Annotated in this window: 45 protein-coding genes and 1 tRNA gene (2 of these 46 only partly in view); 34 read left to right on the forward strand and 12 right to left on the reverse strand. The window is 62.5% G+C overall.

What is annotated here, in order from left to right:
- The 12 genes from FJ941_RS07045 to FJ941_RS07100 all read left to right on the forward strand — a co-directional run.
- Nucleotides 1-1,071, forward strand: partial view of an aminodeoxychorismate synthase component I gene (locus FJ941_RS07045; RefSeq protein ID WP_140504216.1) — the 3' portion only. 72 nt of this gene lie to the left of the window's left edge; only the last 1,071 of its 1,143 coding nucleotides appear in the window; the start codon falls outside the window, past its left edge; it ends in the stop codon at nt 1,069-1,071.
- Nucleotides 1,020-1,682: an aminotransferase class IV family protein gene (locus FJ941_RS07050; RefSeq protein WP_140504218.1), complete on the forward strand. Its 663-nt coding sequence runs from the start codon at nt 1,020-1,022 to the stop codon at nt 1,680-1,682. The genes FJ941_RS07045 and FJ941_RS07050 overlap by 52 nt, the downstream gene beginning before the upstream one ends.
- 19 nt (nt 1,683-1,701) lie before the next feature.
- The gene (locus tag FJ941_RS07055; protein WP_140504220.1) at nt 1,702-1,989 is read left to right on the forward strand and encodes a YciI family protein; all 288 of its coding nucleotides are present in this window, start codon (nt 1,702-1,704) and stop codon (nt 1,987-1,989) included.
- Nucleotides 1,986-2,915 carry a DUF3445 domain-containing protein gene (locus FJ941_RS07060; RefSeq protein ID WP_140504222.1) on the forward strand — a complete coding sequence of 310 codons (930 nt, stop codon included), beginning with the start codon at nt 1,986-1,988 and terminating at the stop codon, nt 2,913-2,915. The genes FJ941_RS07055 and FJ941_RS07060 overlap by 4 nt, the downstream gene beginning before the upstream one ends.
- Nucleotides 2,916-4,151 carry a hypothetical protein gene (locus FJ941_RS07065; RefSeq protein WP_140504224.1) on the forward strand — a complete coding sequence of 412 codons (1,236 nt, stop codon included), beginning with the start codon at nt 2,916-2,918 and terminating at the stop codon, nt 4,149-4,151.
- A 210-nt stretch (nt 4,152-4,361) separates the two neighbouring features.
- Complete coding sequence (locus FJ941_RS07070; protein WP_140504226.1) at nt 4,362-5,807, forward strand: homospermidine synthase; 1,446 nt, start codon at nt 4,362-4,364, stop codon at nt 5,805-5,807.
- 187 nt (nt 5,808-5,994) lie between these two features.
- On the forward strand, nt 5,995-6,375 hold the full coding sequence (locus FJ941_RS07075) for a hypothetical protein (RefSeq protein WP_027146250.1): 381 nt from the start codon (nt 5,995-5,997) through the stop codon (nt 6,373-6,375).
- A 189-nt stretch (nt 6,376-6,564) separates the two neighbouring features.
- Nucleotides 6,565-8,619 (forward strand): bifunctional UDP-sugar hydrolase/5'-nucleotidase, encoded by a 2,055-nt coding sequence (locus FJ941_RS07080; protein ID WP_140504228.1) that lies wholly within the window; start codon nt 6,565-6,567, stop codon nt 8,617-8,619.
- 146 nt (nt 8,620-8,765) lie between these two features.
- Nucleotides 8,766-9,827 carry a ferrochelatase gene (gene hemH / locus FJ941_RS07085; RefSeq protein WP_140504230.1) on the forward strand — a complete coding sequence of 354 codons (1,062 nt, stop codon included), beginning with the start codon at nt 8,766-8,768 and terminating at the stop codon, nt 9,825-9,827.
- Nucleotides 9,828-9,879: 52 nt separating this feature from the next.
- Nucleotides 9,880-11,091, forward strand: coding sequence for an FAD-binding oxidoreductase (locus FJ941_RS07090; RefSeq protein WP_140504232.1), 1,212 nt, complete (start codon nt 9,880-9,882; stop codon nt 11,089-11,091).
- 121 nt (nt 11,092-11,212) lie between these two features.
- Complete coding sequence (locus FJ941_RS07095; protein ID WP_140504234.1) at nt 11,213-12,163, forward strand: SPFH domain-containing protein; 951 nt, start codon at nt 11,213-11,215, stop codon at nt 12,161-12,163.
- 14 nt (nt 12,164-12,177) lie between these two features.
- Entirely contained in the window at nt 12,178-12,642 is a 465-nt protein-coding gene (locus tag FJ941_RS07100) for an NfeD family protein (protein ID WP_140504236.1), read from the forward strand.
- Nucleotides 12,643-12,844: 202 nt separating this feature from the next.
- Here the strand turns inward: FJ941_RS07100 and FJ941_RS07105 are convergent, their stop codons facing one another.
- Nucleotides 12,845-13,846 carry a KpsF/GutQ family sugar-phosphate isomerase gene (locus FJ941_RS07105; protein ID WP_140504238.1) on the reverse strand — a complete coding sequence of 334 codons (1,002 nt, stop codon included), beginning with the start codon at nt 13,844-13,846 and terminating at the stop codon, nt 12,845-12,847.
- A 249-nt stretch (nt 13,847-14,095) separates the two neighbouring features.
- Here FJ941_RS07105 and FJ941_RS07110 point away from each other — a divergent pair, with 249 nt between their 5' ends.
- On the forward strand, nt 14,096-15,871 hold the full coding sequence (locus FJ941_RS07110; protein ID WP_181169739.1) for an outer membrane beta-barrel protein: 1,776 nt from the start codon (nt 14,096-14,098) through the stop codon (nt 15,869-15,871).
- Nucleotides 15,872-15,953: 82 nt separating this feature from the next.
- Here the strand turns inward: FJ941_RS07110 and galU are convergent, their stop codons facing one another.
- Nucleotides 15,954-16,868 carry a UTP--glucose-1-phosphate uridylyltransferase GalU gene (gene galU / locus FJ941_RS07115; protein ID WP_181169741.1) on the reverse strand — a complete coding sequence of 305 codons (915 nt, stop codon included), beginning with the start codon at nt 16,866-16,868 and terminating at the stop codon, nt 15,954-15,956.
- 203 nt (nt 16,869-17,071) lie between these two features.
- On the opposite strand from galU, the gene FJ941_RS07120 reads away from it, so the two are divergent.
- Nucleotides 17,072-18,295 carry a lytic murein transglycosylase gene (locus FJ941_RS07120; RefSeq protein WP_140504240.1) on the forward strand — a complete coding sequence of 408 codons (1,224 nt, stop codon included), beginning with the start codon at nt 17,072-17,074 and terminating at the stop codon, nt 18,293-18,295.
- A gap of 31 nt (nt 18,296-18,326) precedes the next feature.
- Nucleotides 18,327-19,559, forward strand: a complete 1,233-nt coding sequence (locus FJ941_RS07125) for a DUF459 domain-containing protein (RefSeq protein ID WP_140504242.1) — start codon at nt 18,327-18,329, stop codon at nt 19,557-19,559.
- A gap of 119 nt (nt 19,560-19,678) precedes the next feature.
- On the opposite strand, the gene FJ941_RS07130 is transcribed toward FJ941_RS07125, so the two are convergent.
- Nucleotides 19,679-21,133: a glutamate synthase subunit beta gene (locus tag FJ941_RS07130; protein ID WP_140504244.1), complete on the reverse strand. Its 1,455-nt coding sequence runs from the start codon at nt 21,131-21,133 to the stop codon at nt 19,679-19,681.
- A 142-nt stretch (nt 21,134-21,275) separates the two neighbouring features.
- Nucleotides 21,276-26,009: a glutamate synthase large subunit gene (gene gltB, locus FJ941_RS07135; protein ID WP_140504246.1), complete on the reverse strand. Its 4,734-nt coding sequence runs from the start codon at nt 26,007-26,009 to the stop codon at nt 21,276-21,278.
- A gap of 490 nt (nt 26,010-26,499) precedes the next feature.
- Here gltB and FJ941_RS07140 point away from each other — a divergent pair, with 490 nt between their 5' ends.
- Nucleotides 26,500-27,552 (forward strand): low specificity L-threonine aldolase, encoded by a 1,053-nt coding sequence (locus FJ941_RS07140; RefSeq protein WP_140504248.1) that lies wholly within the window; start codon nt 26,500-26,502, stop codon nt 27,550-27,552.
- A gap of 70 nt (nt 27,553-27,622) precedes the next feature.
- Here the strand turns inward: FJ941_RS07140 and FJ941_RS07145 are convergent, their stop codons facing one another.
- Complete coding sequence (locus tag FJ941_RS07145) at nt 27,623-28,090, reverse strand: Hsp20 family protein (protein WP_027142918.1); 468 nt, start codon at nt 28,088-28,090, stop codon at nt 27,623-27,625.
- Between the two features lie 479 nt (nt 28,091-28,569).
- On the opposite strand from FJ941_RS07145, the gene FJ941_RS07150 reads away from it, so the two are divergent.
- Nucleotides 28,570-29,547: an alpha/beta hydrolase gene (locus FJ941_RS07150; RefSeq protein ID WP_140504250.1), complete on the forward strand. Its 978-nt coding sequence runs from the start codon at nt 28,570-28,572 to the stop codon at nt 29,545-29,547.
- 94 nt (nt 29,548-29,641) lie between these two features.
- Here the strand turns inward: FJ941_RS07150 and hisN are convergent, their stop codons facing one another.
- Nucleotides 29,642-30,415: a histidinol-phosphatase gene (gene hisN / locus FJ941_RS07155; RefSeq protein WP_140504252.1), complete on the reverse strand. Its 774-nt coding sequence runs from the start codon at nt 30,413-30,415 to the stop codon at nt 29,642-29,644.
- A gap of 388 nt (nt 30,416-30,803) precedes the next feature.
- The gene (locus FJ941_RS07160; RefSeq protein ID WP_127869910.1) at nt 30,804-31,745 is read right to left on the reverse strand and encodes an N-formylglutamate amidohydrolase; all 942 of its coding nucleotides are present in this window, start codon (nt 31,743-31,745) and stop codon (nt 30,804-30,806) included.
- Nucleotides 31,746-31,907: 162 nt separating this feature from the next.
- Between FJ941_RS07160 and FJ941_RS07165 the strand changes: the two genes are divergently transcribed.
- Together FJ941_RS07165 and FJ941_RS07170 are read left to right on the forward strand one after the other, a co-directional pair.
- Nucleotides 31,908-32,270, forward strand: a complete 363-nt coding sequence (locus tag FJ941_RS07165) for a response regulator (RefSeq protein WP_006199474.1) — start codon at nt 31,908-31,910, stop codon at nt 32,268-32,270.
- Between the two features lie 116 nt (nt 32,271-32,386).
- A tRNA-Val gene (locus FJ941_RS07170) sits at nt 32,387-32,461 on the forward strand.
- A 276-nt stretch (nt 32,462-32,737) separates the two neighbouring features.
- Here the strand turns inward: FJ941_RS07170 and FJ941_RS07175 are convergent.
- Nucleotides 32,738-33,885, reverse strand: a protein-coding gene (locus FJ941_RS07175; RefSeq protein WP_140504254.1) for an IS3 family transposase whose coding sequence is annotated in 2 segments (ribosomal slippage) — nt 32,738-33,636 and nt 33,636-33,885 — 1,149 coding nt in all. Because the reading frame shifts where the segments join, the coding sequence is not laid out codon by codon here.
- 135 nt (nt 33,886-34,020) lie between these two features.
- Here FJ941_RS07175 and FJ941_RS07180 point away from each other — a divergent pair.
- The gene (locus tag FJ941_RS07180; protein WP_140504256.1) at nt 34,021-36,690 is read left to right on the forward strand and encodes a type I restriction enzyme HsdR N-terminal domain-containing protein; all 2,670 of its coding nucleotides are present in this window, start codon (nt 34,021-34,023) and stop codon (nt 36,688-36,690) included.
- 534 nt (nt 36,691-37,224) lie between these two features.
- Here FJ941_RS07180 and FJ941_RS07185 read toward each other — a convergent pair.
- A complete protein-coding gene (locus FJ941_RS07185; RefSeq protein WP_140504258.1) occupies nt 37,225-38,379 on the reverse strand; it encodes a dihydrodipicolinate synthase family protein in 1,155 nt (384 codons plus the stop codon).
- Nucleotides 38,380-38,621: 242 nt separating this feature from the next.
- Between FJ941_RS07185 and FJ941_RS07190 the strand changes: the two genes are divergently transcribed.
- The 14 genes from FJ941_RS07190 (at nt 38,622) to FJ941_RS07255 (ending at nt 54,648) form a co-directional block, all read left to right on the forward strand.
- Nucleotides 38,622-39,680 (forward strand): LacI family DNA-binding transcriptional regulator, encoded by a 1,059-nt coding sequence (locus FJ941_RS07190; protein WP_027142938.1) that lies wholly within the window; start codon nt 38,622-38,624, stop codon nt 39,678-39,680.
- Nucleotides 39,677-40,693, forward strand: coding sequence for a Gfo/Idh/MocA family oxidoreductase (locus FJ941_RS07195; protein WP_140504260.1), 1,017 nt, complete (start codon nt 39,677-39,679; stop codon nt 40,691-40,693). The genes FJ941_RS07190 and FJ941_RS07195 overlap by 4 nt, the downstream gene beginning before the upstream one ends.
- A complete protein-coding gene (locus FJ941_RS07200) occupies nt 40,690-42,291 on the forward strand; it encodes an acyl CoA:acetate/3-ketoacid CoA transferase (RefSeq protein ID WP_140504262.1) in 1,602 nt (533 codons plus the stop codon). The genes FJ941_RS07195 and FJ941_RS07200 overlap by 4 nt, the downstream gene beginning before the upstream one ends.
- A complete protein-coding gene (locus tag FJ941_RS07205; RefSeq protein WP_140504264.1) occupies nt 42,284-43,060 on the forward strand; it encodes an enoyl-CoA hydratase/isomerase family protein in 777 nt (258 codons plus the stop codon). Before FJ941_RS07200 ends, FJ941_RS07205 begins: the two co-directional genes overlap by 8 nt.
- 17 nt (nt 43,061-43,077) lie before the next feature.
- The gene (locus tag FJ941_RS07210) at nt 43,078-44,589 is read left to right on the forward strand and encodes an aldehyde dehydrogenase family protein (protein WP_140504266.1); all 1,512 of its coding nucleotides are present in this window, start codon (nt 43,078-43,080) and stop codon (nt 44,587-44,589) included.
- A 58-nt stretch (nt 44,590-44,647) separates the two neighbouring features.
- Nucleotides 44,648-45,901 carry an ABC transporter substrate-binding protein gene (locus FJ941_RS07215; RefSeq protein WP_140504268.1) on the forward strand — a complete coding sequence of 418 codons (1,254 nt, stop codon included), beginning with the start codon at nt 44,648-44,650 and terminating at the stop codon, nt 45,899-45,901.
- An 83-nt stretch (nt 45,902-45,984) separates the two neighbouring features.
- The gene (locus FJ941_RS07220) at nt 45,985-46,941 is read left to right on the forward strand and encodes a sugar ABC transporter permease (protein WP_140504270.1); all 957 of its coding nucleotides are present in this window, start codon (nt 45,985-45,987) and stop codon (nt 46,939-46,941) included.
- Complete coding sequence (locus tag FJ941_RS07225; RefSeq protein WP_140504271.1) at nt 46,938-47,882, forward strand: carbohydrate ABC transporter permease; 945 nt, start codon at nt 46,938-46,940, stop codon at nt 47,880-47,882. Before FJ941_RS07220 ends, FJ941_RS07225 begins: the two co-directional genes overlap by 4 nt.
- 4 nt (nt 47,883-47,886) lie before the next feature.
- Nucleotides 47,887-49,002: an ABC transporter ATP-binding protein gene (locus tag FJ941_RS07230; RefSeq protein WP_140504273.1), complete on the forward strand. Its 1,116-nt coding sequence runs from the start codon at nt 47,887-47,889 to the stop codon at nt 49,000-49,002.
- Nucleotides 49,003-49,109: 107 nt separating this feature from the next.
- Nucleotides 49,110-50,612, forward strand: a complete 1,503-nt coding sequence (locus tag FJ941_RS07235) for a GMC family oxidoreductase (protein ID WP_140504275.1) — start codon at nt 49,110-49,112, stop codon at nt 50,610-50,612.
- Nucleotides 50,609-51,370: a 3-ketoacyl-ACP reductase gene (locus FJ941_RS07240; RefSeq protein WP_140504277.1), complete on the forward strand. Its 762-nt coding sequence runs from the start codon at nt 50,609-50,611 to the stop codon at nt 51,368-51,370. Before FJ941_RS07235 ends, FJ941_RS07240 begins: the two co-directional genes overlap by 4 nt.
- 12 nt (nt 51,371-51,382) lie before the next feature.
- Entirely contained in the window at nt 51,383-53,011 is a 1,629-nt protein-coding gene (locus tag FJ941_RS07245) for a choline dehydrogenase (RefSeq protein WP_140504279.1), read from the forward strand.
- A gap of 11 nt (nt 53,012-53,022) precedes the next feature.
- On the forward strand, nt 53,023-53,340 hold the full coding sequence (locus FJ941_RS07250; protein WP_140504281.1) for a Dabb family protein: 318 nt from the start codon (nt 53,023-53,025) through the stop codon (nt 53,338-53,340).
- 90 nt (nt 53,341-53,430) lie between these two features.
- Nucleotides 53,431-54,648: an MFS transporter gene (locus tag FJ941_RS07255; protein ID WP_140504283.1), complete on the forward strand. Its 1,218-nt coding sequence runs from the start codon at nt 53,431-53,433 to the stop codon at nt 54,646-54,648.
- Nucleotides 54,649-54,652: 4 nt separating this feature from the next.
- Here FJ941_RS07255 and FJ941_RS07260 read toward each other — a convergent pair whose 3' ends face one another.
- From FJ941_RS07260 to FJ941_RS07270, 3 genes are all read right to left on the reverse strand, one after another.
- Nucleotides 54,653-55,498 (reverse strand): EamA family transporter, encoded by an 846-nt coding sequence (locus FJ941_RS07260; protein WP_140504286.1) that lies wholly within the window; start codon nt 55,496-55,498, stop codon nt 54,653-54,655.
- Between the two features lie 7 nt (nt 55,499-55,505).
- Complete coding sequence (locus FJ941_RS07265) at nt 55,506-56,414, reverse strand: endonuclease/exonuclease/phosphatase family protein (protein WP_140504289.1); 909 nt, start codon at nt 56,412-56,414, stop codon at nt 55,506-55,508.
- A 116-nt stretch (nt 56,415-56,530) separates the two neighbouring features.
- Nucleotides 56,531-57,671, reverse strand: partial view of a sodium:proton antiporter gene (locus FJ941_RS07270; RefSeq protein WP_140504291.1) — the 3' portion only. 413 nt of this gene lie beyond the right edge of the window; 1,141 of the gene's 1,554 nt are visible here — the last part of the coding sequence; its start codon lies beyond the right edge, outside the window — the gene reads right to left on this strand; its stop codon occupies nt 56,531-56,533.

The following is a 57,671-nucleotide window of genomic DNA, read 5'->3' on the forward strand; positions in this document are numbered from 1 at the left end:
GTCATCGTCGCGCATGAGGCCAAGGATTTCCCGGCCGCGTTGCAAGCAGCGCAGGCCGCGAACGACGCCGGCAAATGGCTGGCCGGTTATTTCTCCTACGAGGCTGGTTACCTGCTCGAGCCGAAACTCGTTCCCCTGCTGCCCGGCCGGCGCCGGGCCCCGCTGGTCTGCCTCGGGGTGTTCGACGCTCCCGATGAAGAGGCGGTGCCGCCGCCAAGCACGCCGACCAACGGCCCGATCTTCGATGCAAGGGCGACGTGGTCGTTCGAGGACTACGAGAAGCGGTTCTCGCGGCTGCACCGGCACATCAGGCAAGGCGATTGCTACCAGGGCAACCTCACCTTTCCGGTGCAAGCGCAATGGTCCGGCGATCCGCTCGCCGCCTTCGACGCGCTGACCGAACGCCAGCCGGTGAAATATGGCGCGCTGGTCGCGCTCGGCGATCCCATCGTTCTGTCGCGCTCGCCCGAACTGTTCTTCGAGATCGATGCGACGGGGAGGATCGAAACGCACCCGATGAAGGGTACCGCACCGCGCGGCGCGACAAGGGACGAGGACGAGCGGCAGAAGAATTTCCTGCGCAACGACGAGAAGAACCAGGCCGAGAACCGGATGATCGTCGATCTCCTGCGCAACGACATATCGCTGATCAGCGAGGTCGGCACGCTGGAGGTGCCGGAACTGTTCCGCATCGAGACCTACCCGACCGTGCACCAGATGGTGAGCGACGTCAGGGCCCAGCTGCTGCCCGGCCTCTCGATACGCCAGATCTTCGCGGCGCTGTTTCCCTGCGGCTCGATCACCGGCGCGCCGAAGATCCGCGCCATGGAGATCCTGCACGATCTCGAAGGCACGCCCCGCGACGTCTATTGCGGTGCCATCGGTTGGATCGCACCCGGCGGCACGATGCGCTTTTCCGTGGCGATCCGTACCATCTCGCTCTTTGCCAGCGGCGAGGCCGTCTACAACGTCGGCGGCGGCATCGTCTTCGATTCGATCGCGGAAGAGGAGTACCAGGAATGTCTGCTCAAAGCCCGATTCGCGACGGGGACGCCGCCGATTTCGAGCTGATCGAGACCATGCGCTGGGAACCCGCCTCGGGTTTCCTGCGCCTCGATCGCCATCTTGCACGTCTTTATGGATCGGCGGCGGAACTGGGCTTCAGCTATGATCCGCAAAAGGTCGGCGAAGCCCTGAGTGGCGCGGTCGATCGATCACCCAGCGCCATGCGCACGCGGCTCGCTCTGTCGCGCGATGGCGAGGCCAACGCCTCGGCGCAGCCCTATGAACCGCTTGCCGCCGACAAGGTATGGGCGCTGCGGCTGGCACGGACGAGGCTCGCTTCGAGCAACATGCTGCTGCGCCACAAAACCAGCCGGCGGCAGCTCTACACCCATGCCCGCTCCGAATATCTCATCACCCAGGCCGATGAGGTGTTGCTGGCCAACGAGCGCGGCGAAATCTGCGAAGGCACGATCACCAATGTCTTCGCCGATTTCGGCGATGGCATCCTGGCGACGCCCCGGCTCGATTGCGGCCTGCTGCCTGGCGTATTGCGCGCGGTGCTTCTGGATGAAGGCCGCGCCACTGAAGCGATCTACAGCTTGGATGACCTGAAATCCGCCAAGGCGCTGTTCGTCGGCAATTCACTGCGCGGGCTGATCCCCGCCAGGCTGGCGTGACCCAAGCCCGGAGAATGCAATGTTCGTCGTGTCGCTGAACTACAAGGTGCCGCTCACCGAGATCGACCGCTTGGCGCCAGGCCATATCGAGTGGCTGGAAGCCTGTTACGCCGAAGGCATCTTCGTTGCGTCCGGGCCTAAGCGGCCAAGAACCGGCGGCGTCATCATCGCACGCTGCTCCCGCGAAGTGCTCGATGCCAGGTTGGCAGCCGATCCTTTCGCCCAGGAGGGCGCCGCCGACTACGACATCACCGAATTCACAGCGCGGATGACCGCCGCCGGTTTGGGCTCGTTCAAAGAGGCATGAGTTTCCGGCAACCTACCCACACGCCCTATGATGGCTCGTCGAAACTCTTCACCATCGGGCTGAAGCCGCTCGACCCCGCGAACTGGATCGAGGTCGACGGTCACCTGCTGCCCTATCTCGCCGAAAAGCGCCGGCTCTATGACGAAATCCCCGCGCGCGTCTTCGTCGAGGAGGACGGCACGCGCGCTGCCCAGCAAGAGGTGCTCGACTTGCTCGCCGCCTACCTGCCGGAAAGATTTCCCGACACCCACCGGCGCAGCGATGCGGGCGTTGCGGTCGTGGGCACGACGAGCCATCCCGCCATCCCTTCCAGCCTCATCGGCGCTCCCTTGGTCGCGGCCTCGCTGCTGGTCCAGGAAGACCTGATCCTCATGCGGCGGGGCGAAGACGGCTGGCGTCTGGCCGCGGGTTCGCTGTGCTTTCCTTCGTCCTGGGCGCTCACCGAAAAATTCGGCAGGCCGCTGCAGCGGATCCACGAGCCGGTGCCGGGCTTCGGCCCGGGCACAAGGCCGGCCGATCTCATCAACCGGATGTTCGATGGCCTGCAGGGTCAGGCCGTCGAGCGTTACAATTGGTCGATCCAGTCAGGCGACGCGCTCTACCATCCGTTGTCCAATGTCGAGCGCATCGACCGCGCGGCCAGCCGGCCGACGCGTTTCCGCGACGGTGACGTCAAGGCGCACGCCTTCATCCGCGTCGAGCGTCAGACGCTGCGCAAACTGCCGGCTTCGCGCGATGTCCTATTCACCATCCGCATCCATCTCGACCCGCTCGCCGTGCTGGCGCGGCACCCGGAACGGGCAACGCTGGCGGTCTCCTTCGCCGACCAGCTCATTGCGCTGGACCAGACGCAGCTTGACTACAAGGGCCTGACCGCCGACCGTGACAGACTGGCGGATTATCTGAAAGCCATAGCCCGGGGGTAAATGTCTGTTCGCAATCTGCCACCGCTTGTCGGCGCGCTTGTCTTCGTTGTCGCGGCAGCTCAAGCCGAGCCTGTGACTTATGCCGGCAAAATCGGATCAGCCGACATTGTCGTCGAATTCACCAGCGATCCGTCGGCGTCGGACGGGCCGCTCGCCGGACGCTATTTCTACCGCTCGCAAGGTGTCGACATCCCACTGCAGGCTAGGCCGCGCAAAGGGCGCCGGTTCGAACTGGCGCAGGAGGAAGTGTGCGGCGCCGAGCAATGCGGCAATGGTCAGGCAGCACCCGTCGCAGCCATCTGGCGCCTTGCCTCGGCTGACAAGGGCAAGACGCTGGAAGGCACCTGGAACGGCAAAAAGACGCGGCCCGTGAAACTGACCCGGATCTCGGCCCGCGAACAGACGCAGACGCCGGCTTCGCGCCCGTTCGACCTCCATGATTTCACCGAAACTAAATTCTTCGGCGACGACGCGCCGATCACCATGGAAGCGTCGCCCTACGATTATCTGCGGCTGGATTTTGCGCCCAAGGTCGGCAACAAGGCCGGCTGGCCGGATGCCTCCTACAGCTACGTCGTCGATCCCCGCACCAAATTTGCCATGCCGCGCATCGTCGAACTGTCAGGTGAGACGTCGGCCGAAGCGGCGAATGCCTTGCTGCAAAACCGGCACTGGCACGCCAGCCTCGACGCATTGAACTGTGCCGCCCTTCGTTACGCAGGCTTTTACGAGGGCAGCCCTGTCGCCACCACGGATGATGGCACGCTCGGCGGCTATGAGGACAGCACGTCCGAGGTCACTTCGCTGACCCCGCAACTGATGAGCTGGCGGGAATCCGGCAGCCTCTTTTGCGGTGGCGCGTATCCGAACAACTTTTCGGCCGCCTATACGATGGATATCCGCCGCGGCGCTCTGCTCGGTCTCCAGGACATGTTTACCGACACCGTCAACGGCAAGCCCGGCCCCTCGCTGATCGCCTTCGTCGACAAACGGCGCAAGAAGCGAACGGAGCCGACAGATGCCGGTTTCGAGGCTGAATGCGGCACCGATGAACTGATTGGCGAATATCTCGCCGCAAGCGTCAAACGCGACGGCGACACGCAACGCCTGGTCTTTGGACTGCAAAGTCTTCCTCATGCCATCCAGGTCTGCGGAGGCGACTTTCTGGAATTGCCCGCCGCCGATGCCAGCGCCCTGTTGAAGCCGGAATTTGCACGATTGCTTGGCCAATTATAGCAAGGAAAGCGCATCGAGAGCGCAGTGGCCCAGTCGGCCGCGGCAGGTTGGCGTTCTTAACCAAGTGGCCAATGGTGCCCGGGCTGTGGTTGGCGCTTTTTGCTGGTTTGTGACAATGATCTGTGATGTAGCGCATGGCCGCCGGCCAAAAAATGCCCGGTTTCGCGCGTGTTTCCCGGTTTCCTGAGTTTTGAAGGAGTGCTCGATAAAATGGCGAATGAAAACTGGCCCGTTTACGGTGAGATCACCGGCCCGGTGGTGATGATCGGCTTTGGTTCGATCGGACACGGAACGTTGCCGCTCATCGAACGCCATTTCAAGTTCGACAAGTCGCGCATGACGGTCGTCGATCCGCGCGATACCGATCGCAAGCTGCTCGACGAGCGCGGCATCACCTTCGTCCAGGAAGCGGTGACCGAGAAGAATTACAAGAAGCTTTTGACGCCGCTGCTGACCAATGGCGGTGGCCAGGGCTTTTGCGTCAACCTGTCGGTCGACACCGGCTCGGTGGACCTGATGCGACTCTGCCGCAAGCTCGGCGTGCTTTACATCGACACCGTCGTCGAGCCCTGGCTTGGCTTCTATTTCGACGCCAAGGCCGACAATGCCAGCCGCACCAACTATGCGTTGCGCGAGGCGCTGCTCAAGGAAAAGCACGACAAGCCCGGCGGCGCCACCGCCGTCTCCACCTGCGGTGCCAATCCCGGCATGGTGTCCTGGTTCGTCAAGCAGGCGCTGGTTAATCTGGCCACCGATCTTGGCATGGAGTTCTCCGAGCCGGCGCAGGAAGACCGCGAGGGCTGGGGGAAACTGATGAAGAAGGCCGGGGTCAAGGGCATCCACATCGCCGAACGCGACACCCAGCGCACCAAGAAGCCCAAGCCGATGGATGTGTTCTGGAACACTTGGTCGGTCGAGGGCTTCATCTCCGAGGGATTGCAGCCGGCAGAGCTCGGCTGGGGCACGCATGAGACCTGGATGCCCAAGAACGGCAAGAAGCACAAGCACGGCTCCAAGGCCGCGATCTATCTGGAGCAGCCTGGCGCCAACACCCGCGTGCGCTCCTGGTGCCCGACGCCGGGACCGCAATATGGCCTGCTGGTGACGCACAACGAGGCGATCTCGATCGCCGATTTCTTCACCGTGCACTCCAAGAAGGGCAAGGTTCAATACCGCCCGACATGCCACTACGCCTATCATCCCTGCAACGATGCCATGCTGTCGCTGGACGAGATGTTCGGTGCCGCCGGCAAGCCGCAGCCGGTGCACCACGTGCTCGACGAGAACGAACTGGTCGACGGTGTCGACGAACTCGGCGTCCTGCTCTACGGCCACGACAAGAATGCCTACTGGTACGGTTCCCAGCTGTCGCTTGCCGAGGCGCGCAAGCTGGCCCCCTATCAGAACGCCACCGGCATGCAGGTCACCTCGGCGGTTCTGGCCGGCATGGTCTGGGCGCTGGAAAATCCGGCCGCCGGCATCGTCGAGGCCGACGAGATGGACTACAAGCGCTGCCTGGACGTGCAGTCGCCCTATCTCGGACCAGTCAAGGGCTACTATACCGACTGGACGCCGCTCGACAGACGCCCGGGCCTTTTCCCGGAAGACCTCGACCGCAGCGACCCGTGGCAATTCCGCAACATCCTCGTCCGATAGCATCACCCGGACCATGTGCCATTGCCTTGCAATCGCCCGGAAATCGGGCGATTGAAGGGATGCGGCCTGGGGTGGCGATGTGCGTCCGTTGGACGCTTAAAGCATACCCCAGCACTTTGGACGTTCGCGTCGTGCTTCCCAGAAATCGGCCCGATTTTTGGACCGACGCGTTTGGAGAGGATTTCATATGACGATTGCGCGCAAAGTTCTTTCGATGGGCATGGCGGGTGCCCTTGCCTCGATGCTTGCTGCCTGTGCCACCAGCGGTCCCGACCAGCCGCCGATGGCTGCCACGCCGAAAGGCGTCGAAGGTTCCTGGATCGATGCCAAGGGTACCGGCCTGTCGACCTTCACCGGCGGCGGCACCTTCACGACCGTCGCCACCGACACGGGACAGAAGCTTGCCGACGGCAGCTACACGATGACCGGCGCCACGTCGGTGCAGATCAACGGCACCTCGCTGATCCGCCAAACCCCGGTGAGCTTCAATTGTCTGATGGTGTCTACCAGCCAGCTCAACTGCACCAGCTCCGCCGGCCAGAATTTCGTGCTGACGCGGCGCACCTGAACCCGGCGAACATTCCAGTCACAAAGGACGGCGGCCGCTTGGTCGCCGTCCTTTTTTGCGTCTGGAAATACCGCCGCATTTCCGCTTGCGTCAGCCGGAACGCGATGGGAACATGATCGAAACGCTGGCTGTAATATCCCAGTCAAGCAAGGGCGTAGACGCGTCCGATCAGCCTACCGGGAGACGAAGATGAAGAAGCTTGCCGCCATTGCCGCCCTTTCCGCGTCGACGCTTGGCCTGTCGGCCGGGGCATCCTTTGCCGACTACACACTGAACATCCTGCACATCAATGACTGGCACAGCCGCATCGAAGGCAACAACAAATATGAGTCGACCTGCTCTGCCGAGGAGGAGACCAAGGGCGAGTGCATCGGCGGCGCCGGCCGGCTGATCACCGCCATCGCCCAGGAACGCAAGAAGCTGGAAGGCCAGAACGTGTTGCTGCTCAGCGCCGGCGACAATTTCCAAGGCTCGCTGTTCTACACGACCTACAAGGGCAAGGTCGAAGGCGAGTTCCTTAACGACATGAAGTTCGACGCCATGGCGCTCGGCAATCATGAATTCGACGACGGCGAAGCCGCCCTTGCGCCCTTCCTCGACATGATCAAATTCCCGGTGCTCGGCGCCAACGTCAAGGCAAACGCGCAGTCCAAGCTCGGCGACCGCGTCAAGCCGTCGATCGTGATCGAGGTCGGCGGCCAGAAGATCGGCATCATTGGCGCCGTCACCAACGACACGCCCGAACTCGCCTCCCCCGGCCCCAACATCACGATCGAGGACGACGTCAAGTCGATCACGGCCGAAGTCGAGAAACTCAAGGGAGAAGGCGTCAACAAGATCATCGCCGTCACCCATATAGGCTACAACAGGGAACGCGACATCATTGCCAAGATCCCCGGCATCGACGTCGTGGTCGGCGGCCACAGCCACACGCTCCTGTCCAACACCGATCCGAAGGCGGCTGGCCCCTACCCGACCATGGTCGACAACCCTGGCGGCTACAAGGTTCCGGTGGTGCAGGCGGCGTCCTATTCGAAATATCTCGGCGAGTTCAAGGTGGTGTTCGACGACAATGGCGTCGTTAAATCGGCGAGCGGCGACCCGATCTATCTCGACAAGTCGATCACGCCCGATCCCGCGGTGCTCGCCCGCATCAAGGAACTCGGCGCGCCGATCGAGGCGCTGAAGAACAAGGAAGTGGCCGAGACCACCGACGTGATCGACGGCAGCCGCGAAAGCTGCCGCGCCAAGGAGTGCGAGATGGGCAATCTCGTCTCCGACGCCATACTCGACCGCGTCAAGGGACAGGGCGTCGAGATCGTTATCTCCAACGGTGGCGGCCTGCGCGCCTCGATCGACAAGGGGACCGTCACCATGGGTGAGGTGCTGACCGTGCTGCCGTTCCAGAACACGCTGGCGACCTTCCAGATTTCCGGCAAGGATCTGGTCGCCGGGCTCGAAGCCGGTCTCAGCCAGATCGAGGACGGCGCCGGCCGCTTCCCGCAGGTCGCGGGGCTCAAATATTCCTTCGACAGGTCGGTCGCGCCCAATGCCGGCCGCGTGAAGTCGGTGGAGGTGATGGAAAACGGCGCCTGGACGCCGATCAATCCCGCCAAGGATTATCTGGTCGCCACCAACAACTATGTCCGCCAGGGCGGCGACGGTTACAAGGTCTTCGCCGAAAAGGCCAGGAATGCCTATGATTACGGCCCTGGCCTCGAACAGGTCGTCGCCGACTATCTCGGCGCCCACCGGCCCTATACGCCAAAGCTCGACGGCCGTATCACCGAGATCGCCGCGACGACAGCGGCAGCTCCCGCCGCCGAGCCGGCCAAGCCTGCCGAACCAGCAAAGCCCGCGGAGACCGCACCGGCAGCGCCGGCACCGGCCGAAGCCGCCAAACCGGCCGCACCGGCGATGCCTGAACTGCCTGCCAACTCAGGCGATATCGCCAATACGCCGCCAGCCATATCGACGGAAAAGGCATCCCCGCCGCCGGCACCTGCCGAGACCGCCCCCGCGCCTGCCGCTCCCGCTTCGGCGGCGCCAGCAGAACCGACAACGCCCGCTGAAGCCGCGCCAGCCACCGGCAACCATGTCATCGTGGCCGGCGATACCTACTGGGATCTGGCAAAGAAAGCCTATGGCGATGCGACCAGGTGGAAACTCATCTATGAGGCGAACAAGGGTCAAAGGCCGCATCGGCTTGTGCCGGGCGCGACACTGACCATCCCCGCGAAGTAACCTCATTTCGCTTCCGGCGAGAACACCCGCCTGGGAAACCTGGCGGGTGTTCTTTTTCCAGACGGAAAGGCGGTATGGTGCGGCCAGACGCAGCATTGAAAAGCGGCGCGCCATCGCTAGTTTCACGCCGTCTCCGGAGAACCCTTATGACGCCTATCAATGTTGTCGACCCCAAGACGGTCAAGCCGGTCGCCGCGACGGCGGGACACGCGCCGGCCAGGGCCGGCAAGGTCGGCGTCATGCTGGTCAATCTCGGCACGCCCGACGGTACCGAATTCAAGCCTATGTGGCGCTATCTCCGCGAATTTCTGTCCGACCCGCGCGTCATAGAGCTCAACAAGGCGATCTGGTATCCGATCCTCTATGGGCTGGTACTGACCACGCGGCCGAAGAAGTCGGGTGCCAACTACGCCAGGATCTGGAACCGGGAGAAGAACGAGTCGCCTTTGCGCACCTACACGCGCGCGCAATCCGAAAAGCTGACCGGGGCATTGCGCGACTTGCCCAATGTCATCGTCGACTGGGCGATGCGTTACGGCAACCCTTCGACATCAAGCGTCGCCGAAAGGCTGGTGGCGCAAGGCTGCGACCGCATCCTGAGCTTTCCGCTCTATCCGCAATATTCGGCGACCACCACGGCAACCGCCAATGACCAGCTGTTCCGGGCGTTGATGAAGATGCGCGCGGCACCTGCGGTCCGCAGTGTGCCGCCCTACTATGCCGAGCCGGTCTACATCGAAGCGCTCGCCAGTTCGATCGAACGGCATCTGGCGACGCTCGATTTCGAACCGGAGGTGGTCATCACCTCCTATCACGGCATCCCGAAACCCTATTCCGACAAGGGCGATCCCTACCGGGCGCATTGCCTGGAGACGACGCGGCTGCTGCGCGAGAAACTCGGCTGGGGCGAGAACAAGCTGATCACCACCTTCCAGTCGCGCTTCGGGGCGCAGGAGTGGCTGCAGCCCTACACCGACAAGACGGTCGAGAAACTGGCCAAGGACGGCATCAGATCGATCGCCATCGTCAATCCAGGCTTTTTCGTCGACTGCATCGAGACGCTGGACGAGATCGGCCGCGAAGCAGCCGAGACCTTCCATCATGCCGGTGGCGAAAACTTCGCTCACATTCCTTGTCTCAACGACAGCCCCGAGGGCATGGCGGTGATCGAAGCAATGGTGCGGCGCGAACTGTCGGGCTGGGTCTGACGCCGGAACAACACAAGCTCCGAAGCGTTGAGCAGCGCCTCCGGAGAATTCAATGCTCCGCAAACTCGACCTCAGCACTGGCCGGCCCGTCTGGTCCGCCTATCGGGCGCCCGCGGTGCCGACGGGCAGTCTGATCCGGGACGTCAAGACCGATGTGCTGATCGTCGGCATGGGCATCAGCGGCGCCATGATGGCCGAGGCGCTGACAGCGGATGGTCACTCCGTGATCTGCATCGACCGGCGGGGGCCGCTGAAAGGATCGACAGCGGCAACCACGGCGCTGGTGCAGTTCGAAATCGACCAGCCGCTTTCGGCTCTGTCGAGGATGATTGGCACGGCCCAGGCACGGCAGGCCTGGCGACGTTCGCGGCTGGCTATTTCCAATCTCGCCGCCCGCATCGCCGAACTCGGCCTCAAATGCGGCATGAGCCGCACCCAATCGCTCTATTTGGCCGGTACCGCGCTCGGCCCCTCGGAACTCCGGGACGAAACCGAGGCGCGGCAGATGGCCGGCATCGGCGCGACCTATCTCACACCGGCGCCATTGGCCGAAACATTCGGCATCGATCGCGCTGGCGCCATCCTAAGCCATGGCAACATCGCGCTCGACCCGCGCAAGCTGACGGCCGGGTTGCTACTCAAGGCTCGGGAGCGCAAGGCACGTCTCTATACGCCGGTCGAAGCGGCGGCGATCAAGGACAGTGCCGACGAGGTGATCGTGACGACCAGGGATGGCCCTGCCATCACGGCACGGCATGTTGTCCTGGCCACGGGTTACGAACTGGTCGACATGGTGCCGGCGGCTGCTCACCGGGTCATATCGACATGGGCGATCGCAACCCGCCCGCAAACGCGAAAACTCTGGCCGGGTGCGGCGTTTGTCTGGGAAGCTTCCGATCCCTATCTCTACGTCAGGGCAACGGTCGACGGCAGGGTCATCTGCGGCGGCGAGGACGAGGATTTCATCGACGAGACGCGGCGCGATGAACTGATCGGCGACAAGAGCGCACGCATCGCCGCAAAGCTAGCCCTGATGTTTCCGCATCTCGACGTCAGGCCCGAATTTGCCTGGGCCGGCTCCTTCGGCATCACGACGTCAGGCCTGCCCTATATCGGCGCCATTCCCAGGCACCCGCGCATCCACGCCGTGTTGGGTTATGGCGGCAATGGCATCACCTTCTCGCGGATCGCTGCGGAGATCGTCTCGGCGTCGATCGACGGGCTTGAAGACACGGATGCAAGCCTGTTTGCCTTCAACCGCTGAGTGTATACTCGCAAACAATCCCTCATCACCTGATTGTAACGTGCTTGAAACACACTTAAGTCTTTGGTGAAGTTGGCTGCGCGGGAATGGCTTGCGCGGCCTGCCTCTGAGGGAGAGCCAAATGGATTTCAGTGGTTTCGATATTGCGATCGTTGTTCTTGTCGCGCTTGTCGTGCTGGTGCTGTTCAAGGGCATCAAGACAATTCCGCAGGGATACAACTATACCGTCGAACGCTTTGGTCGTTATACCAAGACACTGAGCCCCGGCCTCAACCTCATCACGCCGTTCGTCGACCGCATCGGCGCCAAGATGAACATGATGGAACAGGTGCTCGACGTTCCGAGCCAGGAGATCATCACCCGCGACAACGCCATCGTGGGTGTCGACGGCATCGCTTTCTACCAGATCCTCAATGCGGCACAGGCCGCCTATCAGGTTGCCGGCCTGCAGAACGCCATCCTCAACCTGACGATGACCAACATCCGTACCGTCATGGGTTCGATGGACCTCGATGAGCTGTTGTCCAACCGCGACGCCATCAACGAGCGCCTGCTGCGCGTCGTCGACGAGGCGGCGCACCCGTGGGGCATCAAGATCACCCGCGTCGAGATCAAGGACATCAACCCGCCGGCCAACCTCATCGAATCGATGGGCCGCCAGATGACCGCCGAGCGCAACAAGCGCGCGCAGATCCTGGCCGCCGAGGGCCTCAAGCAGTCGCAGATCCTCGAAGCCGAAGGCCGCAAGGAAGCCGCCTTCCGCGATGCCGAGGCGCGCGAACGCTCCGCCGAAGCCGAAGCCCGCGCCACCCAGGTCGTGTCGGAAGCGATTTCCAAGGGTGACGTGCAGGCGCTGAACTACTTCGTCGCCCAAAAATACACTGAGGCGCTGGGCAAGATCGGCACCGCCACCAACAGCAAGATCGTGCTGATGCCCTTCGAGGCGTCGTCTCTGATCGGCTCACTTGGCGGCATTGGCGAAATCGCCAAGGAGGTCTTCCGCAGCGAAGGCACGACCGGTGCGCAAAGGCAGGCAGCCCGCCCGCCGGTGGTCCGCCCGAGCGAGAATTGAGATAGGCCACTCTCATGATCGACCGCATCGTTTCTGAACTCGGCCCGTGGAACTGGATGGTCCTGGGCTTCGTGCTGCTGGTGGTAGAGGTCATCGCGCCGGGCTTCTTCATGCTTTGGATCGGCATCGCCGCTCTGATCGTCGGCGCGGTGTCGCTGCTGGTCTGGGATGCCGCCATCTGGACATGGCAGGTCCAGGTGCTGCTCTTCCTCGTGCTGTCGCTGGTTTCAGCCTTTGCCGGCAAGAAACTCATGGGCGGACACGACCAGCCGAGCGATCAGCCGCTGCTCAACCGCCGTGGTGCGCAGATGATCGGCAGGATGGCGACGCTCGCCGAGCCGATCCGCGACGGCCGCGGCCGCATCAAGCTCGGCGACACGCTGTGGCGGGTTTCCGGCCCGGATTTGCCCGCCGGCACACAGGTGCGCGTCACCGCCGCTGCCGACACCGACCTGGAACTGACGGTGGAACAGGTCTGAGTTTCCGGCCCCCAATACCTGAATAGCACCGGCATGAGGTGTGTTGAGATTCAGGTCAGGCCGAGCCGAGAATGGTGGCTTCCGAGAACCGGAGCGGAGCGGGCATTAAGTCCGTGAGCTCAGTTCTACTGCGACGCAGTAGAACGGGGAAGCGCAGGAGGCTGCCGTCCGCAGGCCGGCCTGACCTGAATACCGACACGCCTTAGGCAGCGCCGATGCGCAACAGGTCATGGAAATGCACCACGCCCAGCGGCATGTTGTTCCTGGTCACCACCAGCGCGCCGATATTGTGCTCGTTGAGCAGCGCGATGGCCGTGCCTGCAAGCGTCTGCGGGTCGACCGTCTTGGGCGTGCGGGTCATCACGTCGTCGACGATGACGTCGGCCAGGTTGCGGTGCAGGTTGCGCGCGACATCGCCGTCGGTGATGATCCCGGCCAGTTCGCCATTCGCGTCAACGATCAGAACGCAGCCGACCTTCTTCTGCGACAATGTCATCACAGCTTCCGGCATTTTGGTGCCGAGCGAAGCCAGCGGCATCTGGTCGCCGGCCCGCATGATCTCGGAGACCATGGTCAGGTTGGCGCCGAGCTGGCCGCCGGGATGGAAGGTGCGGAAGTGGTCAGGCGTGAAGCCGCGCGCCTCGAGCAGCGCGATCGCCAGCGCGTCACCGATGACCAGTTGCAGCAGCGTCGATGTCGTCGGCGCCAGGCCATGCGGGCATGCCTCGGGGGTGCGTGGCAAAAGCAGCACCACGTCGGCCGCGCGCGCCAGCGCCGACGTCTCTCCGGAGGTCACGGCGATGAGCGGGATGGAGAAACGCCTGGAATAGGCGACGATGCCCATCATCTCCTTGCTCTCGCCCGACCACGAAATCGCGATGATGGCGTCGTCCTTGGCGATCATGCCGAGATCGCCATGATTGGCCTCGACGGGATGGACGAAGAAGGCCGGCGTGCCGGTCGAGGCCAGCGTCGCCGCGACTTTCGACCCGATATGGCCGCTTTTACCGATACCGGTGACGATGAGCCGGCCCTCGATCTTCGAGATCATCTCGACGGCCTGGGCAAAGGGTGCTGCCAGTCCGTTCTCGAGTGCCTCGGCAAGGGCCGCGATCCCGGCCTGTTCAGTTGCCACCGTTCTCAGCGCCGATTCGATCGACGCTTGCCTGTCCAGAGGCTTCTTATCGAGAGGTCTCGCATGCATGGATCATGCGATTAGCGCTTTGCCGCCCGCCTGTCCAACGGAAATGGCCCTCCGGCATCAAGGTCGAGTGTGCGGCGGTTGGAGCAAGGACAAGGATCAAGACAGAGGGCACGACCCGGACCCGCATTGTCGCCCGCGAAAATCGCGTTCGAGCCGGGGGTGATGCGTGCCGCCTCAACCCTCCATTAACCATCCCCATTTACGGTTCGGTAAGTATGGCGCGCATGCGCCGCGCAAGCAGTGGTGGCGATGTCCGGGGTCCAGCCAGAAAAATTGAGGGGACGACGGGACAAGGCGGCCTGCGCCTTGCTGCTGGCGACCAGCATCCTTGCCTTGCTGCGCCCTGCGCCGCTCCATGCCCAGGAAACGGAACTGCGTGGAGAAGTATCCGAATCGGCGATCCTGTCCGACCAGCAGCGCAAGGCGGGAAGCCTGGTTCTCGCCCAGCAAACGGCGGCCAACGCTGACGCGCGGGATAATGCGCCGGCGCGCACCTATTTGCCGGCCAGCGCCGACGCCGTGCCTGACGACACGGGCGCCGCGAACTCGACCACCAGCGTCTTCGACCCGCCCCAGGCTAGCGACGATACCTCCGCTGATGCGCCCACGCAGCCCAAGCCGCGCCGCACTTCGACCGCCAGGCAGAATGCGGCCGACAAGGCAAAGGACAGGGCGGCCGACAAGTCGAAGAAGAAAAAGAGCACTACGGCGGCTACGGATCCAACCACCACTGCCACGACGGCCACAACGGACGACACCGACAGCATCGCGGCGGACCAGGACGCGGCCAACCGCCGTGCACTCGCCATCGACAGTGCGGACAGGCAGAAACTCGACGCTGGCGCCGAGCGCACCACTGCGGTCGAGGGCCGGAACAAGAAACCCGAGGACGATCCGTTCGCCGCCACCGGGGTCAAATGGGGCTCCTTCGTCATCCGGCCGACCATCGAACAGGGATTGACGGCCACGACGAACGGCGACTCGAGCAGTGCCGGAACATCGGCGCTGCTGTCCGAGACGGCGCTGCGCTTTACCGCCGCTTCCGACTGGCGTGAAAACTCCGCAACCATCGACGGCTACGGCATTTTCCGCGAAACGGTGTCGGGCTACCGGGTTCACGATGCGCAGGGCCGCATCGAAGGCCAGCTCAATGTCGACCTCGACAAGGAAATGCGCGCCATCGCCAAGCTCGGCTACGAAGCCGTGCCGGAATCCGCGTCTTCGCCCGATGCCATCGCCGGCGTCAGCACCCAGCCCCTGCGGCAGTCGATCGACGGCAGCATCGGCGTCGAGAAGGCGGTCGGCAAGATGCAGTACGCATTGACCGGGGCGGTCTCACACGACTTCTACGGCGACGCCAAGCTCTCGGACGGCACCTCGCTGTCGCAGAAAGACCAGGACAACACGCTCTACACAGCAACCTTGCGCACCGGCTACGAGATTTCCCCGGCGCTCACGCCCTTCACCGAAATCGAGGTCGGCCGCCGGGCCTACGACCAGCGCATCGACAATGAAGGCTTCGAGCGCTCCTCGACGCGGCTTGGCGCCCGCGCGGGCCTGCAGCTCGACATGGGCGAGAAGCTGTCGGGTGAATTCTCGGCCGGCTGGCTCAGGGAAGCGGTCGACGACAAGAGCCTGGAAGCGATTTCGGGGGCCACCGTCAACGCGGATGTCAAATGGTCGCCGCAACGCGGCACCATCATCGGCTTGACCGGCAAGACAACTGTCGAGACCACGACCACGTCAGGCGAAAGCGGCGATATCCTCTACTCCGGACGCCTGACGGGCGAACGTGTGATCCGATCCAATCTTACCGCGAATGCGGCTCTGGGCCTGGACTGGCGCGACTATGTCGGCATCGACGGCCATGACAGGATTTTGAGCGCGGAGGCCGGACTGACCTGGTGGCTGAACCGGTATGCCGGCCTCACCACCCGGGTGAGAACCGAGAAGCTGACCAGCAACCTGCCCGGCCGCGACTACACCGCCAACAGCATCTACCTCGGCGTGAAAGTGCAGCGCTGAAGGCCTATAAGCTTCGTCATCCTGGGGTCTCCGCGACGTCGCTACGCTCCTGCTTTGCCCGAGGATGACGAAAGTGCGGTGACTAAAATGCGGCCCCGCGGCGCTCGGATGGGCTCACCTCGTCGAGAAGCGTGCGGATGACGCCGGCCATGTTCTCATTCATGTCGCTGCGCCACAGCGCGAAGGCGACATTGGCCTCGACAAAACCTTCCGGCGAACCGCAATCGAAGGTGCGGCCCTGATAGTGGTAGCCGTAGAAGGCCTGCTGCTTCTCCAGCTTCAGCATCGCGTCGGTGAGCTGGATCTCGTTGCCGGCGCCCTTCTCCTGCCCCTCCAGAATCCCAAAGATCTCGGGCTGCAGGATGTAGCGGCCGTTGATGTAGAGATTGGACGGCGCCGTGCCGGTCTTCGGTTTTTCCACCATTTCGGTGATACGGAACCCGTGATGCGTGTCTTCGCCGCGCCCGACAATGCCGTATTTATGCGCCTCCGCCGGATCGCATTCCTGCACGGCGATGATGTTGTTGCCGGTTTCCTCATAGAGCTCGACCATTGCCTTCGTGCAGCTCTTCTCCGACTGCATGATCATATCCGGCAACAACAGGGCGAACGGCTCGTCGCCGACCAGTTCGCGCGCGCACCAGACGGCATGGCCGAGACCCATCGGCACCTGCTGGCGGGTGAAGCTGGTCTGCCCTGGCGCCGGCTGCAGCCGTTGCAGGCGAGCAAGCTGCTCGTCCTTGCCGCGCTGTGCCAGCGTGTCATAGAGCTCGAACTGGATATCGAAATGGTCCTCGATGACCGCCTTGTTGCGGCCGGTGACGAAGATGAAATGCTCGATGCCCGCCTCGCGCGCCTCATCGACGACATACTGGATGACCGGCCTGTCGACGACGGTCAGCATCTCCTTGGGAACGGCCTTGGTGGCCGGGAGAAACCGCGTGCCGAGACCGGCGACCGGGAAAACTGCCTTGCGAACTCTCTTCATGCCTTCAATTATCCGTTTGCTGGCCAGCTCCGCAATCCCCGTCTCGCGACATTTTCACGCCGGAATTGAAGATTACTGGGGCAACTGGGGGGAAACTTCCACCGGTTAAAGCACCCAGGTGTCTTTTCGTTCCAGGCGACGCCTATGGTAAACTAATTCCTAACCCGGTTCGGCGATGAATGGTCTTTCCTGAGACAGAGAAGGAGGAAAAGATGTCCGTTCGCAATGCCGCAAAACGTTTCGCCAGCGTCATGACGGCGGCCAGCCTCTCGGTCGCTTTGCTGATGCCGACCGGGCCGGCTTTCGCCGACGCCGGTTTCCGGCAATGGGTCGCCGGGTTCCGCGCCACCGCCGTGGCGGGCGGCGTTTCCGGCTCCGTCTACAACCAGGCTTTCAGGACTATCAACGAGCCCGATCCGGTGGTGTTGGAAAAGGCCCGAACGCAGCCCGAATTCACCGCCCCCGCCTGGGATTATTTCGACAACCGCGTCCATGATCAGGCGGTCGCCGTCGGGCAGCAAATGGCGAAAAAGTGGAAGCCTTGGCTGGACAGGATCGAGGCAAGGTTCGGCGTCGACCGCTATGTTCTCCTGGCCATCTGGTCGATGGAATCGAACTATGGCGAGATCCTCAAGCGCGACGACATCATGCGCAACGTCATCCGTTCGCTGGCGACTTTGGGCTACGGCGACGCGAAACGTTCGAAATATGCCCGCACCCAGTTGGTCGCGGCGCTGAAGATCCTGCAAGCCGGCGATATCGACGAGAGCCACCTGATGGGCTCCTGGGCGGGCGCCATGGGCCAGACCCAGTTCATCCCGACCAGCTACCAGCACTATGCCGTCGACATGGATGGCAACGGCAAGCGCGACATCTGGAATTCCATCCCCGATGCGCTGGCGACATCAGCCAACCTGCTCAAGAAGAATGGCTGGCAGGCCGGAAAGACCTGGGGCTACGAAGTCACGTTGCCGGCAGGCAAATTGCCGGGCGGATCGAAGACGCTGGCACAATGGCAGGCGCTCGGCGTCGTCAGGGCCAGCGGCAAGCCGTTCAAGAACCTCACCGACAAGGCGACGCTGAAAGTGCCGGACGGGCGTGGCGGACCAGCCTTCCTGATGGTCAGGAATTTTTCGGTCATCAAGGCCTACAACAATGCCGACAAATACGCGCTGGCCGTTGGTCTGCTTGCCGATGAGATCGCCGGCGGCAGCGGCCTGGTCCAGGATTGGAACCGGCCTTTCACCAAGCTCAGCTTCGAGGAACGGCAGGAGTTGCAGAAGCGACTTTCCCAGCATGGCCTTTATGATGGCAAATTCGACGGCAAGATCGGCGACGGCTCGAAGACGGCCATCATGGCCTATCAGGCAAAGGTCGGCTTGACCCAGGATGGCTATCCGAGCTTGGAAGTGCTGAAATGGCTCAGGCAGAAATAGAGCCTGACGAAGTTGAGTAGGGAGGGAGCGATTGGTTTGGCCTGCGCGCATCGGCACGTTCGTTCGTCGCATGCCGGTGCTGATCCTGGCCTTCGCCGTGCTCGCCATTGCCGTGGCCGGCGCCGTCCATGCCCCAGCCATGGCGCAGGAGCAGCCGCAGCAGAGCCGAGGCTGGTCGTTGCGCGACCTTCTGTTTCCGCGCCGCAGCGAGCGGATCGAGCCGCCGCCGGACATCCAGCAGGCGAGGCCTAAGCCGAAGAAGAAACCTCGTGCGCCTCGTCCACCCGAGGAGCCGGCAACGCCCGTGGTCGAAAAGGCGCCGGACGCCCGCACCGTCTTGGTGGTCGGCGACTTCATGGCGACGGGCCTCGCCGAGGGTCTGGACGAAGCCTTCGCCGAGAATACCGGTGTCAGGATCGTTGTGCGCGGCAATGGCTCGTCAGGCTTCGTGCGCGATGATTTCTACAACTGGCCCGAACAGATCAAATCGCTGATCGAAACCGAAAAACCCGCCGCGGTGGTCGTCATGCTGGGGTCTAACGACCGCCAGCAGATGAAGGTCGGCGACGTGCGCGAGCAGCCTCGTTCCGAAAACTGGACCAAGGAATACGAACGCCGTACCGATGAGTTCGGCAAGGCAATCGCCACCGCCAAGGTGCCTTTCCTGTGGGTCGGCATGCCGGCCTTCCGGGTGCCGAAGATGACCTCGGACATGCTGGCCTTCAACGACATCTACCACAAGGCGGCCGAAAGCCACGGCGGCGAATTTGTCGATGTCTGGGACGGCTTCGTCGACGAGAACGGCGCCTTCATTACCAGCGGCCCCGACATGAACGGCCAGCCCGTGCGGCTACGCGCCGATGACGGCATCAACGTGTCCAAGGCAGGCAAGCGCAAGCTCGCCTTCTACACCGAAAAGCCGCTGCTGAAGATCCTTGGACTGGCAGCGCCCGGAAGCGTGGCACCGGCGGCAGCGCCGGCGGGCGCACCCGTCGAATCACCGGCTCCGGCGGCCGCACCTATCGTCATCGATCGCACCCAACCCATGCTGCTCAGCGATCCCGCGCTCGACGGCGGCACCGAATTGCTCGGCGCTGCCCCGCCGCCGAAAGCCAATCCAGCTCTTCCCGGGGAAAGGCTGGTGATCGAGGGCAAGGCACCGGAGGCGTCGCCCGGACGCGCCGATGATTTCTCATGGCCGCCGAAGGCAAGTCCGGCAGCCGCGGCGGCAGCAAGCGACACCACGACGGCGATCAGCCCCTAGAGCAATTCCAGGAAAAATGTGTAACGGTTTTCCCGGGAAAAGCGCGTAGCGCTTTCCCTAGGGAATTGCGTAAAGCAAAGAGCTAGAGCAGGTTAGCGAGTCTATCAAACGCTGAACCGCTAACGCGGCAGGACGGTCGTCCCCATCAGCGCCTCGTCGATCGAGCGTGCCGCCTGGCGGCCTTCGCGGATCGCCCAGACAACCAGCGACTGGCCGCGGCGCACATCGCCCGCCGCGTAGAGCCGGTCGACGCTGGTCCTGTAGTCGCGGTCGTTGGCCTCAACATTCCTGGAACGGCGGCTGTCCGTGGTGATCTTCATCTCACCCTCCAGTTCCGCCGCAACCCCTCCCATCGCCGGGCCGGCAAAGCCGATGGCGATGAAGGCAAGATCGGCGCGGATGACGAATTCGGTGCCGGCGATCGGCTTGCGCTTCTCGTCGACCTCGCAGCACTTGACGCCGGTGAGCTGGCCTTCCTCGCCGATGAATTCGAGAGTCGCCACCTGGAATTCGCGTTCAGCGCCCTCAGCCTGCGAGGACGAGGTACGCATCTTCGTTGCCCAGTAGGGCCAGACGGAGAGCTTGTCTTCCTTCTCGGGCGGCTGCGGGCGGATGTCGAGTTGGGTGACGCGCACCGCACCCTGGCGGAAGGCGGTGCCGACGCAGTCGGACGCGGTATCGCCGCCACCGACGACGACGACATGCTGGCCACCGGCGATGATCGGATGCGACGGCCACGCCACGGACTGGATCGGCTCGCCGCCGACGCGGCGGTTCTGCTGCACCAGATAGGGCATCGCGTCATGCACGCCGCCGAGATCGTCACCGGGAATTCCGGCGGCGCGCGGCGTTTCCGAACCGCCGCAATAGAGCACGGCATCATGTTCGGTCAGCAGTTCCGCGACGGGCTTGTCGACGCCGACATTGACGCCGCAATGGAAGGTGACGCCCTCGCCCTGCATCTGTTCGATGCGCCGATCGATATAGTGCTTCTCGATCTTGAAGTCGGGAATACCGTAACGCATCAGCCCGCCGGGGCGGCTCTCGCGCTCGTAGACATGCACGTCGTGGCCAGCGCGGCCAAGCTGCTGGGCGGCCGCCATACCGGCCGGGCCGGAGCCGATGATGGCGACCCGCTTGCCGGTCTTCTTCTCCGGCGGATAGGGCCTGATATGCCCGGTCTCGTAAGCCTTGTCCGCGATCGCCTGCTCCACCGTCTTGATGGCGACTGGAATGTCCTCGAGGTTGAGCGTACAGGCTTCCTCGCAGGGTGCCGGACAGATGCGGCCGGTGAACTCCGGGAAATTGTTAGTCGAGTGCAGGTTGCGGATCGCGTTGTCCCAGTCCCTGTTGTAGACGAGGTCGTTCCAGTCGGGAATCTGGTTGTGGATCGGGCAGCCCGTCGGCCCGTGGCAGAACGGAATGCCGCAATCCATGCAGCGCGCGGCCTGTTTCTCGACCTCCTTGTCCGACATCGGCAGCGTGAACTCGCGGAAGTGCCGAATGCGGTCCGAGGCTGGCTGGTACTTGTGCACCTGCCGGTCGATTTCAAGAAAGCCTGTTACCTTGCCCATAGTCCAGTTCCTGCTGTCCAGATGGTGCGGTTTTCGCCGCACCCGTTAACCTCTTGAGGCAGCCATGGCAACCTTGAGCCCGAGGTCAAACTGTCGATGAAAGGGGCCGGGAAGCCTGGGCTCCCCGGCAATTCTCAAAAATCTATTCGGCCGCGACGCCCATGCGCATGCGTTCCATCTCGATCAGCGCGCGGCGGTATTCGACCGGCATGATCTTGCGGAATTTCGGCCGGAAAATCGTCCAGTCGTCGAGGATCTCGCGGCCGCGTACCGAACCCGTATAATGCACGTGGTTCGAGATCAGTTGGTAAAGCCGCTCCTCGTCATGGCTGGTCATGTCGCCCGACACGTCAACGCGACCCTTGTGATCGAGGTCGCCGCCATGGTGCAGCAGCTTTTCCATGAGGTCGTCTTCTTCCGGAACCGGCTCCAGCTCGACCATGGCCATGTTGCAGCGCTCGGCGAAATCGCCCGCCTCGTCCAGCACATAGGCGACACCACCCGACATGCCGGCGGCGAAGTTGCGGCCGGTTTTGCCGATGACGACGACGACGCCGCCGGTCATGTATTCGCAGCCATGGTCGCCAACGCCTTCGACGACGGCTGCCACGCCCGAATTGCGCACGGCGAAACGCTCGCCCGCTACGCCGGCGAAATAGGCCTCGCCCTCGGTCGCGCCATAGAGCACCGTGTTGCCGACGATGATGGAGTCGGCCGCGACGATCCTGGCCTCTTGCGGCGGCCGGATGACGATGCGTCCGCCCGACAGGCCCTTGCCGACATAGTCGTTGCCGGCACCGACGAGCTCGAACGAGATGCCGCGCGCCAGAAAGGCGCCGAAGGACTGCCCCGCGGTTCCGGTGAGCTTGACCTGGATCGTGTCCTCGCGCAGGCCCTTGTGCCTGAAGCGCTTGGCCACCTCACCCGACAGCATGGCGCCCGTCGAGCGGTCGACATTGCGGATGTCGACTTCGATCTTGACCGGCTGCTTGGTCTCCAGCGCGGGCCTGGCCAGTTCGATCAGCTTGCGGTCGAGCACATCATCGATCGGGTGCTTCTGCCGTTCGGTCCAGTGCGCCGCTTCATGCGGCGCATCGGGCTTGTAGAACATCTTCGAGAAGTCGAGCCCGCGCGCCTTCCAGTGCTGGATCACGTCGCGCTTTTCCAGAAGGTCGGCGTCGCCGATGATCTGGTCAATATGGGTGAAGCCCATCTCGGCGAGCAGCGCCCGCACCTCTTCAGCCACGTAGAAGAAGAAGTTGATGACGTGCTCGGGCGTGCCCTTGAAGCGCTTGCGCAGCACCGGGTCCTGCGTTGCCACACCGACAGGGCAGGTGTTGAGGTGGCACTTGCGCATCATGATGCAGCCGGCCGCGATCAGCGGCGCGGTCGAGAAGCCGAACTCGTCGGCGCCGAGCAGCGCGCCGATGATGACGTCGCGCCCGGTGCGCAAACCGCCATCGACCTGCAGCGCCACGCGTGAGCGCAGGCCGTTCAGCACCAGCGTCTGGTGCGTCTCGGCGAGACCCATTTCCCACGGGCTGCCGGCATGCTTGAGCGAGGTCAGCGGCGACGCGCCGGTGCCGCCATCATAGCCCGAAATGGTGATGTGGTCGGCGCGCGCCTTGGCGACGCCCGCCGCGACCGTGCCGACACCGACTTCCGACACCAGCTTGACCGAGACGTCGGCCGCCGGATTGACGTTCTTCAGATCGTAGATCAGCTGCGCCAGGTCCTCGATCGAGTAGATATCGTGATGCGGTGGCGGCGAGATCAGGCCGACGCCAGGCGTCGAGTGCCTCACCTTGGCGATGGTGGCGTCGACCTTGTGGCCTGGCAACTGGCCGCCCTCGCCGGGCTTGGCGCCTTGCGCGACCTTGATCTGCATCATGTCGGAGTTGACGAGATATTCCGCAGTCACGCCGAACCGTCCCGAAGCGACCTGCTTGATCGCCGAGCGTTCCGGATTCTTGCCGCCGCCAGGCAGCGGCAGGTAGCGATCGGCCTCTTCGCCGCCTTCACCGGTGTTCGACTTGCCGCCGATCTGGTTCATGGCACGTGCCAGCGTGGTGTGCGCTTCCCTGGAAATCGAGCCGAACGACATCGCCCCGGTCGAGAAGCGCTTGACGATGTCGGCCGCCGGCATCACGTCGTCGAGTGCGACCTTCGTGCGGCCGGTCTCACCCGCCAGCTTGATCTTGAACAGGCCGCGGATGGTCTGGGCGCGGGCCGTCTCGCTGTCGATTTGCGCCGAATAGTCCTTAAACGTCTCCCACGATCCCTGGCGCACCGCGTGCTGCAAGGTGGCGACCGCGTCGGGCGACCACATATGCGCCTCGCCGCGCATGCGGAACAGATATTCGCCGCCGACCTCCAGGCTGTTGCGCAGCACCGGATCACTGCCGAAACCGTCCGTGTGGCGACTGACGGTTTCGCCTGCGACCTCATCCAGTCCGACGCCTTCGATCAGCGTCGCGGTGCCGGTGAAGTATTGCTGCACGAAATCCGACTTCAGCCCGATAGCGTCGAATATCTGCGCGCCGCAATAAGACTGATAGGTCGAGATCCCCATCTTGGACATCACCTTGAGGATACCCTTGCCGATCGACTTGATGTAGCGCGACACCACTTCATAGGCGTCGACCTCTTCCGGCAGTTCGCCGCGCTTGTGCATGTCGAGCAGCGTGTCGAAGGCGAGATAGGGATTGATCGCTTCCGCGCCATAGCCGGCGAGGCAGCAGAAATGATGCACCTCGCGCGGCTCGCCGGATTCGACGACCAGGCCGACCGCGGTGCGCAGTCCCTTGCGGATCAGGTGGTGGTGCACGGCGGCCGTCGCCAGCAGTGCCGGAATGGCGATGCGGTCCGGCCCGAGCTGGCGGTCGGACAGGATGATGATGTTGTAGCCGCCGGCGACCGCCGCTTCGGCCCGCTCGCACAGACGTTCGACGGCGCCCTGCATGCCGGCAGCGCCCTCGCTCGATCCATAGGTGATGTCGATCGTCTTGGTGTCGAAACGGTCCTCGGTGTGGCCGATGGAGCGGATCTTCTCGAGGTCGCCATTGGTCAGGATCGGCTGGCGCACCTCGAGGCGCTTGCGCCGCGAATTGCCGACCAGGTCGAAGATGTTCGGCCGCGGTCCGATGAAGGACACCAGGCTCATCACCAGCTCCTCGCGGATCGGGTCGATCGGCGGGTTGGTGACTTGGGCGAAGTTCTGCTTGAAATAGGTGTAGAGCAGCTTCGACTTGTCCGACATCGCCGAGATCGGCGTGTCGGTGCCCATCGAGCCCACCGCTTCCTGGCCGGTGGTCGCCATCGGCGACATCAACAGCTTGGTGTCTTCCTGGGTGTAGCCGAACGCCTGCTGGCGATCGAGCAGGCTGACATCCTTGCGCAGCGCGCGAGGCTCGACCGGCTTCAAATCTTCCAGGATGAGCTGCGTATTGCCAAGCCAGGTCTTGTACGGGTGCTTGGTCGCGATCTCCGACTTGATCTCCTCGTCGGGGACGATGCGGCCCTTGGCCAGGTCGATCAGAAGCATGCGGCCGGGCTGCAGCCGCCACTTCTGGACGATCTTTTCCTCCGGCACCGGCAGCACGCCGGCTTCCGAAGCCATGATGACGCGGTCGTCGTCGGTGACGATGTAGCGTGCAGGGCGCAATCCATTGCGGTCGAGCGTGGCGCCGATCTGGCGTCCATCGGTGAAAGCGACCGCCGCCGGCCCGTCCCACGGCTCCATCAACGCCGCATGGTACTCGTAGAAAGCCTTGCGGTCGGCATCCATGAGCTTGTTGCCGGCCCAGGCTTCCGGGATCAGCATCATCATGGCGTGGCTGAGGCTGTAGCCGCCCTGGAACAGGAACTCGAGCGCGTTGTCGAAGCACGCCGTATCGGACTGGCCGTCATAGGAGATCGGCCAGAGCTTCGAGATGTTGTTGCCGAACAGTTCGGAATCGACCGACGCCTGCCTGGCAGCCATCCAGTTGTTGTTGCCGCGCACGGTGTTGATCTCGCCATTGTGCGCGACCATGCGGTAGGGATGCGCCAGCTTCCACGATGGGAAGGTGTTGGTCGAGAAGCGCTGGTGGACGAGGATCAGCGCGGTCTCGAAACGCGGGTCCTTGAGGTCCTTGTAATAGGCGCCGACCTGATAGGCCAGGAACATGCCCTTGTAGACGATGGTGCGCGCCGACAGCGACACGCAATAGGCGCCGATGTCCTTGTTGTCGTTCTCGGCGTAGATGCGGCTCGAGATGACCTTGCGCAGCAGATAGAGCCTGGCCTCGTATTCCTCGTCGTCGGTGATATCAGCCGTGCGGCCGATGAAGACCTGGCGGTGGAATGGCTCGGACGCGACGATGTCAGCCGCCTTCGACAGCGACGAATTATCGACGGGCACGTCACGGAATCCCAGCAGCGGGAGCCCTTCGGACTGCGCCGATTCCGCGATGATCTCTTCGACATGGGCGCGAAGGATGGCATCCTGCGGCATGAACCAGTGTCCGACGCCATACTGGCCTACCGGTGGCAGATCAATCCCTTGGGCCGCCATCTCCTCACGGAAAAAAAGATCCGGAAGCTGCACCAGCACGCCGGCGCCATCGCCGACCAGCGGATCGGCACCGACGGCGCCGCGATGCGTCAGGTTCTCGAGCACCGCAAGCCCGTCCTTGACGATCTGATGCGACTTCACGCCCTTCATGTTGACGATGAAGCCGACACCGCAGGCGTCATGTTCGTTGCGCGGATCGTAGAGTCCCTGGGCGGTGAGGCCGCCGGTGGTCGTGCGATTTTTGGTGGAGGTATTTTTGACGGCGGCCGCTTTCGTCTGCGCGGCCTGGCCGTTCGTCGCAGAGAGCGTCAATTCCGTCATCGTCCTATCCTCCGTTCCGCGCCACTTGGCCTTGGTCAGCCTGGGGGCGCTGGTTTGCCTTGGCGAGCACTTGGGCTCGCCCTTCATCCTTGCGGCACGTCTTGCGAAATCGCCGAACCAAGCGGCGCGCCGCTGGTTCACATCCGGTATCGTACAGGCCAGAGCTGGTCCGTCCACCTGTCGCTCGCGGCAAAAGCCGGAGTGGCCTAAACGATACGCCAATCCAGCCTGTTTTGTGCGACAAAATAAGACAGCACTACTGTCCTAAATTTTTATGACAGAAATCCAGGACCCATACAAGACCGATTCACAAAAAACTTGGCCGCGCCGCGACACAAAATTTCGTGAGGCGGCTGCAAAACGTAAGCTTCGGTCTCTGAAGACGCCGCGAGCCCGACGCTGGCTTTACCCGTTTTCTTGTGTCTGGCTCTTGCGGGCGGGTCATGAAACCGGTCAAGGTCCCGGCGATTTCCCCAGCACAGGCAGACGCATGTTCTTCGCTTCCGACAATTGGGCAGGCGCCCATCCAAGCATTGCAGCCGGCCTTTCGGCCCACACCGCCGGCTTTTCGACCGCCTATGGCGATGGTGCCCTCGACCAAACCGTCTATCAGCGCTTCAGCGAGATTTTCGAGCGCGAAGTGGCCGTGTTCTTCGTGGCGACCGGCACCGCCGCCAATTCGCTGTCGCTGACGGCCTATAACAAGCCCGGCGGCATTTCCTTCGCCCACCGCGAATCGCATATCATCGAGGACGAGTGCGGCGCGCCGGAACATTTTTCCGGCGGCTCGCGGCTTCACGCCGTCGACGGCCCGCTGGGCAAGATCGAGCCACATAATCTGGACAAGGCGATCGGCCGTTTCGCCGGCGAGGTAGTCCATTGGGGCCGGCCGATGGCCGTTTCGGTCACCCAGTCGACCGAGGTCGGCACGATCTATGGCCTGGACGACATTGCCGCGATTGCGGCGATCGCCAAACACCATTCCGTGCCGCTGCACATGGACGGCGCCCGCTTCGCCAATGCGCTGGTCGCGCTCGACACCACGCCGGCTGAAATGACCTGGAAACGCGGCGTCGACATCCTGTCCTTCGGCGGCACCAAGAACGGCTGCTGGTGCGCCGAGGCGATCGTGCTGTTCGATCTCGATCGCGCCAAGGAATTGGCTTTTCTGCGCAAGCGTGCCGCCCAGCTGTTTTCGAAGTCGCGTTTCGTCGCAGCGCAGTTCGAAGCCTATTTCAAGGATGGGCTGTGGCTCGATACCGCCAGGCATGCCAATGTCATGGCCGCGCGCCTGGCGGCCGCGATCGAGGATTCGGCCACGGCAAAGCTCGCCTGGCTGCCGCAGGCCAACGAAGTCTTCGCGGTGATCAAGAAAACCGAAGCCGAGAAGCTGCAGGCGGCGGGCGCGGCCTTCTACGACTGGCACAGGCCGCACGGCTTCGACGGCCATATCGGCGAGGACGAGCTGCTCTATCGCTTCGTCACCAGCTTTGCGACGACCTCGGAGGAAGTCGACCGCTTTGGCCAGCTGATCGCGGGATAGTCAGGCTTCGCGACAACAAAAAAGCGGCGCCTTTCGGCGCCGCTTTCCGTCTCGGGAGGGAGACTAAACCTTAGGCTGCCGTCTTGGCCTCGATCTGCTTGGCCTTGGCCGGAGCCGAGGTGATCGCGATCTTGCGCGGCTTCAGCTCTTCGGGAATGTTGCGCTTGAGGTCGACGAAGAGCAGGCCGTTCTTCAGCGCGGCGCCGACGACTTCAACGTGATCGGCAAGCTGGAAGCGGCGCTCGAAGGCCCTGGAGGCAATGCCGCGATAGAGCAGCTCGGAGCCTTCGCCGGTGCCCTCGTCCTTGCGCTCACCCTTCACCGTCAACACGTTGCGGTGGGCTTCGATGGAGATCTCGTCATCCGAGAAGCCGGCAACCGCCATCGAGATGCGGTAGGAATCCTCACCGGTGCGCTCGATGTTGTAGGGCGGATAGGTCTGCGCGCCGTCGGGCTGCGCGAGCGAATCGAGCATGGTGAAGAGACGGTCGAAGCCGACGGTCGAACGGTAAAGCGGGGAAAAATCAACGTGACGCATGAGGTGTTCTCCTGTTGAGCAACATGGTTTGCGTATGGCCGGTGCGAAACCCGTAAGCGGCGTTTCGGCTGGACCAGCGGCCCCGACATTGGCGGCCGCAACCCACATCTGGGGAGCGTTCGAAAGCATTTCAAGTTTCGTTTGACGGCAAAAGAGTGAGGCCGCCGGGCTTTGATGAACGGCAGATGAACCGGCGCTTCGGCGCCCGTTCAGACAGCCGCCGCTAAAGTGGCTTTCAAGATCAAGGATTGGCGGCGCCGGATTTGCAGAGGTGCCGCATCGAGGCCGAACCGGGTGTTAACGTCCCTTCCTCCCGGATCGACAGGGGCCGGAAGCGCGCTCAAAGCCGCTTCCGGCCTTCCCCGTTGCAGGCCTCCATAACCCGGATTTGCTTTGCTTTTGATGTGTGGGCGTCTATCACCTTGACGAGGCTGGCCGTGAAGGGCTGGCGCGCCAAGACGCCGAGCACAAAGCGCCGAATGACGGATCTTTTCCACGACACACCCCTTTTTCACGAAGTTGAAGGCAATCCGCGACCGGAAAACGTCACGGGCGGCTTTTTCACCACGCGCGACGGCAAGAAGATCCGTTATGGCCTGTTCGCGGCGGTGGCGCGTCCAATGCGGGGCACCGTGGTGCTGCTCGGCGGCCGCAACGAGTGCATCGAGAAATATTTCGAGACCATCCGCGACCTTGCCGCGCGGGGCTTCGGTGTCGCCACCCTCGACTGGCGCGGTCAGGGCGATTCCGACCGGCTGATCCGCGATCGCCAGCGCGGCTATGTCAGGTCGTTCCGCGACTATACGGCCGATCTGGAGCAGTTCTTCGAGGAGATCGTGCTGCCGGACTGCCGTGGACCCTATTACATCCTGGCCCATTCCGCCGGGGCGGTAATCACGCTGCTAGCCGCGCCGTCGATGGTGAACCGCGTGCGGCGCATGGTGCTGATCGCGCCATTCCTGACGTTGCCCGACCTGCCGGTCTCGATAGGGACGGTGCGCCGGGTCTGTTCGATTTTCTGCGCCCTGGGGCTCGGCCGGCTCTATGCCGCCTGGGGTCCACGCCCGAGACAGACGCTGCCTTTCGAGGTCAACAAGGTGACATCAGATCCGCAACGCTATCGCCGCAACACGCGCATCTATGAAGAATATCCGCAACTGGCACTTGGCGGCCCGACTGTCCGCTGGCTGCAGGCGGCGGCGAAGGCGTCGGAAGCCATAAGCGACCCCGACTTCATGGCCCGCATTCAGGTGCCTCTGCTGATCATCGCCGCCGGCGCCGACCAGGTCGTCTCGACCAAGGCGGTGGAAGCATATGCGAGAAATCTGAGACTCGGTTCGCTGTTGATGATCGACGGCGCCAAACACGAAATCCTGCAGGAAGTCGACCTCTACCGCGAACAATTCCTCGCCGCCTTCGACGCCTTCGTCCCCGGCTCGGATGATCCGACGGCCTGACCTCTCCCAGACGCAGGCGGCATTCAGGCAGGTCTACGGGCGCACCCCTGCGGAATTCCAGCGCTCGATAAGGCTGCACTGACCAGGGGCGATATCAGCCGCGCAGGGCGGCCATGGCGGCGGCATGAAGCTCCGGTGTCGCCGCCGCCAGAACATCGCCGCCATTCTCCGCCGGCCCGCCGTCGAAAGTGGTGACGACACCGCCGGCTTTCTCGATGATCGGGATCAGCGCCACGATGTCATAGGGCTTCAATCCAGGATCGGCGACGATGTCGACGCTTCCCGAGGCGATCATGGCGAAGGCATAGCAATCGGCGCCATAACGGGCGAGCTGGATTTGCCGCTCGAACGCGTCATAGCGATTGCGCGCCTCGCCCTTGAACAGCGCCGGCGTTGTGGTGAACAACGTCGCTTCGGCCAGCTTCGTCGTCTTGCGGGTCGACAGTTTTCGCGGACCTCCCGGTCCCTCATAGTGCGAGCCGGAGCCATTGGCGTAGAACAGCTCGCCGGTGAAGGGCTGCGCCATCATGCCGGCGACCGCGTCACCATCGACCGTCAGCCCAACCAATGTCCCCCACACCGGCAGGCCGGAGATGAAGGCGCGCGTGCCGTCGATCGGGTCGATCACCCAGACATGCCGGCTGGAAATGTTCTCGCTGCCATGCTCTTCGCCCAGGATACCGTGGTCGGGATACTCGGCCGATATCAACGCCCGGATGGCGCGCTCGGCCTCGCGGTCGGCCTCGGTGACCGGATCGAAACTGCCCTTCTCCTTGTTGGCGACCGCACCTTGGGCGCGAAAGCGCGGCAAGGTCTCGGCGGCCGCCGCTTGCGCGATGCGGCGCATGAAATCGATGCTGATGTCCAACTGATTCTCCCGAATTACGGCATGCCCCGGACTGTCGTTTGCCGCCACTTTCGTGCCAAAACAAGGGTGTTCGAGGATTATTCGCCAGCGACATCTGTTGCCCAAATGTCACGTTCCCGCCAACGAAACGCAATTTCCACATCACTCTGAATTAAAAAAGCCTAAACGTCGCTTGACATTTGTGCGCTGCACAATACCCTCAATCATGGACAGGGTTTCCTGTCCATGCCCTCCTTGGGCGTTTCCTCCCTAGACTTCGACCGTATCGTGCAAACGATGCGGTCTTTTTTTCACCGCCGCTCCCGGAGCGTGCCGCCCAAATACTGCAAAGGGTCCAAATACCGCAAAGTGTATTGGGCAGTGGCACGCATGAGACAAGGCGTGATCTTCACTCCGCGGCCAGCGGCAGGTCGATGAAATGATGGTCTGGCATCGCCATCAGGTCGGCTGAAAATCGCGTCAGATCGTCGGCCAGCGCGTCGAAGCCGGCGGCTTTCTCGAATGTCCGCTCATTCATGTAGAGCCCGCGATTGACCTCGATCTGCAGCGCATGCAGATGACGCGCCGGGCGGCCATAGTGTTCCGTAATGAAACCGCCGGCGTAAGGCTTGTTGTGAGCGACGGTATAGCCCATCGCGGTCAGCAGGCCGATCGCGGTTTCGGTCAGGGCCGCGGTGGCCGAGATGCCGAAACGGTCGCCGATGATGAAATCCGGCCGCAGCCCATTGTCACCGACGCGGATGCTCGCCGGCATCGAGTGGCAGTCGATCAGCACGGCAAAGCCGAAACGGGCATGGGTCCTGGTCAAAAGCCGCTTCAGCGTTTCGTGATAGGGCTTGTAGACGGCCTCGATGCGGGCAACCGCCTCGGCGAGCGGCAAGCGGCCCGCATAGATGTCGAGCCCCTCGCCCACCAGCTTCGGCACGGTGCCGAGCCCGCCGGCCACGCGCGCGGAGCGGATATTGCAGAAGGACGGCACCGGCTCGGCGAACATGCGCGGGTCGAGTTCCCAAGGCTCACGGTTGACGTCGAGATAGGCACGCGGGAAATTCGCCGCCAGCATCGGCGCGCCCAGCGCCACGGCGCCGCCGAACAGCTCGTCGACATAGCAATCCTCCGAGCGGCGGATGGCGTTGCGATCGAGCCTTGCCATGGCAAGGAAGCGTTCGGGATAGTAACGGCCGCTATGCGGTGAATTGAAGAGAAAGGGGACGCGCTGCTCGGCGCCCGAACGGATTTCGAAGGGTGGAAAGACCGAAAAATCCTCGGCTGCCGTCTTCAATTTGAACGAACCCGAAAACACCAGTGCATCATGGCATGAAACTGCCACCTTGCTGGCCGCATGTCCAGCATTTCGGCGGTCGTGCCGCTGGGCAAATGTGGGTCAAGCGCGTCCGCGTTCACTTGATGTTTACTCTCACCTCCTCATATACAGGATGGTTAACGGGCCTGCCCCACGGCAGTCTCGGGCGGGTGATTCGGACGGGATATCATGGCACGCATTCTTCTGGCGGAAGACGACGACGATATGCGTCGGTTCCTCGTCAAGGCGCTGGAGCGCGCCGGCTATCAGGTCAGCGATTTCGACAACGGCGCCAGCGCCTATGAGCGGCTGCGCGAAGAACCGTTCTCGCTGCTTCTGACCGACATTGTCATGCCGGAGATGGACGGCATCGAGCTGGCGCGTCGCGCCACGGAGATCGACCCCGACCTCAAGGTGATGTTCATCACCGGTTTTGCCGCCGTTGCGCTGAACCCGGATTCCAAGGCGCCGAAAGACGCCAAGGTGCTGTCCAAGCCCTTCCACTTGCGCGATCTCGTCAACGAGGTCGAAAAGATGCTGCAGGCGGCCTGAGCCGCCTCCCGCAAGCCGCCGGGCGCCAATCCACAGCCGCGGCGAGACGACATGTATTTCCTCTTTTCCTGCTATTGACGCGCCGGACCAAAAATGGTGTATGCGCGGCTTCGGATGGGCGTGTAGCTCAGCGGGAGAGCACTGCATTGACATTGCAGGGGTCACAGGTTCAATCCCTGTCACGCCCACCATCCTCTTAGAAATCAGCGTGTTACGCTAGGTTTTCGCTGGTGAGGCATCCAGGGGATGCATCAGAATGCGTAATCCGACCTATCTCGAAATCTCCCGTCACCGGGTTTTCTATTTTCGCTGGCCACTGATCAGAGCTTGCACTGCCGGCAGCAGAACGCCAACAAGTCTCAAAATTTCGCTTGATACGAGGGTTGGCTCAGAAGCCTTGTCTCTGGCTCGACACCTAAGCTATGTCGGCCAAGCCCTGGCCTGCTGCCGGTTTTTCGGACACGAGGTTAAGCTAACATAGCTTGTTCCTCGAACTCCACGGGGCTCAGATAGCCCAGTGTCGAGTGCCTCCGCCGAGGGTTGTAGAAGCGCTCGATGTAGTCGAACATATCCGCCCTGGCGGCATCTCTTGTCCTGTAGACCTTGCGGGCTGTGCGTTCGGTTTTCAACGACGAGAAGAAGCTCTCCATGGCCGCATTGTCCCAGACATTGCCCGACCGGCTCATCGAACACATGATGCCGTGGTCGGCCATCAGGCGCTGGAACTGCTCGCTCGTGTATTGCGATCCTTGGTCGGAATGATGAAGCAGGCTGTCGGGCTTGCCTCGGCGCCAGATCGCCATGATGAGCGCATCGGTGACGAGTTGGGCTGTCATGTCGGCCTTCATCGCCCAGCCGACGACACGCCGGGAGAAGAGGTCGACCACGGCGGCAACGTAAAGCCAACCCCCCGCGGTCCAGATGTAGGTGAAGTCGGCGATCCATTTCTGGTTCGGTGCCGATGCCTCGAAGGTGTGGTCGAGGAGGTTGTCCGACACTGCCGCTCGCTCGCCCGTATCCTTCGGCAGTCCGCGACGCCGAGGCCGGGCCCGCAAACCGTTCTCCCGCATGAGCCGCTCGATGCGATGCAGGCCGCAGGAGAGACCCTCGGCCAGAACATCGTGCCAGACGCGACGGGAACCATAGGTGCGATCGCTGCTCTTGAAGCTGCGGTCGATTCTGGAGACGAGGATCTCGTCGTGCCGGGAGCGGGCGCTGGGACTGCGGTTGAGCCAGGCATGGAAGCCCGACCGGGATACATCCAGCGCACTGCACAGCCATGCCACCGGCCATATGTTCCGGTGCCTCGCGATGAAAGCGAACCTCATGTCACTTCCCTCGCGAAGTAGGCTGCGGCCTTTTTTAGGATGTCGCGCTCCGCCTTCAGCTTCGCTACTTTCTTGCGCAGCCGGTCGATCTCCTGCTGCTCCGGCTTCATCTGCCCATGACCGGGAAAGGCATGCTGCGGATCGGTCGACAGTTCGCGCACCCATTTGCGCAGCACATTCTCGTGGAGATCGAGGTCGCGGGCAGCCTGGGCAACCGCAACGCCCCGATCCTTGATCAATCTCACCGCCTCAAGCTTGAACTCGCGGCTGAACTTCCTTCTTTGCATTCCAACTCTCCAGTTCCATTAAACACCTTATCTCGGTGTCCACGAAACCGGCAGCAGGCCAGAGTTTTCTCACTAGAACTGCTCTAGGCGCGAAGCCGCTACCATGCCAGAAATGGGCAGCAGGGGGACGTACTCATGATATTCACCAAACCGGAACTCGCAATCCTTAAAACTGAAAGTGACGTTGAACAGAAGTTTCTCTACCCGCTGATGATAGGCGAAGCCCCAAGCGGGCTATCTTACGACAGAGCCGAGATCCAGACCAAGGCAAACATACGGAAGCTTCCTATTGGGAAGGGCGATAAGCAGAAGCTCTATTTTCCAGATTACATTGTTACCAGAGGCGGACTACCGCTTCTGGTTGCCGAAGCAAAGGCTCCCGGAATGGACCTCGATGAGGCTTTCCGAGAAGCCCGTCTCTACGCAGCGGAGCTAAACAGCCTGTTTCCGTCTGGAATACAGCCCGCAAGCAGGATAATTGCAACAGACGGCACGCGCCTTTACGCCGGTGCTTACGATCAGGCTAAGCCACAAATAGTCCTGGATCACGCCTCTATCGAGGTCTATCACTCTGACTTTGCCGCACTTGTCCGTGTGTTCGGTCGTGAAGCGCTAGAGGTAGCTTTCTCGCAGATATTACCAAGCGTCCGACCAAAGAGATTTTGGAAGCCACGTAAGCAGGTGGGCGGTGTAGCCTTCCAGCGGGAAGAAATTGGAATGAACTCATTTGGTGCCACTCTATCTGCTGACTTCTCGCACATATTCAACCCCATAAGCCTGGCTGACCGAACCTTTATAGCTAAGAATGGCTATATCTCATCCAAAAGACGGGAACGCTATATTGACCCAATTGACAAGGTCATCCGCGCCTCAACTCCACCTTCTGAGGCAAGGTCGAAGACGCTCGATGACACTACCCAGCCTACCGAGATCATAAAGGTCCTGCGTTCAGATAGGTCTCTGGAGCGTCAAGTTCTATTGATCGTTGGCAGCGCCGGAGCAGGGAAGACCAGCTTCGTTGACCACCTGCGAGAAGTCGCACTGCCTACTGATATAAAAAAGAAGACCGTATGGCTGCACCTCAATATGAACACCGCGCCGATATCTCGACAAGAGATCTACGATTGGTTGCGGTCAGAACTCATTTCGCAATGCAAAGATAGCGATACCAGCATCGACTACGATGATCTCGATGCCATCAAGTCGGTCCACGCAGTCGAGGTCAACCAGTTTCGGAAAGGGGTTGGTCGATTGTATGAGGGTGATCAAAATACATACAACATAAAGTTGGCAGACCACATTCAGTCAATACTAACAAATAAACATACTGTCGCGCAGAACCACGCGGCTTATTGCTCCACTAATCGTGGAAAATTATTAGTCATAGTACTTGATAATTGCGACAAACGACTAAGAGATGAGCAACTTCTGATGTTCGAAGCTGCTCAATGGATACAGAAAGAATTTAGAGCCTTGGTTGTGTTACCTATACGCGAGGAAACCTATGACAACCATCAGGACGAAGCTCCGCTCGACACTGCGCTGAAGGACCTTGTGTTTCGAATTGAGCCTCCGCTCTTTCATAAGATATTACAGAGCCGTGTACAGTTGGCCATGCGATCGGTCAAAGCTGGCGGCAAGAAGATGCTGCGCTACGAACTTCCCAATGGCATGCACGTTGACTATCCTTCGTCGGACCAAAGTCACTATCTGTCATCCATACTTCGCTCGGTGTTTGAGCATGATATGCATGTTCGCCGCCTGATTGTCGGGCTCGCGGGCAGAAACATGCGCAGGGCAATGGAGATATTTCTCGAGTTCTGTACAAGTGGCCACATCGAAGAGGACCACATCCTTAAAATGGTACAGAGTGAGGGCCAATATGTCCTCCCGCTTAGCCTAGTTACTACCGTCTTGTTGCGGACAAATCTGCGGTTTTACGACAGCGATCGAGCCTATCTTAAGAATTTGTACGCCGCCAGCGAACTTGATCAAAGGCCAAGCTTCTTTGCCAGACTATTAATTCTAAAATTGTTGGACGAAAAATCAAATATCTTTGGACCACAGCGACTTAAGGGCTACGTGCATGTGTCACAGATTCGATCCGAATTGTCGAGGTATGGAGTGGAGCAACAGGTATTCTTTAGAGAGCTAGAGGCACTAGCTCGAGGATTCTGTGTTCTCTCCGAAGACTTCCGAACCACAGAGCTTACTGATGACGATCTAGTCGCACTTGCTCCTGCCGGCCGTGTTCATCTACAGATTTGCACAGATGTCTACTATCTCGCTGCGGTCGCGGAGGATACGTGGTTTGAAGATTTGGCATCCGCTGATGCAATAGCGCTTAGGATAAAGGACGGGGGTCAGCAATACCTTCCTCGTACAGTCCTTTACAATGCGAAAGCTGGCGTTGAAGCGTTGCGGAAGGCCAGGGAAAAGGACGCCAAGGCGTACGATGCTGTGTTTGGAGACAGGCGGTTCGATGACCTGACAGGACTGGATCAAGCGAGCAACGCTGTGAACGCCTTTGAGAGATCGATTGTATCAGGACCATGGTCAACGGCTGAAGCAAGATTTCCAGCTGGGACAGAGCATACCGGTAAGGTTGCGAACAAGACCAAGTTCGGGATATTTATTGATTTACAACCTGGCGTTACGGGACTTGTGCATTCATCTAGTATCAAGGGAGGCGTGGCGGCGCGGTCGGACATTGAAGTTGGATCAAAGCTGCGTGTCATGGTCATAAACCTAGACAGTGTTGGCAAACGGATGAACTTAGTACTGACCGATACCCATAAGGGCTGACATGCAGCGAACGCGTTCTTGGTCCCTCTTATTGCCTCGGACTGAACGGTATCGTGATTGTCGGTGTCTCATGGGACGCTAGCCTCCCCGCGTCGGGGTCCAGGGTCGTTAAAGTGACCTTATGTAGAAACAAAAGCGCGGAATCCGACTGACTCCTCCTGCCTGTCCGTCCTGTTGCAGATAATGGTGGACGGCCCTCCTCAATTCTCCCTGGATCGCGGCTGTATGCCGCCCGCAGCGCCTTTCACGCCTTTCTGCGGTCCAATGGCTCGTCATTTGCCTCGCCGCGTCTGGTAGGCTGCCCAGCCTGCCTTTGGAGCAAACTGCTTGCACATTTGGGCAGCGACGTGAGAAGTGAGGCATCAAAGGGAGACATTGTGGCTTCCTTCTTACCAAGCGGGCCAGGTATGGCTTTGAGATGATGGTGGGTAGCCCTGCCCACCATCCAACCCGGACAATCGGACCTTGCATCGCGGAGCGCCCGTCTTGGCGCCGACTGGGATGGACGACGGCTGATCCGATCGCGAAACTCGCTTAAATGCCTGCGACGGAGCAGAGGCTCTTCATCCTGGCAATCGCCATCTCCGGATCTGCCAGCAGTCCAGCCTGGTCGGCTAGGCGGAAGACATCGGCATAATGGAGGATGCCGCGCGCCGACTGCATGCCGCCGACCATCGAAAAATGGTCCTGGTGGCCGTTGAGCCAGGCCATGAAGACGATGCCGGTTTTATAATATTCGGTCGGCGCCTCGAAGATTTTTCGTGACAGCGGCACGGTCGGCGCCATCAGCGCGTCGTAGCCGGCACGATCGCCGTCAGCCAGCTTCGCCAGCGCGGCATTGGCAACCGGCGCGATCGCGTCGAAAATGCCGAGCAATGCGTGCGAGTGCCGCTTGCCGTCTCCGGCGATCAGTTCGGGATAATTGAAATCGTCGCCGGTGAACATCAACACGCCGTCCGGCAGCCGGTTCCTGAGCGCCACCTCCTTGCCGGCGTCGAGCAGCGATATCTTGATGCCTTCGACCTTGCCGGCATGGCGCTCGATGATGGCGATCACCGTGTCGAGCGCGGTCTCGAAATCGTCACTGCCCCAATAGCCTTTCAAGGTCGGATCGAACATGTCGCCCAACCAGTGCAGGATGACCTTGCCGGAGGCTTGGCCCAATATGCGGTCGTAAACCAGGGCGTAGTCGTCCGGCCCCTTCGCCACGGCCGCCAGCGCGCGGCTAGCCATCATGATCGCCTTGCCGCCCTGGCCTTCGATGAAAGCGAACTGCTCCTCATAGGCGGCGACCACATCGTCCAGTGTCCTGGCCGACGCCGGCGCCAGATGGTCGGTTCCGGCACCCGAGGCGAGATCGGCGCCAGCGACGGTCCGCGCCTCCGCGATTGAACGGCGGATCAATTCCCGCGCATTCGTCCAATCGAAACCCATGCCGCGCTGCGACGTGTCCATTGCCTCGGCGATGCGGAAGCCGAGCCGCCACAGATGATGACGATACGCCATCGTCCTGTCCCAATCGACAACGGGCCGCGACCATGGATCGCTCATCTTGAGGGGATCGGCGACGACATGGGCGGCGGCATAGGCGATGCGCGGAAACCGCGCGCCGATCACCGGCTGGACCGGCTGTCCGACAAGGGCGTAGGGTGTGCCGCGGCCACCCTCGCCAGGCAAGGCAATGTCCATGGATGTCTCCCTTCGCAGCTCCTATAAATGGAACGTTCCAATAAATCAAGAAGCTTTGAGATTCGAACTGACCAACCCCGGCCAATGCTGCGCTGCACACGGAAACCCTTGGGCGCCACAATATTTCGACCGCCCATGACCACTTCTTTTTGATTGAGAAAAATCCCGATTGACTCATCCATGGAACAGAGATTAGAACGTTCCAATAAAATTCGATTGAAAAAACCGGGGAGGATATCAGGATGGCCAGTCGGGCCAAGGCGACGATCTTCGACATTGCCCGCGAGGCGGGCGTGTCCAAATCGACCGTATCGCTCGTGCTCCAGGGCAGCGGGCTGATCCGCCCCGAAACCGCGGTCAAGGTGCGCAAGGCGATCGAGGATGTCGGCTATGTCTACAACCGCGGCGCCGCCAATCTGCGCAAGGCCCACTCCAACGTCATCGGCATGGTCATCAACGATCTCACCAACCCCTTCTTCGCGGAACTGGCAGTGGGCATGGAGCGTGTTTTTCAATCGGCAGGCATCGTGCCCTTCATCGCCAACACGGCCGAAAATCCGGTGCGCCAGGAAGAAGTGCTGAAGTCTCTGATGGAACAGGGCGTCGCCGGGCTCATCGTTTCCCCGGCGCGCGGCACCACGCCAGGGGCGTTCCGGCGGCTGGAAATAGCCGGTCTGCCGATTGCCTTCGCCATGCGCCGGCTGCCTGAAAGCCGCATTCCGGTGATTGCTCCCGACAATCATCGGGGCGCCTATCTCGCCACCGCTCATCTCGTCGGCAAGGGACATCGACGCCTGGCCTTCTTCGGCGGCTCGTCTGATCTGGTGGTCTATCATGAGCGGCTGGGCGGCTTTCGCGAGGCCTGCGAGACGCTCGGCATCGACGCTCGCGACGCGCTCATCATCGAGGGCGAGACCAACCGCAAGGGCGGCATGGCCTGCCTGGAAACGTCACTCGCAATGGCGGAGCCGCCAACCGCGGCGCTCTGCTTCAACGATGCCGTTGCCTTCGGCGTCATGCTGGCGCTGCGCAAGCGTGGACTTGAGCCGGGCCCGGATTTCGCCGTCGTCGGCTTCGACGATGTGGTCGAGGCCGAACATTATATGCCGCCGCTGACCAGCGTCGCGGTGGACTCCGCCGGTCTCGGCGAACGCGCGGCCCACGTCATGATTAAGATGATCCAGTCGCGCACCACGCGCGCCGAGGACCATATCGGCGCCGTCAATCTCGTGGTCAGGGAAAGCTGCGGCCCAGATCGCCGCACGCAAAAAAGGCCCGCGCCTACGGGAGCCGCGACATGAGCGTCAAATGGGGGCTGATCGGCGCCAGCACGATCGCCCGGCAATTCATGATCGACGCCATTCGCGCGCAAGCCGATGGCGCGATAGCAGCGGTAATGAGCTCCAACTCCGAACGCGCCACGGCCTATGCAAGGGAAAATGGCATTCCAGCCGCCGTATCAAATCTCAATGCCTTGCTCGGATCCGACATCGACGCGGTCTACATCTCGACCACCAACGAATTGCACCTCGAACAGGCGCTGGCCGCGATCAAGGCGGGAAAGCATGTGCTGTGTGAAAAGCCGCTGGCGCTGACCAGCGACGACGCGCGCAGAATGGTCGTTGCGGCCAAGGCCGCGGGCATCGTGCTCGGAACCAATCATCATCTGCGCAACGCCGGCGCGCACCGTGCCATGCGCGAGGCTGTTACCGCAGGCCGCATCGGCCAGCCGATCGCCGCGCGGGTCTTTCACGCCGTCTACCTGCCCGAAAACCTCCAGGGTTGGCGCATCGCCAGGCCTGAGGCGGGCGGCGGCGTGGTGCTCGACATCACCGTGCACGATGCCGACACGCTACGCTTCGTGCTTGGCGACGATCCGGTCGAGGTTTCCGCCTTCACGCAATCCGCCGGTATGGCCGGCAGCGGGCTGGAAGACGGCGCCATGTGTATCTGGCGCTTCAAGTCGGGCCTCATCGCGCAATCGCATGAAGGCTTCACCACCAGATTTGCCGACACCGGCTTCGAGGTGCACGGCTCCCAAGGCTCGCTGATCGCCCGTAACGTGATGACGCAGAAACCGGTCGGCTCTGTCCTTCTGCGCACCTCTAGCGGCGAAGAGGAGTTGAGCTTCGACCGCGAGAATCTCTATGTCAGGTCGGTGCGCCGGTTCCATGCCGCGATCCGTGGCGAGGGCCAGCCTTCCGCCACCGGCGAGGACGGCATCTGGTCGCTCGCCGCGGCCGAGGCGGCATTGCAATCGGCCAATTCCGGCAGAGCCGTCAAGATCGACCCGAAACTCGGGAGCATGAATTGAGCAAGGTCGTTTCGTCGGCGCAGGCAGCCAGCCTGATCAAGGATGGCATGGTCGTCTCGGTGTCCTCGTCGAGCGGCCTCGGCTGTCCGGACGCCGTGCTCGCCGCCATCGGCGAACGCTTCGACAGCGAGGGCCATCCGAAGGACATCACCACGCTGCACCCCATCGCCGCTGGCGACATGTATGGCATCAAGGGCATCGATCATCTGGCCAAGCCGGGCCTGTTGAGGCGTACGTTGTGCGGCTCCTATCCGTCGGGTCCCTCCTCCGCCGAGCCGCCGCGGATCTGGAAGATGATCGGCGACAATGCCGTCGCCGCCTATAACGTGCCCTCCGGCATCCTGTTCGACATGCACCGCGAGGCCGCGGCCAAGCGGCCGGGCGTGCTGACCAAGGTCGGCCTCGACACTTTCGCCGACCCGCGCCACCAGGGCTGCGCGATGAACGCCGCCGCCGGCGAGCCGATCGTGTCGGTGCAGCAATTCGACGGCGAGGAATGGCTCTATTTCCGCGCCATCGTGCCCCAGGTTTCGATCATCCGCGCCACCACGGCGGACGAGCGCGGCAACCTGACCTATGAGCATGAGGGCGCCTATCTCGGCGGCCTGGAACAGGCGCTCGCCGCCCGCAACAATGGCGGCATCGTCATCGCGCAGGTCAAGCGCGTCGTCGAGAACGGCACGCTGAAGCCGCATGATGTGCGCGTGCCGGGCGTGCTGGTCGATCATATCGTCGTCGCGCCCGACCAGTTGCAGACGACGCTGACGCCTTACGACCCGGCGATTTCGGGTGAAATCTTCCGACCGCTGTCGAGCTTCCGCACGCCGGAAATGAACGTTCAGAAGGTGATCGCGCGCCGCGTCGCCATGGAGCTTCGCGACGGCATGGCCGTCAATATCGGCTTCGGCATCTCGGCCAACGTGCCGCGCATCCTTCTGGAAGAAGGCCAGCACGGCAAGGTCACCTGGCTGATCGAACAGGGCGCTGTCGGCGGCGTGCCGCTGCTCGACTTCAAGTTCGGCTGCGCCTCCAATGCCGAGGCGATCATGCCCTCGCCGCACCAGTTCATCTATTTCCAGGCTGGCGGCTTCGACGCTTCGCTGCTCTCCTTCCTGCAGATCGACCGCCACGGCTCGGTCAACGTCTCGAAGCTTTCGGCACGGCCGCATGTCACCGCCGGCGCCGGCGGCTTCGTCGACATCACGTCGCGGGCGAAGAAGATCGTGTTTTCCGGCTTCTTCAATGCCGGAGCCAAGCTGTCGCTCGCCGATGGCGGCATCCGCATCGACGCGGAAGGCAAGGTCAAGAAAGTCGTCGAGGAGGTCGAGCACATCTCCTTCTCCGGCAAGCGCGCCGTCGCGCAGGGACAGGATATCACCTATGTGACCGAGCGTTGCGTGATGAAGCTGACATCAGATGGGCTGATGGTGACGGAACTGGCGCCGGGCATCGACCTCGAGCGCGATGTGCTTGGTCAAGCCGAGATCCCGCTCAATGTAGCCAACGACCTCAAGGTGACGCCGACCGCGCTCTACCAGGATCGGCCGATCGGCCTTTCGCTCAATGGCAGCACCCCGCTCGGAGGCGTGCATGGCTGAGCGCCTCGTCACCTTCGAGCAGGATGGTGCGATCGGCACCGTCACCTTGCGCCGGCCCGAAAAATTCAACGCGCTCGACATCCCGATGCTGCGCGCGCTGGAAGCGGCGCTCGACGAGGCGGAAAGCGCCGAAGGTGTGCGCGTGGTGCTCATATGCGGCGAAGGCAAGGGTTTTTGCGCCGGCGGCGATGTCGAAGCCTGGGGCGGCATGAGTGCCGCCGATTTCCAGGTGCAATGGGTGCGCTACGGCCACCGTGTCTTCGACCGGCTGGCACGGCTGCGGCAGCCAACCATCGCCGTTCTGTCCGGCCATGCGCTCGGCGGTGGGCTCGAATTGGCTGTCGCTTGCGATTTTCGCGTCGCGGAAACGCAGGTGAAACTCGGCTTTCCCGAAACCTCGATCGGCGTCGTCCCCGGCTGGTCCGGCACGCAACGCGCGGTGCGCCGCCTCGGCGCTCAGACGGTGCGCCGTATGGCTGTCGGTGGCGAGATTTTTCTGGCGGCGGAAGCGCTTGCGCTGGGTATCGTCGACCGCATCGTCGAAACCGGCAAAGCGTCGGGTGAAGCCAAGACATGGGCTGAAAAAATCGCCGAACGCGGGCCGCTGGCGACCGAAGCCGCCAAGCTGATGATCGCAGTGGCGGAAGGCGAAGAAAGCGCTGCCGCGACCGAAGCCTTGGCCAGCGGCTTCATAGCGCTCACCGGCGATCTCAAGGCCGGCGTCGGCTCCTTCAAGACCAAGCAAAAGCCCGTGTTTTCGCGTTCCTAGGACAGAGTGGAAATCACATGAATGCACCTCTCAAGATTTCCATGCCTGCCGAGGCCTCCGCGGCTCCCAAGGCATACAAGCTTCTGATCGACGGCAAGCATGTCGATGCCCGCGACGGCCGCATGCTGGAACGCAAGAGCCCCGGTCACGGCTTCACCGTTTCACATTATGCCCAGGCAGGTGCCGCCGAAGTGGAAGCCGCGATGCAGGCCGCGCACAGGGCGTTCGAGACCGGTCCCTGGCCGCGCATGAAAGCGGCCGAGCGCGCCGCGATCCTGCTCAAGGCCGCCGACCTGATCGAGGCGCGGCTGGAAGACATCGCGCGGCTCGATGCGCTGGAATCCGGCAAGCCGATCGCACAGGCGCGCGGCGAGATCGGCGGCGCCGTCGACATCTGGCGCTATGCCGCTTCGCTGGCCCGCACGTTGCACGGTGAAAGCTACGCCAATCTCGGCGACGCCATGCTGGGTGTGGTGCTGCGCGAGCCGATCGGTGTCGTCTCGATCATCACGCCGTGGAATTTTCCGTTCCTCATCGTCAGCCAGAAACTGCCTTTCGCGCTCGCCGCCGGCTGCACGGCGGTGGTCAAGCCGAGCGAGATGACCTCGGCCTCGACCTTCGTGCTTGGCGACATCCTGCTCGAAGCCGGCGTGCCCGCCGGCGTCGTCAATGTCCTCGCCGGTCTCGGCGCCGGTGTCGGCGCGCCGATGGTCAGCCATCCCCTGGTCGAGATGGTTTCGTTCACCGGTTCCACCCGCGTTGGCAAGTTGACCATGGCGGCGGCCTCGAACTCCCTGAAGAAGGTGTCGATGGAGCTCGGCGGCAAGAACGGCCAGATCGTCTTTCCCGATGCCGATCTCGTGGCGGCCGCCGATGCAGCGGTGTTCGGCGGCTTCTTCAATGCCGGCGAATGCTGCAATGCCGGCAGCCGGCTGATCGTGCATGAGGCGATCGCCGATGATTTCCTGGCCGCGGTGAAGGCGTTGACAGCCAAGGTAACCGTGGGCGATCCGCTCGATGACAGGACCAAGGTCGGCGCGATGATTTCCTCCGACCATCTGGCCAAGGTGACGGATTACGTGGCGGCAGCCGCGAGTGACGGCGGCAGCATCTACAGCGGCGGCGGGCAACGCCCCTCCAATGCCGGCCAATATCTCGACCCGACGATCTTACGTGACGTCACCGAAAACATGGCCGTCGCCCGCGAGGAAGTGTTCGGGCCGGTGCTATCGGTGTTGACTTTTGAATCGATTGAAAAGGCGTTGCACATCGCCAACAACACGCCCTATGGTCTGTCGGCGGGTGTGTGGAGCGCCAGCATCGACACCTGCATGTCGGTGGCGCGGGGCGTGCGTTCGGGGACGGTCTGGGTGAACACGTTCATGGAAGGTTATCCCGAACTGCCGTTCGGCGGCTACAAGCAGTCGGGCCTGGGCCGCGAACTCGGCAAGCGCGCCGTCGAGGACTATACCGAGGAAAAGACAATCCAGTTTCATCGCGGCCAGCGCACCGGTTGGTGGGTCGGCTGAGTTGGGAAGAACCCGGTGGGCTGCCACCGGTCGTGTAATGCAACAAGGGAGGAAGTACATGTTGCGCAAACTGCTTATCGGAACGGCGCTCGCTTCGGGCCTGGCTTTCGCGGCCCATGCCGAGGATGTCAAGGAAGTGCAGATGCTGCATTGGTGGACGTCGGGCGGCGAGGCGGCTGCTCTCAACGTGCTCAAGGGCGATCTGGCCAAGGAAGGCTATGCCTGGAAGGACGTTCCCGTGGCTGGCGGCGGCGGCGATGCCGCCATGACCGCGCTGAAGGCGATGGTCGCGGCCGGCAACTATCCGACCGCCTCGCAGATGCTCGGCTACACCGTGCTCGATTATGCCGCTGCCGGCGTCATGGGCGACCTCACCGAGACGGCGAAGAAGGAAGGCTGGGACAAGTCGGTTCCGGCCGCCCTGCAGAAATTCGCCGTCTATGAAGGCAAGTGGGTCGCGGCTCCGGTCAACGTCCACTCTGTCAACTGGCTGTGGATCAACAAGGCGGTGATGGACAAGATCGGCGGCACCGAGCCGAAGACCTTCGACGACTTCGTGGCATTGCTCGACAAGGCCAAGGCGGCCGGCGTCACCCCGCTCGCGCTTGGTGGTCAGAACTGGCAGGAAGCCACCATGTTCGATTCCGTCGTGCTGTCGACCGGCGGGCCGGAGTTCTACAAGAAGGCGATGAACGACCTCGACGACGCTTCGCTCAAGTCCGACACGATGAAGAAGTCGTTCGACAATCTCGCCAAGCTCGTCACCTATGTCGACCCGAACTTCTCGGGCCGCGACTGGAACCTCGCCACCGCCATGGTCATCAAGGGCGATGCGCTGGTGCAGGTCATGGGCGACTGGGCCAAGGGCGAATTCCACGCCGCCAACAAGACCCCAGGCACCGACTTCCTCTGCTATCGCTTCCCGGGCACCGACGGCTCGGTGATCTACAACTCCGACATGTTCGGCATGTTCAATGTCCCGGACGACCGCAAGGCCGCCCAGGTTGCACTCGCCACCGCCACTTTGTCGAAGAGCTTCCAGTCGGCCTTCAACGTCGTCAAGGGTTCGGTTCCGGCCCGCACCGACGTGCCTGACACCGACTTCGACGCTTGCGGCAAGAAGGGTATTGCCGACCTGAAGAAGGCCAATGAAGGCGGCACGCTGTTCGGCTCGCTCGCCCAGGGCTATGGCGCGCCCCCGGCTGTCGCCAACGCCTACAAGGACGTCATCTCCAAATTCGTCCATGGTCAGATCAAGACCTCGGACGAGGCCGTGACCGAACTGGTCAAGGCAATCGACGACGCCAAGTAAGCGTTACGCACGAAAACGCCTTCCCCGCTCCGGCGGGGAGGGTCCCGTGAGGCCGGTCGGCCGGACGCCGATGGGAGGAACCCATGAGCACAGTTGCGACAAGCCAGATCAAGCTGACGCCGGAGCATGCCCGCCCGCGCACCTCTGTGCGGTCGCGCCTGCAGGACGCCTTGCCGAAAATCGTGCTGGCGCCGAGCTTCGCCATCACTATCGTTTTCGTCTACGGCTTCATCCTGTGGACGATCTACCTATCCTTCACCAACTCCAAGACCTTCCCGTCCTACGCTATAACGGGCGGGCGCGCCTATCAGCGACTGTGGGGCTGGACTTTCGACACCAACCCGCCATCGAGCTGGTACACGTCGATCACCAATATGGGCATTTTCGGCTTTCTCTACATCTTGATCTGCCTGGCGCTCGGCCTGTTCCTGGCCATCCTGCTCGACCAGAAGATCCGCGGTGAAGGCGTGCTGCGTCCGATCTATCTCTACCCGATGGCGCTCTCCTTCATCGTCACCGGCGTTGCCTGGAAATGGTTCCTCGACCCTGGCCTCGGTCTCGAGCAGACGCTGCATCAATGGGGCTGGACGAGCTTCCATTTCGACTGGATCAAGAACAAGGATTTCGTCATCTACACCGTGGTCATCGCCGGTGTCTGGCAGGCCTCCGGCTTTATCATGGCGATGTTCCTGGCCGGCCTGCGCGGCATTGACGGCGAGATCATGAAAGCGGCGCAGATCGACGGCGCCACCACCTTCCAGCTCTATCGCCGCATCGTCATTCCGCTCTTGCGGCCGATCTTCCTGTCAGCCTTTATCGTGCTCGCGCACCTTGCCATCAAATCTTACGATCTGGTTGTGGCGCTGACCAGCGGTGGCCCCGGCGGCTCGGCCTGGCTGCCGTCCAACTTCATGTATGAATACACCTTCAAGCGCAACGAAATGGCCGTCGGTTCGGCAAGTGCCGTGATCATGCTGATGACCATCGTCGCCATCATCGTGCCCTATCTCTATTCGGAACTCAGGGAGAAGTCGCGATGAGCGCCGTGACCACTCCCACCCGCCAGGCCAGCGGCGGCATGAACGTCAAGATCGTCAACCGCATCGTCATCTACGGGCTTCTGGCGCTGTTCGCGCTGTTCTACCTGATGCCGCTGTTTGTCATGCTGGTGACCTCGTTCAAGACCATGGACGAGATCCAGAACGGCAACATGCTGGCGCTGCCCAAGGCGCCGACCTTCGAGCCCTGGCTGAAGGCATGGGGCGAGACCTGCGTTGGCCTCACCTGCGCCGGCATCAAGGGCTATTTCTGGAACTCCATCAAGATGGTGGTTCCCGCCGTGCTGATCTCGACCATGCTCGGCGCGCTCAACGGCTACGTGCTGACCAAATGGCGTTTCCGCGGCGCGACACTGGTGTTCGGGCTGATGCTGTTTGCCTGCTTCATCCCGTTCCAGTCGGTGCTCTTGCCGATGGCGACGATCCTGGGCAGCCTCGGACGGTTCGGCGTGACGCTGCAGAACACGGTCGGAACCAGCTTCGGCCTCGGCAACCCGACGGTCAACCTGGTGTTCGTCCACGTCGTCTACGGCATCGGCTTCACCACGCTGTTCTTCCGTAACTATTATGAGGCGTTCCCGACCGAACTGGTGAAGGCCGCGCAGGTCGACGGCGCTTCCTTCTTCCAGATCTTCCGGCGCATCATGCTGCCGAACTCGATGCCGATCTTCGTCGTCACCGTCATCTACCAGTTCACCAACATCTGGAACGACTTCCTGTTCGCCTCCGCCTATGCCGGCACAGGCGACGCGATGCCGATGACGGTAGCGCTCAACAATGTCGTCAACACCTCGACCGGCGTCGTCGAATACAACGTCAACATGGCGGCTGCGATGATCGCCGCGCTGCCCACCCTTCTCGTCTATGTGCTCGCCGGCCGCTATTTCGTGCGTGGCCTGATGGCCGGCGCGGTCAAAGGATAACGCAATGGCTTTTCTGGAAATTGATGGTCTGAGGAAGCGTTTCGGCCAGGTCGAGATCCTGAAAGGGATTAACCTCGAGCTGGAAAAGGGCGGGTTTCTGGTGCTGGTCGGTCCGTCCGGCTGCGGCAAGTCCACGCTGCTCAACACCATTGCCGGACTGGAGACGATCACCTCTGGCGATATCCGCGTCGACGGCCGCACCATCACCGATCTGCACCCGTCCAAGCGCGACATCGCCATGGTGTTCCAGAGCTATGCGCTCTACCCCAACATGACGGTGGCCGGGAACATCTCCTTCGGCATGGAGATGCGCGGCGTACCAGCCGATGAACGCCAGAAGGCGATCGACAAGGTGGCCAAGGTACTGCAGATCGGCCATCTGCTGCAGCGCAAGCCGAGCCAGCTCTCCGGCGGCCAGCGCCAGCGCGTCGCCATGGGCCGGGCATTGGTGCGCGACCCCAAGCTGTTCCTGTTCGACGAGCCGCTGTCCAACCTCGACGCTAAGCTGCGCGTCGACATGCGCATCGAGATCAAGCGCCTGCATGCCACCACGGGCACAACGATCGTCTACGTCACCCACGACCAGATCGAGGCGATGACACTGGCGACCAAGATCGCGGTCATGCGTGACGGCGAGGTGCAGCAATTCGGCACGCCGGCGGAAATCTACAATAACCCGAGCAATGTCTTCGTCGCCGACTTCATGGGGTCGCCGGCAATGAACTTGATCCCGGCGACCATCGGCGGCAATGGCGGCGATCTGGCCGTCGTGCTTGATCGCGAGGCACGCCAGCCGATCACCTTGCCGATGGCCAACGCGCCGGCCGGACTGTCGGCGTTCAAGGGTAAGCCGATCATCTTCGGCGTACGCCCGGAGGCGCTCACCGATCCGGAAGGCGCGGAACGCAACGCCTCGCAAATCGCCACCGCCGATTGTCATATCGAGGTTGTGGAACCGGCCGGTTCCGACACTTTCGCCGTCACCAATCTCGGTGGCAAGGGCGTGGTGGCGCGGCTGCGCGCCGATGCCAACATCCAGCCGGGCACCAACACCCCGCTGGCCTTCAACCTGACCAAGGCTGTGTTCTTTGATCCGGCGACCGAGAGCCGTATTCGCTGATGCGTGTCGCCCAAAAGTGGATCTGGTTTTGGGGCAACGACATGCATCAAGACAAAAGACCTGAAGCGGGTCGCATGTGTCAATTCCAACGCGGCGCGCTTTAGGCGATGGCAAACCCCGATATCGTCATCATCGGTTCCGGCATCGGCGGCGCCACGATCGCCTCTGGTCTGGCCGGCAGCGGCGCCTCTATCCTGATGCTGGAACGTGGCAAGCCGCTGCCGGCAACGCCGCACGCGCGCGACACACGCGCCATCTTCGTTGACGGCCATTACCGGCCGAAGGAGATGTGGCGCGAAGCTGGCGGTGCCGCGTTCAACCCAGGTAATTACTACTATGTCGGCGGCAATTCGAAATTCTTCGGCGCGGTGCTGATCCGCTACCGCAAGGAAGACTTTTCCGCCATGGAACACTTTGGCGGCGTCTCGCCGGCATGGCCGTTTTCCTATGACGAATTCGAGCCTTGGTATTCCAGGGCAGAGCAGCTGTTCCGCGTGCGCGGCGCGCTGGGCGAGGATCCAACCGAGCCATTTCATTCGGTTCCCTATGCGTTCAAGCCGGTGCCCGACGAGGCGCCGATCGCGCGCGCCCGTGCCGAACTCAGGGGGCTGGGGCTGCATCCGGCCTCCCTGCCGCTGGGCGTCGACATCGACACCTGGCTGAAGGAGGGCAGGACCGGCTGGGACGCTTTTCCCAATACCGGCCAGGGCAAGGTCGACGCGCAGACCGGACCGCTGACGGCGGCCCTGACCGACCAGAACATCAAGCTCGAGACCGGCGCCTATGTCGAATATCTCGAGACAGCCCCGGACGGCAAAACCATCTCGGCCGTTCACTATCGCCAGAACGGCGAGCCGAGGAAAGTCGCGCCGAAACTGGTGATCCTGTCGGCCGGCGCGGTCAATTCAGCCGTCATCCTGCTGCGCTCACCCTCACCTCATGGGAAAGGCCTGGCCAACCGCTCCGACCAGGTCGGCCGCAACTTCATGAACCACAATTCGAGCGCCATGCTGGCGATCGATCCGCGCCGCAGGAACGATGCCGTCTACCAGAAGACCCTGATGCTGAACGACTACTATCTCACGGGTGGCAAGGGCGGCAAACCGCTCGGCAATGTCCAGCTTCTCGGCAAGATCGACGGCAACATGCTCAAGGCCAATGTGAAACGGCTGCCGAAATTCGCGCTCGACTTCATGGCCGGCCATGCCATCGACTGGTATCTGATGTGCGAAGACCTGCCCGATCCCGAAAGCCGCATCATGGTCGACGGCAAGGACATCGTCATGCAATGGCGACGCTCCAACATGCAGTCGCTCGACGGCCTGACCAAGGTGATGCGCGCGAATTTCCGCGCCTGCGGTTATCCCATCGTGCTGTCGCGCCCGTTCGACAAGCGCACGCCCTCGCACCAGTGCGGCACGGTCAAAATGGGCGACGATCCGGCGATGTCGCCGCTCGATCCGTTCTGTCGCGCCTTCGATCACCGGAACCTCTTCGTCGTCGACGCCAGTTTCCTGCCGAACTCGGCCGCCGTGAACCCGGCGCTGTCGATCGCCGCCCAGGCGCTGCGGGTAGCCGAACACATCCGCAAAACAGAGCTTGCCGCATGACCCGCCCGGCGGCCATCGTCACCGGCGGCGCGCGCGGCATCGGCTTTGCCTGCGCCGAGGCGCTGGCCGACGCCGGATTCGACATTCTCGTCGCTGACCTTGCCAAAACAGCCGCAGGCGAGCTCGCCGCTGACATCACCGCGCGCGGCGCGAAGTTCGCGTATTTCGGCTGCGACATCGCCGATCTTTCCACCCATGCTTCCCTCGTCGACGCCGCCATGCGCGCCTTCGGCCGCATCGATTGCCTGGTCAACAATGCCGGCGTCGGCGCCGTGGCGCGTGGCGACCTTCTCGACCTCAAACCCGATAATTTCGACCGCGCGCTCGGCGTCAACCTGCGTGGCACCGTCTTCCTCAGCCAGGCCGTCGCCAAGGCGATGCTGGCCAAGCCGGGCGATCATGCCAAGTCAATCATCACCATCACCTCGGTCAGCGCCGAGATGGCCTCTCCGGAACGCTCCGAATATTGCATGTCGAAGGCAGCGCTTTCCATGTGGGTGAAGAACCTGGCGCTCAGGCTCGCCCCGGAAAACATCGGCGTGTTCGAGCTGCGGCCGGGCATCATCCGCACCGACATGACGGCAGGCGTGAGTGCCAAATACGACGCGCTGATCGACGGCGGCCTGGTGCCGGCGAAACGCTGGGGCGAAGCCTCCGACATCGGCGCCATGGTGGCGGCGCTCGCTGCCGGCAGACTGGGTTTTTCGACCGGCTCGATCATCAATGTCGACGGCGCGCTCTCCGTGCCCCGGCTGTGAACGGATAAGACAATGACCGACTACATCATCGTGGGCGCCGGTCCGGCCGGCTGCGTGCTGGCCAACCGGCTAAGCGAGGATCCCTCCAATTCCGTGCTGCTGCTCGAAGCCGGCGGCAAGGACTGGCACCCCTATATCCACATGCCGGCGGGTTTCGCCAAGATGACCAAGGGCATCGCTTCTTGGGGCTGGTCGACCGTGCCGCAGAAACACATGAAGGACCGCGTCTTCTGGTACACGCAAGCCAAGGTGGTCGGCGGCGGTTCTTCCATCAACGCCCAGATTTACACGCGCGGCAATGCACGCGATTACGATGCCTGGGAGAAGGAAGAAGGGCTGGCCGGCTGGGGCTACCGCGACGTACTGCCCTATTTCAAACGCGCCGAGAACAACCAGCGTTATGCCAACGATTTTCACGGCGACCAAGGCCCGCTCGGCGTCTCCAACCCGATCTCGCCGCTGCCGATCTGCGAGGCCTATTTCCGCGCCGGCCAGGAGATGGGCATTCCTTTCAACCCGGATTTCAACGGCGCCAGCCAGGAAGGCGTCGGCTATTACCAGCTCACCCAGAAGGACGCCCGCCGGTCCTCCGCTTCGGTGGCCTATCTCAAGCCGATCCGCGACCGGAAGAATCTCATTGTCCGGACCGATGTGCTGGTCACCCGCATCGTCGTCGAGAACGGCCGTGCCGTCGGCGTCGAGGTGGTCGACAGGCCGGGCGGCCAGACAACAATCCTGCATGCCGACCGCGAGGTGATCGTCTCGTCCGGCGCCGTCGGTTCGCCGAAGCTTCTGATGCAGTCGGGCATCGGCCCGGCCGACCACCTGAAATCGGTCGGCATCACGCCGGTACACGATCTGCCAGGCGTCGGCTCCAACATGCAGGATCATCTCGACCTCTTCGTCATCGCCGAATGCACAGGCGATCACACCTACGACAATTACGCCAAGCTGCACCGCACGGCCTGGGCGGGCCTGCAATATCTGCTGCTGAAGAAGGGACCGGTGGCTTCCAGCCTGTTCGAGACCGGCGGCTTCTGGTACGCGGATCCGACCGCCGCCTCGCCCGACATCCAGTTCCATCTGGGTCTCGGCTCCGGCATCGAGGCCGGCGTCGAGAAGCTGAAAAACCCGGGCGTCACCTTGAACTCGGCTTTCCTGCGGCCGCGCTCGCGCGGAACGGTGCGGCTTAAAAGCGCCGATCCAGCCGACCATCCGCTGATCGATCCGAACTACTGGTCCGATCCCTATGACCGCGCCATGTCGCTGAAGGGACTGCGGCTGGCGCGAGAGATCATGCGGCAGAAGGCACTTGCCCCCTACGTGCTGCGCGAGGTGCTGCCCGGTCCGTCGCTCGCCAGCGATGACGAGTTGATCGACTATGCCTGCCGCACGTCCAAGACCGACCACCATCCCGTCGGCACCTGCCGCATGGGCCATGACGAGATGGCGGTGGTGACGCCGGATCTCAAGCTGCGCGGTGTAGAAGGCTTGCGCGTCTGCGACGCATCGGTGATGCCGCGTGTGCCTTCTTCCAACACCAACGCGCCGACCATCATGGTTGGCGAAAAGGGCGCTGATCTGATCCTAGGCCGCGAGCCGCTGGCGCCGGCGGTGTTTTCCGGCAATCGTGCTGCTTAGGGAGTGGTAAAATGATCAGGCACTGTGTTTTCGCAAGATTTCGTAGTGATGTGTCCCCGGCCGAGCGCACGGCTATCCACGCCGACCTCGAAGCGTTGCGGCAGGTGATCGAAGGCATGGAGACGATTCAATTCAGCGCCAATGTCAGTCCGGAGCCCTTCGCGCGGGGTTTCAGCCATGGCTTCACCATCGATTTCCGCGATGCAGCGGCGCGCGACGCCTATCTCGTCCATGAGGCGCATCAGCGTGCCGGCGCCCGGCTGATCGCGACCCTCGAAGGCGGCACCGACGGATTGATGGTCTTCGACCTCGATCTTACGAAAAAGTGAACCGCCGGCCTTTCGAAAGCCGCCCGATCGCTGTTCTCTTTTGCCGACAAGGCGACATATCGTTCCTTTGGGGGTACAAAGGAGGACGCCTTGAACCTCACCGCCGAGCAGAAGAAAACCGTTCTGGCGTCATTTCTGGGCTGGACGCTCGATGCTTTTGATTTCTTCCTTCTGACCTTTCTGCTCACCGACATTGCGGCTGAGTTCCAGACTGATGTTCCCGCGGTGTCGAAGGCTCTGTTCCTGACCTTGGCGACCCGCTTCACCGGCGCGTTCTTCTTTGGCATGCTTGCCGACAAATACGGTCGCAAGCCGATCTTGATGCTCAACATCGTCAGCTACTCGGTGATCGGGGCGCTGGCTGCTTTCTCTCCCAATCTCGGCATGTTCCTGGCGCTACGCGCCCTGTTCGGCATCGCCATGGGCGGCGAATGGGGCCTCGGCTCCTCGCTTGCCATGGAATCCATACCGCCGCGGGCACGCGGCATGGTCTCGGGTATCCTGCAATGCGGTTATCCCGCCGGTTACCTCCTGGCGGCGGTGGTCTATGGGCTGCTCTACGGACAGAAGGTCGGCGACTTCGTCCTCGGCTGGCGCTTCATGTTCCTGCTGAGCTTCATACCGGCGCTGATGGTGCTGTTCATCCGCTCGCACGTGCCGGAATCGCCCCCCTTCGTCGAGGCACGAAAGCAGGTCAGACCGGGGTTGCTGGAAACGCTGCGGAAGCACTGGCGCGTCGCGCTCTATGCCGTGGTGCTGATGATGTTCTTCAACTTCTTCAGCCATGGCACGCAGGACCTCTACCCGACCTTCCTGAAGAAACAGCATGGCTTTGATCCGCATACGGTGAGCTGGATCACCATCGTCGCCAATATCGGCGCCATTGTCGGCGGCCTGGCGTTTGGCGCGCTGTCGGAGAAGATCGGCCGCATCAACGCCATTACCCTCGCATGCATCATCGCCCTGCCGGCGATCCCGCTATGGGCCTACAGCTCCACGCCCTTCATGCTGGCCATTGGCGCCTTCATCATACAGGTCGCGGTCCAGGGTGCCTGGGGTGTCATCCCGGTTCACCTCAATGAGCTTTCGCCCGGCGCGGTGCGCGCCACCTTGCCCGGCTTCATATACCAGGCCGGCAATCTCGCCGCCTCCTACGGCGGTCCGTATCAAGCGGGGATCGCGGAAGCGCCCGGCGGCAGTTATGGTTATGCGCTGGCGCTATTTGCCGGCGTGGTCGCCGTCTGCATCATCGTGGTCATCCGCTTCAGTCCGGAGCGGCGCGGTCAGGTAATGACGGTGCTGGGTTGAAATGTCAGCCCATCCTCAGCGCGATGACGCCTGCGACGATGCTGAGCGCGGCTGCACCGCGCCAGCCCGTCATCTTCTCGCCGAGCGCGTAGACCGAAATCATCATGGCGAACAGGATCGAGGTTTCGCGCAGTGACGCCACCGAGGCGATCGGCGCCTTGGTCATCGCCCACATCACGATCCAGTAGGCGGCGCCGGAAAGCACGCCGGTGAACAGCCCGGTCTTCCAGTCGCGCGCCAACACCGGAAGCGCCTTGGATCCTCGGAAAACGAGGCAGAGCACCAGCGCCCCAAGCGCATCGCAGATGAACAGCCAGGCGGCATAGCTTTGCGCGGTCGCGGCCAGCCGCGCGCCGCTGCCGTCGGATAGCGTGTAGCTGGCAATGAAGATCGACGTGCCCAGCGCGAATGCGACCGCGCGCAGGTTCAGCTTCTCCAGATGCGCCCCGCCGCGAAACGACATCACCAGCGTTCCGGCCGACAACAGCAGGATGCCCACGATGGCAAGCGGTGCCGGCACCTCGGCGACAACGAACATCCCGCCAATCGCGGCCAGCAGAGGTGCCGTTCCGCGTGCCAACGGATAGGTCTGGGCAAAATCGCCGGCCTGGTAGGCGCCGATCAGGAAGGTGCGGTAGCCCATGTGGAAGATCACCGAAGCGGCGATATAGGGCCAGACTTCCACCTTGGGCACCTCGACGAAAGGCAGCACCACGAGGCCAGCGACCCCCATGCCGAACGTCATCAAAGTAATCGACAGGAAGCGGTCGAGATGTACCTTGACCAGCGCGTTCCAGATCGCGTGCATGGCGGCCGCGGCAAGCACCGCGAGGAAGACGAAAAGCGTCATATGGAGATCATCGACCTCCGGAGCCGAAGGGCGTTTCGAGATCGATGTCGACCTGGACGGGGAAGTGATCGGAAGCAAGCTCGCCTATATCGGCGCTGACCGAGCGCACACGCCCGGCCAACATGCCGCCGACAAAGCAATGGTCAAGACGGCGCTTTGCCAGTCTGCCGTCGATGATCTTCTCATGCGTATGGAAATCACCAGCCGGTTCAACCGCCACGGCGGCGGCATCGACGAAGCCGTCGAGATAGGCCGCACCCCGATGATACGGCGTGCTGCCGACGATGCGACGGTATTCGGCGCTGTCCGGCTCCATGTTGAAATCGCCCAGCCAGATCGCCGCCGGCGGGTTTTCCGGCTCGACTTCCCCATGTGTCCAGTTACGCGAAGGTTCGTCGTCCACGCCGCTCCACGGTCCGCCTTCCCCCGGCGCCCGGCGATGCTGCGCCAAGAGATAGTCGATCTGGTCCAGCCGCTCTTCCGCGGCGATGTGCGCGAGATGCAGCGAAAGCACCCTGACCGACCCGGCCGGCGTGCGGATCATGCATTCGAGCGCGGCGTTGCGGGTGTTGAGCGGACGCAGCGTACGGCGCATCGGCAGCGCGTGCAGCCGCGACCAGACGATCGGCAGTTTTGACAGGACCATGGTGCCGAATTGCCGGCGGCGGTTGACCAGACGGCCGTCCCGCCATTCGCTACCATCCATGTCGAAGGCCGGGCCATACACCCAGTGATAATCAGGCAGAAGCCGTGAAAGCAACTCCGGCTGGTCGTCGAAATTGCTGCGCTGCCAGTGCCGCTCGACCTCCTGCAAGGCGATGATGTCGGCGCCGGCAATCATGCGCGCGGCGCGCGAAAGATCGTAGCGCCCGTCGCTGCCGAACCCGTACTGGATGTTGTAGCTGACCAGCTTCATTGCTTATCCGGCTCACTCCCCGGTGTTGGCAGTAACGGTTCGGTCGATCGCTTGCAATGTGCAGCAGGACGGACGGGGCTTGGGCCAGCAGGGCGGCGGTCGAGACCCGGCATCTGCTAGTCCGTGGTCAGCGGCTGGAACCGGCCTGCCGGCGACGCCGCCAGTTCCGCCCAGTCGATCTCTTCCTCCAGCCGGTGATAGGCTTCATCGCCGATCGTGCCGTTGCTACGCAGTTCCTCCAGCGTGTCGCGCTGGCGGTTGATAGCATAGAGCCGCAGCCGGTCGTATTCGGTCGCCGCCTGCGCATCCTCCGGATTTTCCGCGATCTGCCGCTGAGCCTCGTACTGCTCGCGCACGACGGCCGCCGCGGCCGACGTCTTGCGGCTCAACACGTCAAGCGCGGCCTGCATGACGGCAACACGCGCCTGAGCCACTTCGCGATCGACGCTCGTATCCCGTTCGAAGTTGAGTATCCGCAGCAAGGGCTTCAAGGTCATGCCTTGCAACACCAGCGTGCCCAGAACCACCGCGAAGGCGGCTAGAACGATCGGGTCGCGGCCGGGAAAGCCGGCCGGCAGGGCAATGGCCACCACCAGCGTCACCAGCCCCCGCATGCCGCACCAGCCGACCAGCACGGCGCCGCGAAATGTCGGCGCTTCTCGCCTTCTGTCTTCGCCGCCGAAACGGGCGAACCATCTGATGATCGCAACGTAACTCGCCACCCAGACGAGGCGTGCCAGAATGACGACAACCAGCACCGTCGCGGCAAAGAGAAAGGCACCGCCCTGCCCGTCGCCGGAGAGCCGGCCGACGATAGAGCGTGCCTGCAGCCCCATCAGCACGAAAGCCAGCACGTTCAGCACGAACACCGCCGATTCCCAGACCGAATAGGTGCTGACGCGGCGTCTCGCCGACATGCGGCGCGGTCCACTGCGTGCAATGGTGATGGCATAGACGACGATGGTGATGATGGCGGAAAGACCGAGCCTGTCGGCCAGGATCCACACCCCGAATGTCCCGGCGAACTGCACCACGGTGCTGCTTGCGGCGTCGTCGATCCGGCTAAGTGTCAGCAGCGAGACACGGCCAAGCACATAACCCGCGGCCAAACTGCCAATCGTCGACAGCAAGATCACCGGAATGGCGTTGCTCAACAGGATCGAACCGAGTGCGGCCGAAACCGCCAACCGGTAGATCAGCAGCGCGGTGGCATCATTGAGCAGGCTCTCGCCCTGCAGGATGGCGGTGAGGCGGTAC

The sequence above is a fragment of the Mesorhizobium sp. B2-3-13 genome (assembly GCF_006442195.1).
GTDB classification, from domain to species: Bacteria; Pseudomonadota; Alphaproteobacteria; order Rhizobiales; family Rhizobiaceae; genus Mesorhizobium; species Mesorhizobium salmacidum.

Coding starts and splice junctions, on each gene's coding strand:
- FJ941_RS07050 (WP_140504218.1), top strand. CDS start 1,020: ATGTCTGCTCAAAGCCCGATTCGCGACGGGGACGCCGCCGATTTCGAG.
- FJ941_RS07055 (WP_140504220.1), top strand. CDS start 1,702: ATGTTCGTCGTGTCGCTGAACTACAAGGTGCCGCTCACCGAGATCGAC.
- FJ941_RS07060 (WP_140504222.1), top strand. CDS start 1,986: ATGAGTTTCCGGCAACCTACCCACACGCCCTATGATGGCTCGTCGAAA.
- FJ941_RS07065 (WP_140504224.1), top strand. CDS start 2,916: ATGTCTGTTCGCAATCTGCCACCGCTTGTCGGCGCGCTTGTCTTCGTT.
- FJ941_RS07070 (WP_140504226.1), top strand. CDS start 4,362: ATGGCGAATGAAAACTGGCCCGTTTACGGTGAGATCACCGGCCCGGTG.
- FJ941_RS07075 (WP_027146250.1), top strand. CDS start 5,995: ATGACGATTGCGCGCAAAGTTCTTTCGATGGGCATGGCGGGTGCCCTT.
- FJ941_RS07080 (WP_140504228.1), top strand. CDS start 6,565: ATGAAGAAGCTTGCCGCCATTGCCGCCCTTTCCGCGTCGACGCTTGGC.
- hemH (WP_140504230.1), top strand. CDS start 8,766: ATGACGCCTATCAATGTTGTCGACCCCAAGACGGTCAAGCCGGTCGCC.
- FJ941_RS07090 (WP_140504232.1), top strand. CDS start 9,880: ATGCTCCGCAAACTCGACCTCAGCACTGGCCGGCCCGTCTGGTCCGCC.
- FJ941_RS07095 (WP_140504234.1), top strand. CDS start 11,213: ATGGATTTCAGTGGTTTCGATATTGCGATCGTTGTTCTTGTCGCGCTT.
- FJ941_RS07100 (WP_140504236.1), top strand. CDS start 12,178: ATGATCGACCGCATCGTTTCTGAACTCGGCCCGTGGAACTGGATGGTC.
- FJ941_RS07105 (WP_140504238.1), bottom strand. CDS start 13,846: ATGCATGCGAGACCTCTCGATAAGAAGCCTCTGGACAGGCAAGCGTCG.
- FJ941_RS07110 (WP_181169739.1), top strand. CDS start 14,096: ATGTCCGGGGTCCAGCCAGAAAAATTGAGGGGACGACGGGACAAGGCG.
- FJ941_RS07120 (WP_140504240.1), top strand. CDS start 17,072: ATGTCCGTTCGCAATGCCGCAAAACGTTTCGCCAGCGTCATGACGGCG.
- FJ941_RS07130 (WP_140504244.1), bottom strand. CDS start 21,133: ATGGGCAAGGTAACAGGCTTTCTTGAAATCGACCGGCAGGTGCACAAG.
- gltB (WP_140504246.1), bottom strand. CDS start 26,009: ATGACGGAATTGACGCTCTCTGCGACGAACGGCCAGGCCGCGCAGACG.
- FJ941_RS07140 (WP_140504248.1), top strand. CDS start 26,500: ATGTTCTTCGCTTCCGACAATTGGGCAGGCGCCCATCCAAGCATTGCA.
- FJ941_RS07145 (WP_027142918.1), bottom strand. CDS start 28,090: ATGCGTCACGTTGATTTTTCCCCGCTTTACCGTTCGACCGTCGGCTTC.
- FJ941_RS07150 (WP_140504250.1), top strand. CDS start 28,570: ATGACGGATCTTTTCCACGACACACCCCTTTTTCACGAAGTTGAAGGC.
- FJ941_RS07165 (WP_006199474.1), top strand. CDS start 31,908: ATGGCACGCATTCTTCTGGCGGAAGACGACGACGATATGCGTCGGTTC.
- FJ941_RS07180 (WP_140504256.1), top strand. CDS start 34,021: ATGATATTCACCAAACCGGAACTCGCAATCCTTAAAACTGAAAGTGAC.
- FJ941_RS07185 (WP_140504258.1), bottom strand. CDS start 38,379: ATGGACATTGCCTTGCCTGGCGAGGGTGGCCGCGGCACACCCTACGCC.
- FJ941_RS07190 (WP_027142938.1), top strand. CDS start 38,622: ATGGCCAGTCGGGCCAAGGCGACGATCTTCGACATTGCCCGCGAGGCG.
- FJ941_RS07195 (WP_140504260.1), top strand. CDS start 39,677: ATGAGCGTCAAATGGGGGCTGATCGGCGCCAGCACGATCGCCCGGCAA.
- FJ941_RS07205 (WP_140504264.1), top strand. CDS start 42,284: ATGGCTGAGCGCCTCGTCACCTTCGAGCAGGATGGTGCGATCGGCACC.
- FJ941_RS07210 (WP_140504266.1), top strand. CDS start 43,078: ATGAATGCACCTCTCAAGATTTCCATGCCTGCCGAGGCCTCCGCGGCT.
- FJ941_RS07215 (WP_140504268.1), top strand. CDS start 44,648: ATGTTGCGCAAACTGCTTATCGGAACGGCGCTCGCTTCGGGCCTGGCT.
- FJ941_RS07220 (WP_140504270.1), top strand. CDS start 45,985: ATGAGCACAGTTGCGACAAGCCAGATCAAGCTGACGCCGGAGCATGCC.
- FJ941_RS07225 (WP_140504271.1), top strand. CDS start 46,938: ATGAGCGCCGTGACCACTCCCACCCGCCAGGCCAGCGGCGGCATGAAC.
- FJ941_RS07230 (WP_140504273.1), top strand. CDS start 47,887: ATGGCTTTTCTGGAAATTGATGGTCTGAGGAAGCGTTTCGGCCAGGTC.
- FJ941_RS07235 (WP_140504275.1), top strand. CDS start 49,110: ATGGCAAACCCCGATATCGTCATCATCGGTTCCGGCATCGGCGGCGCC.
- FJ941_RS07240 (WP_140504277.1), top strand. CDS start 50,609: ATGACCCGCCCGGCGGCCATCGTCACCGGCGGCGCGCGCGGCATCGGC.
- FJ941_RS07245 (WP_140504279.1), top strand. CDS start 51,383: ATGACCGACTACATCATCGTGGGCGCCGGTCCGGCCGGCTGCGTGCTG.
- FJ941_RS07250 (WP_140504281.1), top strand. CDS start 53,023: ATGATCAGGCACTGTGTTTTCGCAAGATTTCGTAGTGATGTGTCCCCG.
- FJ941_RS07260 (WP_140504286.1), bottom strand. CDS start 55,498: ATGACGCTTTTCGTCTTCCTCGCGGTGCTTGCCGCGGCCGCCATGCAC.
- FJ941_RS07265 (WP_140504289.1), bottom strand. CDS start 56,414: ATGAAGCTGGTCAGCTACAACATCCAGTACGGGTTCGGCAGCGACGGG.